Below are 56,757 nucleotides of genomic sequence, written 5' to 3'. Positions count from 1 at the left end.
CCTTGTTGGCGCCGCCTTCTTCCACCGTGTGGCAAGCCGCGCATTTCTTGAAGACCTTTTCGCCGGCTTCGGCCGACGCTGCGGCAAGCCGTTCGCTGATCGGCGCCACTTCCGGCACGGCTTCTGCCGAAGGAGTTGAATCCGCTTCGCCGGAGACAACGATTTCATATCCGGGCTTACCCGGAATCGTCGGCTCGAAAATGACATCAGATACAATTCCGACACCCATTGTCAGAAGAAGAACCATCAAAACCGCACCAGCGATCTTGTTAAGCGTGAAGGAATCCATTCTCTCCGGCTCCAAGCTAAGACGCGTCCTGATCCGTAACATCAATTACGAACCCATTTCAGCTTTAAATTTGTGCGGAACCTACAAATTTTTTGACCTCGCTGTCCATAGGTATCAGAGGTCTCGGCCAAAACTTTCGGATGAAGTACATGGGAAAAGTCGGCTGAGGCCATGTTCCGGCGTGTATTTCATGCCTGTCCGATGCCTTGCGCCGGCCGACACGCGGGCGTGGACAGGAAGACAACGTGGGTGCGAGAGGATCATCGCGCCACATTATTCGGCGTCGGCGTCCTCCTGATCCGGGCAATTCGAAAGATTGCATTTCGGCGCCCGTCGGGACCCGGCCCTGCCCGCGAAAGCGGCTTGACCATGGCGCCGGCTATGCTCTACGCGTCTTTCACCGGCATAAAGATCGTAAAAATGCGGGCTGAAGCGGAGAAGCGTCCTTGAATTCTGCACTTGTTATTATTCCTGCACGGCTGGGGGCAACCCGTCTGCCGCGCAAGCCGCTGGCGGACATTTGCGGCAAACCCATGATCGTTCGGGTTCTGGAGCAGGCACAGAATGCCGCCATCGGGCCGGTCGTTGTCGCCTGCGACGATCCCGAGATCGCCGCGGCCGTAAAGGCGCACGGCGGCGAGGCGGTCATGACGAGGGCCGACCACGAATCCGGATCCGACCGGATCCATGAGGCCGCCAACCTGGTCGATCCCACCAGCGAGCATGACGTCATTCTCAATCTGCAGGGAGACGTCCCGCTGATCGAGCCGGCCGCGCTGCGCGCCGCTTTCAGCCCTCTTGCGGACGAGGCCGTCGATATCGGCACCATCATGACCGAAATCCGGGAAGACCGTTTCCGCAACGACCCGAGCTTCGTGAAGGCGGTGACGACGCTCACCCACACCGGCACCAATCGCGCGCTCTATTTCACCCGCGCGACCGCGCCAAGCGGTCCCGGCCCCGTTTACCAGCACATCGGCGTCTATGCCTATCGCCGGGCCGCGCTGGAACGTTTCGTGTCCCTGCCGCCCTCTCCGCTGGAGCTCCGGGAAAAGCTGGAACAGCTGCGCGCACTGGAAGCCGGCATGCGTATCGATGTATCGATCATTGACAGCGCGCCCATGGACGTTAACACACCAGAGGATCTGGAACGGGCAAGAGAGGCCGTCGCGGCCGGGGTCTGAAAGAAAGAAGCAAATGTCTGATCGCAAGAAAATCGTGTTCCAGGGCGAAGTGGGAGCCAATTCCCACACGGCCTGCCGCAATGTCTACCCCGATTACGAAGCCATTCCCTGCGCGACCTTCGAAGACTGCTTTGCCGCCATCGAGAACGGCGAGGCCGATCTCGGCATGATCCCGGTGGAAAATTCTGTGGCCGGACGGGTTGCCGATATCCATCATCTTCTGCCGCGCTCCAGCCTGAATATCATCGGCGAATACTTCCTGCCGATCCGGTTTCAGCTCATGGCGCCGAAAGGCGCCAAGATCGACGATCTGAAGACCGTTCAGAGCCACGTCATGGCCCTGGGACAATGCCGGAAGGTGATCCGCGAGCTGGGCCTCGCGCCGGTGATCGGCGCCGATACGGCCGGTTCCGCGCGCCAGATTGCGGAACGCAACGACCTGAGCGCGGCAGCCCTTGCCCCCGAAATGGCGGCGGACATCTATGGCCTCGACATCCTGCGCCATAACGTGGAAGACGCCGACTACAACACGACGCGGTTTCTGATCCTGTCCAGAGAGAAACTGGTCGCGGCCAATACCGGCCAGCCCATCATTTCGACCTTCATCTTCCGTGTCCGCAACGTGCCGGCGGCGCTCTACAAGGCGCTCGGCGGCTTTGCGACGAACGGCGTGAACATGACCAAGCTGGAATCCTACCAGCTCGAAGGCCAGTTCTTCGCTTCCATGTTTTATGCAGACATCGAAGGCCATCCGGACGACAAGTCCGTCACGCTGGCGCTTGAGGAACTGAAATTCTTCTGCGCCGAGTTCAAGATGCTCGGCGTTTACTGCGCGAGTCCGTTCCGGGAAAAAATCCGGGAACCGGAAGCGAACCGGGCCCTCAGGCCCAGTCCCCAGATCTGAACCGATCCGGGGCCGTCATCAATCCAATAACAGAAAGCTGCTCATGACCGATATCCGTTTTGATGCCCTGTGCATCGGCAACGCCATTTGTGATGTTTTTGCCCACGTGGAAGACGACTTCCTTGTCCGGGAAGACCTCATCAAGGGCTCCATGCGCCTGATCGACACGGACGAAGCGGTGCGGCTCTATGACAAGATGGGCCAGACGGTGCGGGTGTCCGGTGGCAGCGCCGGAAACACGGCGGCCGGCATCGCGTCCCTCGGCGGAACACCTGCCTTTTTCGGGAAGGTTGCCGCCGACGAACTCGGCGACAGCTATGCGCACGACATGAAGGGGACCGGCGTCCACTTCGAGACCCCGCGACTTAACGGCAGCACGCCGACGGCCCGGTCGATGATCCTGATCACGCCGGACGGCGAGCGCACCATGAACACCTACCTGGGCGCCTGTACCGAATTCGGCCCCGCAGACGTGGATCCGGACGTGGTCGCGGCTTCCGCCATCACCTACATGGAAGGCTATCTCTGGGACCCGGAAGAAGCCAAGAAAGCGTTTCTGGAAGCGGCGAAGATCGCCCACGCCAACGATCGCAAGGTCGGGATCACCTTGTCCGATTCCTTCTGTGTCGATCGCTACCGCGCCGAATTCACGGGGCTTCTGCGCGACGGCGTCGTTGACGTGATGTTCGCCAACGAGCACGAAATCAAGGCGCTCTACGAGACCGCCGATCTCGACACGGCCATTGCGGCGGCCCGCGAGAGCGGCGCGATGACGGCGCTCACCCTGGGCGAAAACGGCGCTATGGCGATCACCCGGGAGGAAACCATCAAGGTCACCGCGCAGAAGGTTGACGAGGTGGTGGATCTGACCGGCGCCGGCGACCTGTTCGCCTCCGGTTTCCTGTTCGGCCTGGCGCGCGACTACGATCTCAAGTCGGCCGCGGAACTCGGCTGCCTGTGTGCGGCGAACGTGATCGGCCACGTGGGCGCCCGCCCGGAAACGGCCCTGAAGCAGATCGCCGGCCAGGCCGGTTTCGAAGTCTGATCAGGCCGCAGGCGGCCAAAACAAATGAGGCGGCCCATTGGGCCGCCTCACCACATTCCATCAGCCAAGCCCCCTCAGGCGGCCAGATCTTCCACGCTGATAACTTCCCCGTCCTCATTGAGGCGGTAGATGATTGGCGTGCCGGTGCCGAGTTCCCGTTTCAGGATCTGTTCCGGGGTAAGTTTTTCCAGTTCCATGATCAGAGCGCGCAGAGAGTTGCCGTGCGCGGCGACGATGGTGCGCTTGCCTTGAAGGACGCGCGGCAGGATTTCTGTGCGATAGTAGGGCAGAACCCGCTCGGCGGTCATTTTCAGGCTCTCGCCGCCCGGTGGCGGAACATCGAAGGACCGGCGCCAGATGTGGACCTGGTCCTCGCCGAATTCCTTGCGCGCCTCGTCCTTGTTCATGCCGGTCAGATCGCCGTAATCGCGTTCGTTCAGCGCCTGGTCCTTGATCGTCTCCAGACCGGTCTGTCCCAGTTCCGCGAGGATCAGGTCCAGCGTCTTCTGCGCGCGGCTCAGGTCGGAGGTGAAGGCGATGTCGAACGTCAGCTTCAGGTCGCGCAGTTGCTCACCGGCCTTCTTGGCTTCCTCGATGCCCTTTTCGGTAAGACCGGGATCTTTCCAGCCGGTGAAAAGGTTCTTCAAATTCCATTCGCTTTGACCGTGGCGAACGAGCACCAAGAGGCGATCCATGGTCAGGTCTCCTGTCTGTCGGGAAGTAGGGGATCAGTCGTTAAGACCGAGCACGTCGGCCATTGAATAAAAACCCGGTTTTTTGTCGAAGCCCCAAAGGGCGGCCTTGACCGCGCCGCGGGCGAAAAGCTGTCTGTCCTCGGCGCGGTGGGTGAGTTCGATCCGCTCGCCCTCGCCGGCGAAAATCACCGAATGCTCGCCGATGACCGAGCCGCCGCGCAGGGTCGCAAAGCCGATGTCTCCTGCCCTGCGCGCGCCGGTGATACCGTCACGGGAGCGGACGGAATGATCGGCAAGATCGATACCGCGTCCGCCGGCTGCGGCTTCGCCCAGCAGCAGGGCCGTTCCGGAAGGCGCGTCGACCTTGTGCTTGTGGTGCATTTCCAGGACTTCTATGTCGAAATCCGCATCGAGGGCCCGCGCCGCCTTTTTCACAAGGGCCGCGAGCAGATTGACGCCGAGGCTCATGTTGCCGGACTTGACGATGCGCGCGTGGCGGGAAGCCGCGTGAAGCGGCGCATCTTCCCCGTCGGCCCAGCCGGTGGTGCCGATCACATGGACGATCCGCGCCTGGGCGGCAAGTTCGGCAAAGGACAGGGACGCGGCCGGGGCGGTGAAATCCAGAACCCCGTCGCTGGCCGCAAAAGCCGTCAGCGGATCGTCGGTCACCGGAACCTCCAGTGTGCCGACGCCTGCGAGCTCGCCCGCATCCTGGCCCAGGAACTCGGATCCCGGACGCTCGATCGCGGCGGTCACCCGTGCTCCTTCGGCCTCGCAAACGGCGCGGACCAGGGCCCGTCCCATCCGGCCGGCGGCCCCTACGACGACAAGGCGCATTTCACTCATGCTTCACCTCTCATGCCTGTTCGGCTTGGGGTATAGCAGCTTCGCAAGGGGACGCAACACGGCTGGTGCATAAACGAAAAACGGGGCGGGAACCACCGGTTCCCACCCCGCCTGAATTTGCCCGAGAATTCCGGGAAGACGCTTAGTCTTCTTCCTTCTCGATTTCCTTGCCGGTCTCCTGGTCGACGACCTTCATGGACAGGCGCACCTTGCCGCGCTCGTCGAAGCCCATCAGCTTGACCCAGACCTTGTCGCCTTCCTTGACCACGTCGGTGACCTTGGCAACCTTGCGCGGAGCGAGCTGGGAGATGTGGACCAGACCGTCCTTGGCGCCGAAGAAGTTCACGAACGCGCCGAAGTCGACGCATTTCACGACCGTGCCTTCGTAGATCATGCCCACTTCCGGCTCGGCGGCAATGGAGTTGATCCAGTTGACGGCCGCCTTGATCGCCTTGCCGTCGGCGGATGCGATCTTGACCGTGCCGTCGTCCTCGATGTTCACCTTGGCGCCGGTCTTTTCCACGATTTCGCGGATGACCTTGCCGCCCGAACCGATGACTTCGCGGATCTTGTCGACCGGGATCTTCATCACTTCGATGCGCGGCGCATGTTCGCCCAGTTCGGCGCGGGCTTCGGTGATGGCATTTGCCATTTCGCCGAGGATATGCACGCGGCCATCCTTCGCCTGGCCGAGAGCGACCTTCATGATCTCCTCGGTGATGCCCTGGATCTTGATGTCCATCTGCAGCGACGTGATGCCGTTGGCGGAACCGGCCACCTTGAAGTCCATGTCGCCGAGATGATCCTCGTCACCGAGAATGTCGGACAGAACCGCAAAACGGTCGCCTTCCTTGATCAGGCCCATGGCGATACCGGCAACCGGCGCCTTCAGCGGCACGCCTGCATCCATGAGGGCCAGCGAGGTGCCGCAGACCGTTGCCATGGAGGACGACCCGTTGGATTCCGTCACTTCCGAGACAACACGCAGGGTGTACGGGAAATCGTGATGGGCCGGCAGCATCGGGTTGATGGCACGCCAGGCCAGCTTGCCGTGGCCGATTTCGCGGCGTCCGGGAGAGCCCATGCGGCCTGCTTCACCGACCGAGTAAGGCGGGAAGTTGTAATGCAGCATGAAATGGGACTTGTAGGTGCCTTCCAGCGCGTCGACGTACTGCTCGTCTTCACCGGTGCCAAGGGTGGCAACCGCCAGGGCCTGGGTTTCACCGCGGGTGAAGAGTGCGGACCCGTGGGCCCGGGACAGAATGCCGACTTCGGAGGAAATCGCACGGACCGTCGAAAGGTCACGGCCATCGATACGCGAGCCGGTGTCGAGGATGGCGCCGCGGACGATTTCGGCTTCCAGCTTCTTGAACTCGCCGCCGAGAACCGTTGCTTCGGGAGCGTCGTCGCCGCCATTGGTGATCAGCGCTTCGACAACCTTGGCCTTGACCGCGTCAACCGCGTTCTTGCGTTCGGTCTTCGCCGTGATGGCGTAAGCCGCCTTCAGTTCGTCTGCCGCCATGCCCTTGATCTGCTCGTAGAGAGCGGAATGATCGGGCATGGAGAATTCGCGCGGCTCCTTGGCAGCGGCTTCGGCCAGCTTGATGACGGCATCGATTACCGGCTGGAAGCCGCGGTGGCCGAACATCACTGCGCCGAGCATGGTGTCTTCATCGAGTTCCTTGGCTTCGGACTCGACCATCAGGACCGCGTCGGCCGTCCCGGCGACGACCAGATCCAGAGAGGATTCCGGCATGTCGTCGACGAGCGGGTTCAAAACATACTCGCCGTTGATGAGGCCGACGCGCGCGCCGCCGATCGGGCCCATGAAGGGCACGCCGGAAAGCGTCAGCGCTGCGGACGACGCAACCATCGCCAGGATGTCCGGAGCGTTTTCCATGTCGTGGGAAAGCACGGTGATGACGACCTGGGTCTCGTTCTTGTAGCCGTCGGCGAACAGCGGACGGATCGGACGGTCGATCAGGCGCGAGGTCAGGGTCTCGTGCTCGGACGGACGGCCTTCACGCTTGAAGTAGCCACCCGGGATCTTGCCGGCGGCGAAGGCCTTTTCCTGGTAGTTCACGGTCAGCGGGAAGAAATCCTGACCCGGCTTCGGCTGCTTGGCGGAAACGACCGTCGCCAGAACCTTGGTTTCGCCATAGGACGCCATCACGGCGCCATCGGCCTGACGGGCAACCTTGCCCGTTTCGAGGACGAGAGGACGACCGCCCCACTCGACTTCTACACGATGAATATCAAACATCATCTTTCCTTACAGCTTTGTCCGTCTGCGCAGACATTCCTTCAGTTGCGCAAGGACATATCATCGGTCGGCCCCGTACGGGCCGGTTACCGATCGGACAAGCCACGGGCAAGACGACAAGCTGCTCTCGACTTCGAAAGCGGCCGGCAATCCTGCCCCATGACCGTCACGAGACTTCCTATAGTCAAACGCGGCGGGCAAATCCACCCGCCGCGTTCGTTTGAACCTTGGTTCTTAGCGGCGAACGCCAAGACGCTGGATCAGGGACTGGTAGCGCTCTTCGCTCTTGCCCTTGACGTAGTCAAGCAGCGAGCGGCGCGAGGCCACCATCTTCAGGAGACCGCGGCGGGAATGGTTGTCCTTGCCGTGGGTCTTGAAGTGTTCCGTCAGATTATTGATCCGTTCGGTAAGAATTGCGACCTGGACTTCCGGAGAACCGGTATCGCCTTCCTTGGTGGCATATTCTTTCATCAACTCAGCTTTACGCTCAGCAGTAATCGACATCGCTCTTTCCTTTCAAAGATGCGGCCGGGAAACCCGGCGTTTCGGGAGTGCCGGAAACCCGGCCCGATCCGCACCGTCACCAGAGCCGAGATGTCGGTCAGCAAAGGTTGGTACGGACGGATTGAGCCCAAGGGCCCAATGGCGGCGATATATGGCGGAAAAAGCCCGCCATTACCAGTTCTTTTTATGGAGCCTCGCGGCCGTGGTTTTCAAAGATTGAACACCCGGCTCGGCTGGAAGCGGCCCTTGTCGATGGCTCCGAGCGCGACCGGCACGCCGGCATGGCTGGCGAAAGCCGCCTCGCAGGCGAGCGGCGCGGACCGGCCGCGCAACAAGACCGCCATGCCCTTGCGGATCTTGGCCGCGTCTTCCAGGGAGACGGGAACCTCTTCCAGATTGTCCATCGCCTCGCGGACGGGCAGGATGAACTCCTCCACCAGCGCCTCGATGCCCTGGCCCTCTTCCAGCTCTTCGGCCGCCTCGGCCAGCTCGTCGAGGGTCACCATGTCCTCTTCGCCGAAGGGGCCGACCAGCAACCGGCGCAGATCGGTGACATGGCCGCGGCTGCCGAGACGCCGGCCCATGTCGCGGGCAAGCGCACGCACGTAGGTCCCCTTGCCGCATTCGGCCTCGAAGACGGCCCTGTTTGCGTCGGGGCAGTCCACCAGGTCCAGGCGGTGGACATCGATCGGACGGGCTTCGAGCTCGACCGTCTCGCCTTCGCGGGCAAGATCGTAGGCCCGCTCGCCATCGACCTTAATGGCGGAAAAAGCCGGCGGCACCTGCATGATGGTGCCGGTGAAGTCGGCAAGAACCGCGTGGATGGCATCCGCATCGGGGCGTACATCGGAGGTCGCCACGACCTCGCCTTCCGTATCGTCGGTGTTGGTTTCCGCGCCCCAGGTGACTTCGAAGCGGTAGATCTTGCGGCCGTCCATGACGAAGGACACCGTCTTGGTCGCTTCGCCAAACGCCAGTGGCAGGCAGCCGGTGGCGCGAGGGTCCAGCGTGCCGGCATGGCCGACCTTCTGCGGATGCAGGATGCGCTTGATCTTGCCGAGCGCATCGTTGGAGGTGATGCCATAGGGCTTGTCGAGAACAAGCCAGCCGTTGATGGCGTTCCGGTTCTTGCGTGCCTTTTGCCGCGCCATATCCGTTCCGTTGAATTAAGTGTAGGCGTTCAGTCGCCGTCGTGATCCAGGTCGCGCGCCACAGTCGGCGAATGCAGCAGGGTCTCGATCCGGTCGTCGTCGTCGAACCGGGTGTCGAGCACGAAGCGCAGTTCGGGCATGTACTTCATGGTCAGCCGGCGCGACACCAGACCGCGCAGGTATTTTGCGGAGTGGTTAAGCGCCTTTTCAATCTTCTGGCCCTCACTGCCGCCGAGCGGCATGACCAGGCAGGTTGCAAGCCGCAGGTCCGGCGTCATGCGCACTTCCGGAACGGTGACGATGACGCCTTCCAGTTCCGGGTCCGAGAGTTCGCCGCGGGTCAGAATATCGGACAGTTCCTTGCGGACCAGTTCTCCGACGCGCAACTGGCGCTGAGACGGTCCCTTCGGTCCATGCCCATGATGTCTCGACATTGGTTCGTTCCTTGCCGGCTACCAGCCGGCGACAGCTTTCAAATAGAAGACGCCGGCGTAATCGTACTTGATCACGCCGGCGTCCGATTTCCGATGCGGCGGGGCGCTTAAAGCGTCCTGGCGATCTCCTCGACACGGAAACATTCGATGATGTCCCCGGGGCGCATGTCCTGGTAATTGACGAAGTTCATGCCGCATTCCTGACCGGATTCGACCGACTTGACCTCGTCCTTGAAGCGCTTGAGCGTTCCAAGCTGGCCTTCGTGGATGACGACGTCGTCGCGAATGAGGCGAACATTGGCGCCGCGTTCCACGACCCCTTCGGTGACCAGACAGCCTGCGACCTTGCCGACCTTGGAAATGTGGAAGATTTCCTTGATCTCCGCATTGCCCAGGAAGGTTTCCCGCCGCTCCGGCGACAGAAGCCCGGACATGGCCGCTTTGATGTCATCCACCAGGTCGTAGATGATGTTGTAGTAGCGGATCTCGATGCCTTCGCGGGCCGCCGCTTCGCGGGCCTGCTTGTTGGCACGCACGTTGAAGCCGATGATCGGCGCCTTGGACGCGGTTGCCAGGGTGACATCGCTTTCGGTGATCCCGCCGACACCTGCGAGCAGGATGCGCGCCGCGACTTCGTCGGTGCCGAGTTCGTTGAGCGCATGGGAGATCGCTTCGACCGAACCCTGCACGTCGCCCTTGAGTACCAGCGGGAATTCCTTTTTGCCGGTTTCCTGCAGGCGGTTCATCATCTGCTCGAGCGAACCGCGGGCGCCGGACGCAAGGACCGAGGCCTTTTCGCGGATCTGGCGCTGACGATAGTCGACGATCTCACGGGCGCGGGCTTCGTTCTCGACCACGGCGACCATGTCGCCGGCTTCCGGCGTACCCTGGAACCCGAGAACCTCGACCGGCTTGGACGGGCCGGCTTCGGCCACCTGGTTGCCGTCCTCGTCGAGCATGGCGCGCACGCGACCCCATTCGGCACCGGCGACAAGGATGTCACCCGGACGCAGGGTACCTTTCTGGACCAGAACGGTCGCAACCGGGCCGCGGCCGCGGTCGAGCTGGGCTTCGACCACGATACCCTCGGCCTTGCGATCCGGATTGGCCTTCAGTTCGAGAACTTCGGACTGAAGCAGGATCATTTCCAGAAGCTTGTCGAGATTCGTGCCCTTGAGTGCCGACACTTCAACGTCGATAACGTCACCGCCCATGGATTCCACGACGATTTCGTCCTGCAGAAGCTCTGTGCGCACCCGGTTCGGATCGGCGCCGACCTTGTCGATCTTGTTGATCGCGACGATGATCGGTGCATCGGCCGCCTTGGCGTGGGCAATGGCTTCCTTGGTCTGCGGCATGACACCGTCGTCGGCGGCCACCACCAGGATCACGATATCGGTCGACTTCGCACCACGGGCACGCATCTGCGAGAACGCGGCGTGGCCCGGAGTATCGATGAAGGTGATCTTGTTGCCGTCCTGCTCCACCTGATAGGCGCCGATATGCTGGGTGATGCCGCCGGCTTCCCCGGTAACCACCTTGGAATTGCGGATCGCATCCAGCAACGACGTCTTGCCGTGGTCGACGTGACCCATGATGGTCACGACCGGCGGCCGCTGCTTCATGGTCTCAGAGGCGTCCTCTGTTGAGAACAGGCCTTCCTCGACATCGGCTTCCGACACGCGCTTGACCGTGTGGCCCATTTCGACCGCGATCAGTTCCGCCGTATCGGCATCGATGACGTCGTTGATCTTCATCATCTGACCCTGCTTCATGAGAAGCTTGATCACATCGACGGCGCGCTCGGCCATACGGTTGGCGAGTTCCTGGATCGTGATGGCTTCCGGCAGGATCACTTCACGCATGATCTTCTCGCGGACCACCTGCTGGCTGCCGCGCTTTTCCTTTTCACGGCGACGGCGTAGCGAAGCGAGCGAGCGCGAACGCTGCTCGTCGGATCCCCCGGTCGCTGCAGAAATCGTAAGCTTGGACCGGCGGCGATCATCGCCACTGCGCGGCCGGGCCGGAGTCGGAGCCGGCTTCTGGCGCTTGACGGCACGCAGTCCGCCCTTGCCGCGATCATCGTCGCTGCTTTCTTCTTCCGTACGGGCGGGACGGGCTCCAGCCGGACGGTCGGTGCGTGCCGGACGCGCCTCGTCCTTGCCTTCGGCCGGCTGGGCGGCTTCGGACGCTGCAGCAGCGGACCGGGCGGGCGCCTCGGCAGGCTTGTCGGCCCCGGTGCGGGCTTCCTCGGCAGCCTTTTCGGCTGCAAGGCGGGCTTCTTCTTCCTCGCGCTTCTTGCGCTCTTCTTCCTCGACCTTGCGCCGGGCCTCTTCCTCTACCTTGCGGCGGGCTTCTTCCTCGGCGCGCCGCTTGGCGTCTTCCGCGGCCTGCTTGCGCTCCTCGACCTCACGGACCTGGGCCATCTTGAGCGCGGCAGCGCGCGCTTCGGCCTCTTCCTTGGTGAGGGAACGCAGAACATTGCCGCCCTTCGGGCGCTGACCGCCACGGCGGGGTGCCTGGGGCGCCTCCGGAGCCGGCTTGGCGCGCGGAGCTTCCGGCGCTTCGTCGGGGCGCTTCGCCACGGGTGCGGACTGCTCGGCCTTCGGCTCCTGGCCGGGCACCACAACGCGACGCTTCTTCTTCTCGACGACGACCGCCTTCGTCCGGCCATGGGAGAACGACTGCCGAACAGTTCCCTGATCGCCACCACTCCGCTTGAGGCCGAGCGTCTTGCGCTCAACGCTGATTGTCTTGTCGCCTGGGTTTTTCGTATCGCTCATATTGCCTTCAGTCCTGCGCAACCGCACTGCCTGGGTTGCCTTGTTCGTCTGCGGCGGAATTCGACCGGAATGCTTCCAGTTCGCGCACTCGCGACAGGAAGTTTTCGCTCGCCGGACCCGCAAGCAGTGCAGCATGTATCACATTTGACCGACCCAATGCCAAATCCAATTGAGTCGAATCGAACAAACGGACGACGGAAAGCCCGTTTACTGTGTCAAATCGGCTGGCGGCCACCGCCGTCAGCTTGCGAATTCCATCCTCGGCTGCGTCCGAGGCATGAATGAGCCCTGCGACCTCGTCGCGCCGCAGAGCCGCTTCTACTTTCGAAAAACCGGTTATCAGCTCACCGGCCTTGCGGGTCATGGACAACGCCTGCAGGGCGTTCTTTTCCATGAGAGCGTCTAACTGCTCCGCAAGCCCCGGTTCAACGCGGGCTTCACATTTGAAGCCCCTGCCGAAAACCCGTTTCTTCTCTTTTTCCGCGGCACGAACGACGTCCTGCGCCGCGGTAATCCAGACGCCCCGTCCGGGAAGTCTGCGTTTCAGATCCGGCACCACCCGGCCTTCCGGGTCGAGAACAAACCGTATCAAACGATCCACCGGAAGTACCTTGCGGCTCACGGCACATTGCCGTTCCGTCGGTTCGTTCTTTTTTGGCACCCACTCTCTCCGGCCGGATTGCCTGCGATCGGCTTGTTCAGCCGTTCAGAATTGCACCCGCAGGTGCCGTTTCGGTTTCTGCCTCTTCGATTTCCTCGGCGTCTTCCACCTCGGCTTCAGCCGACATTGCGGCCAGTTCTTCCTCGGTGACCCAGCCGGCGGCAACGCGCGCAGCCATCACCATGGCCTCGGCTTCGGCCCGCGACAGATCCATTCCGCTCAAGGAGCCCTCGAACCGCTTGGTTTCTCCATCCTTGCGCTCGGTCCAGCCGACCAGATCGTCTGCCGCGCAGCCTGCAAGGTCTTCCATGGTCTTGATGTCGTCCTTGCCGAGAGCGACCATCATCGCCGTGGTCATGCCGTCGATGGACCGCAGATCGTCGGAAACGCCGAGTTCGATGCGTTTCTTGTCCAGGTTCGCTTCCAGCTCTTCCAGATAATCGCGGGCACGGGCCTGGATCTCTTCCGCCGTTTCCTCGTCGAAACCCTCGATCATGGCGATTTCGTCCAGATCGACATAGGCCACTTCCTCCACGGAGGTAAAGCCTTCGGTCGCCAGCAACTGGCCAACCATCTCGTCGACGTTGAGAGCATCCATGAACAGCTGCGAGCGTTCCTGGAATTCCTTCTGGCGGCGCTCGGATTCTTCCTGCTCGGTCATGATGTCGATGGCCCAGCCGGTCAGCTGGGACGCCAGACGCACGTTCTGGCCGCGACGGCCGATGGCGAGCGACAGCTGTTCGTCAGGAACGACCACTTCGATGCGTTCCGCGTCTTCGTCAAGAACGACCTTGGCGACTTCGGCGGGCTGGAGGGCGTTGACGATAAAGGTCGCCGGATCCTCGTTCCACGGAATGATGTCGATCTTTTCGCCCTGCAGTTCGCCGACCACGGCCTGCACGCGGCTACCACGCATACCCACACAGGCACCGACCGGATCGATCGAGCTGTCCTTGGAGATCACGGCGATCTTCGCGCGCGATCCCGGATCGCGGGCAACGGACTTGATCTCGATGACGCCGTCGTAGATTTCCGGCACTTCCTGGGCAAACAGCTTTGCCATGAACTGCGGATGGGTCCGCGACAGGAAGATCTGCGGACCGCGCTGTTCGCGGCGCACGTCGTAGATATAGGCGCGAATACGATCGCCGGTGCGGAAGGCTTCGCGCGGGATCAGTTCGTCGCGGCGGACGATACCCTCGCCACGGCCGAGATCGACGATCACGTTGCCGTATTCGGCGCGTTTGACCACGCCGTTGACGACTTCGCCGACACGGTCCTTGAACTCCTCGTACTGGCGGTCACGCTCGGCTTCGCGCACCTTCTGCACGATCACCTGCTTGGCGGACTGCGCCGCGATACGGCCGAAATCGAGCGGCGGCAGCGGCTCGGCAATGAAGTCGCCGAGATTTGCTTCCGGATTGCGGGCGCGCGCATCGTCGAGGGAGATTTCGGTCGAAACGTTTTCGACTGCTTCAACGACCTGCAGGAGACGCTGGAGACGGATTTCACCGGTCTTGGCATTGATCTCGGCACGCACTTCCGTCTCGGTACCGTAGCGGGACCGGGCAGCCTTCTGGATCGCATCCTCCATCGCCGTGATGACGATGTTGCGGTCAATCGACTTTTCCCTGGCAACCGCGTCGGCGATTTGCAGCAATTCCAGCCGGTTCGCGCTGATAGCCATTCAATCCACTCCTCTTGCACGTCTCATTTTCCGCATGACGCGCTTTTGTTTAGTCGGAAGCCCCAATGCGCAGGGCACTTCCTCAGTTGGCCTTGCTTTCAGTTTCCATCTGCGCGCCCCGCGCGGCCAAAGCCGCCTTTTCCGCTTTCAGCGCAGCAGTAATCAGATCATCCGTCAGAACCAGCTTGGCTTCGCCGATGTCTTCCAGAGGCAGTTCGAAAGTATCCTGTTCGTCCTTGCGCACATCCGCCAGGCGGACCAGCGCCGCTCCGTCCTTCACGCCCAGCAGCGTGCCGCGGAACCGTTTGCGGCCGTCGAGCATCACCGCGAGCTCGATCTTGACTTCATGGCCGGCCCAACGCTCGAAATCGCCGGCACGGACAAGCGGCCGGTCGATCCCCGGAGACGAGATTTCCAGGTGGTAGGCCCGGTTGATCGGGTCTTCCACATCGAGTGCCGGCGAAACGGCCCGGCTGATGGTCTCGCAGTCCTCGACGGTCATGGTTCCGTCCGGGCGTTCCGCCATGATCTGCAGCGTGCAGCCGTTGGCCGCGCTGATCATGGTGCGCACGAGACGATAGCCGAGATCCTCGATTACCGGCTCCACAATAGCGGCCACACGGGCATCCAGTCCCTGCTCCGTTATGATTCTCGCTTCGTTTGCGCTCACGCCCTACTCCTGCAACATCCCGTCATTCCACGAAGAACCGGGATCGAAACCGGCGCCTGGCGCGCATGCGCAGCCTTCCGCCGATCAGTCTCATCGAGCCCTGTATGCAAAAAAGAGCGGGTCCCCTGCGGGCCCACTCTCAATACCGCCATATGAGCCGTTTGAGGTGAAACAGCGACTGTATACAGTCAAACAACAGCAAAACGCAAGGGCTAACCGGTTCCCGACAGCTTTTAGGTGGTGCCTGTCCGCCGGAAAGTCAAATAGCGCGGCACCCGTCCTTCGCGCAGGGCCTTGGCCTCATAGCGCGTGCCGGGCCAGCCGGCCCAGGGCCTGCGCCAGTCGTCGGCGCATTCCGCCGTCCACTCGAAGGCCGGATGATCGTGGCAATGGCGCAGGGTCCAGTCCACGTAGGTATCGATGTCGCTTGCGAAGCGGAATTCGGTGCCCGGCTTCAAGACCCTGGCATACCGGTCCAGGTTCGCCGCATTGACGAAGCGGCGTTTCCAGTGACGCTTCTTGGGCCAGGGATCCGGGTAGAGCTGATAGGCAAGATCAAGAGACGCTTCCGGGAGCCAGTCGAGCACATCGACGGCGTCGTCGGCATGGAGCCGGATGTTCTCAATGCCCTCGTCCACGATCGCAGTGACCGCCTTCGCCATGCTGCCGATGAAGGGCTCCACGCCGATGAAACCGATGTCCGGATTTTCGCGCGCGCGGTGCAGGAGGTGTTCGCCGCCGCCGAAACCCACTTCCAGCCAGACTTCGCGCACCGGCACCGTAAACAAGCGACAGAGCGTGTCCGGCGCCGGGGCGGTCAGGTCCAGGCCCAGACGGGGCAGCTCGTTTTCCATCAGCGCGCTACGCTTGGGGCTGAGCGGCTTTCCCTTGCGGCGGCCGAAAAAGGCGCCTTCGTATCGATCGGTCATGGTTTGGCATATATGGCTCCGCCGGCCCCCAGGAGGCCGGCGGAGCACTTTCCATCTTTGTCGTCAGGTCAGCGATCAGCCTACAACGGTCTTCAGGGCGTCGACCAGATCGGTCTTTTCCCAGGAGAACCCGCCATCGGCATCCGGATCACGACCGAAGTGGCCGTAAGCCGCGGTGCGCTCGTAGATCGGATTGTTGAGCTTCAGGTGCTCGCGGATGCGGCGCGGGGTGAGCCCCATGACTTCGCGCAGTCCCTTTTCGAGCTTGGCTTCGTCGCAGTTGCCGGTTCCGTGCAGGTCGACATACACCGACAGCGGGTCGGCAACGCCGATCGCGTAGGACAGCTGGATGGTGCACTTCTCGGCCAGATCGGCGGCGACGACGTTCTTTGCAAGATAACGCGCCGCATAGGCAGCCGACCGGTCGACCTTGGTCGGATCCTTGCCGGAGAAGGCGCCGCCGCCATGCGGGGCCGCACCGCCGTAGGTGTCGACGATGATCTTGCGACCGGTCAGGCCGCAGTCGCCGTCCGGACCGCCGATGACGAAGGCGCCGGTCGGATTGACGTGCCATTGGGTACCGTCGGTGATCCAGCCGGCCGGCAACGTTTCACGGATATAAGGCTCGACGACCTTGCGCACATCTTCGGACGTCATGGTCGCGTCGAGGTGCTGGGTCGACAGCACGATGGAGGTGACTTCCATCGGCTTGCCGTTTTCATAACGGACGGTGACCTGGCTCTTTGCATCCGGGCCCAGAACGCCTGCGTTGCCGAACTTGCGGGCTTCGGCAAGGGTCTTGAGGATCTTGTGGGAATACAGGATCGGGGCCGGCATCAGTTCCGGCGTCTCACGGCAGGCGTAACCGAACATGATGCCCTGGTCGCCCGCGCCCTCGTCCTTGTTGTCCGCCGCATCGACGCCCTGCGCGATATGGGCGGACTGGGCATGCAGGTGAACCGCGACGTCGCAGGTCTCCCAATGGAAACCTTCCTGTTCGTAACCGATATCCTTCACCGCCATGCGTGCCAGATGCGCGATATAATCCTTGGTGATCGTGTTCGGACCACGGGTTTCGCCAGCGATCACGATGCGGTTTGTCGTCGCCAGCGTTTCGCAGGCAACACGCGCTTCGGGCATTTCGCTCAGATATGCATCGACTACGGCATCGGAGATACGATCGCAGACTTTGTCCGGATGTCCTTCCGACACGGATTCAGAGGTGAAGAGATAATCTTGACGGGCCATTGGCTATCGTCCTTCTGGGAATGAATATGATTGAAGCGGCGAATGAACTCGCCGCTTCAATGCGCATCAATCCTGAAAGTTCTTCCCCGCGTCAAGCGCGAAGCCGCATTTCTTAGTCGTCACCGGCCAAAGAACGGACCAGATCCACAATTCTACGGCGCACTTTCGGGTCCTCGATGCGGACGAAGGCCTTGTTGAGAGACAGACCCTCGGAAGAAGAAAGGAAATCGACCACATAGGATGTGGGCTGAGATTCGCCAAAGCCCTCGGCTTCGTCCGGCGTACCCGGCGCATCTTCAAAGAAGAACGCAACAGGCACTTTCAAAATCGTCGCGATGTGCTGCAGACGGCTTGCGCCGATCCGGTTCGTGCCTTTTTCGTATTTCTGAATCTGCTGGAAGGTGATGCCTAAAGCTTCTCCAAGCTTTTCCTGGCTCATCCCAAGCATCATGCGCCGAAGCCGAACCCGGCTTCCAACATGAATATCAATCGGATTTGGTGCCTTTTTGCTGGGCATGGGTCTTTGGTCTTTCTTATTTATTGGCTGAATTCCGCCAAGTTCTCCAATTGAATCGGATGAACAAGCACCTACCCCCGCGTACCTGATCAACTTGATCCCGACACAACAAGCACGCTTCACCGCGCTCCGTCATCCGAAGCAATGTCACGGTTGTATCACAGGGTATTCACATTCCCCAAGCAGAAAAATCAATTTTTACGCGAACCCGGGTTGTATCGATGTTTTGAAAGTAAAACAAAACTTAAAATTGAGAATACCGCAAAGATCACGTCGCCGTACCCTGCGTAAATTGTCATGGGTAAACGTTCCGGCAATCTGCTGTCGATCACGCCCCGCGTCAAAAGAGGCAGCGCGTCGAGCACCCGCCCTTTCGCGTCGATAACCGCCGATATTCCGGTGTTTGCCGCCCTTACGAGCGGAAGGCCCTGCTCGATTGCCCGCATCCGGGCCTGGGCGAAATGCTGATACGGCCCCGTCGTATCTCCGAACCAGGCGTCGTTCGTTACATTCAGCAAAAACCCCGGGCGGACATCGGAAGCGCCCGCGAAATCCGGGAAGATTGCCTCGTAGCAGACCAGCGGCAGAAACGACGGGGCCGCCTGCGGCAGCATGACGCGGTGGCGCAGGCCCGCATGAAACGTCCCCGGCACGTCCACGAGCTGTTCCAGTCCCAGACGCTGGAGAAGGGACCGCAAAGGCAGATACTCGCCGAACGGAACCAGATGGACCTTGTCGTAGACATCCTGAACCTCGCCGTCCGTATCGATCAGATAGACGCTGTTGTAGTAGGCCGGCCCGTCGCTGGACCGCTCGAACCGGATCGCACCGGTGATCAGCGTTGTTTGCGGCGGAAGCGACTGCGAAATCCGGTAGAGCGCTCCCGGCTCATGGGTCAGGAGAAAGGGAACGGCGGACTCGGGCCAGATAATCAGCCGTTCGTGGCCGACGCGTGCGGTTCCGCCAAGCGGTTTGTGGGTGAGGTCCAGATAGGTATCGAAGATCCAGTCCTTGTTTTCCGGCACCCACTTTTCCGTCTGGGCAATGGACGGCTGAACGACACGCACGTCCACATCGCTGAAACCTGGGTCCTCAACAAGATCGAGGCGAATGAAACCGAAAACAGCCGTACCCGCGAGCAATACGAGAGACGCCGCCAGGCCGGCAAGACGAGCGCGCAGGGGCTTGTGATCGGCCAGAACCGCCGGCAAGGCAAAGATCAGGACGGCCAGAAAGCTCAAGCCGTAGATACCGATCAGGCTTGCGGATTGGGCCAGAACCAGAGGCTTGGAGAACGCGTAGCCGAACAGATTCCAGGGAAAACCCGTGAGCACATGGCCTCGCACCCAGTCGGCGAGAGACAGGAACAGCGCCAGCGCCAGAACCCGGCTCCAGCGATCGGTCCAGAACAGCGCGGCAAAGGCGGTCCCGGCCGCGGTGAAGAGCGCAAGGCCCACGGGCATGGCCAGAACCGCAAAGGGCATCATCCAGGCAAACCGGTCGGCTTCGACAAGGAAGGCGCTGCCGATCCACCACAGACCGGCCAGGAAGTATCCGAACCCGAACCACCAGCCGATGGAAAACCCGGATGCGACCCGCCTCAAGGCAGATTGCCGGGTCCCGGTTTCAATTGCCCCGTCCAGAAGCCAGACGAGAGCGGGAAACGTTACGAACAGCAGGGGAAACCAGCCGAAGGGCGGGAGCGCGAATGCGGATACGCCGCCCGCGGCGAAAGCCAGGCCACGTCTGCGCCACCCCCAGGCAAGCAGGCAGGCGTTGGATACCGCCATCAAAGCCCCAAGGCTACGCTCCATCGCTTTCAGTTCCCGGCCGAATCGCTATGCACCCGAGCTTTGCGCCGCGCGCAAACCGGGGTCAAGTCCCGGAGTGGAACGCGGTTATTCGCGGTCCGGGAATTGGCGTTTATTGGTCTGCCGGCGATTGTCCGGAACTTGCCGGGGCCTCGGATTTCTTCACGCGTCTGCGCTGTTCCGGCAGCCTGCCATCGGGTTTGCGGCGGCGAATGCGCAGGCGTTTGATCCGGCGCGGGTCCGCATCCAGCACTTCGAACTCGTAGCCGGGGAGCCCGGGAGCGGCCAGGAGCTCGCCGCGCACCGGCACGCGTCCGATGGAGACGAACAGCAGCCCGCCGAGCGTATCGACGTCTTCGGAAATCTCGCCGGTCGCGAATTGGGTGCCCAAAGTCTGATCGAGATCCTCCAGCGGAAGCCGCGGATCTGCGATCCAGCCGCCATCCCCGGTTTCCGCCAGCATGGCTTCCTCGTCCTCGTCGTGCTCGTCCTCGATATCGCCGACGACTTCCTCGACGAGATCCTCCAGCGAGACCAAACCATCGGTTCCGCCATATTCATCGATGACGAGCGCCATCTGGATCCGGTCCGCCTGCATCTTCGCCATCAGATCCGTGGCGGGCATGGAAGGCGGAACGAAAAGAAGTTCACGAACAAGGCCGGCTTCCTTCAACGATCCGGACAGATCGACACGGGACAGATCCAGTTCCCGGAGATTATGGCCGCGCGGCGGGGTCTCCTCACCGTCCTCGCCTGAGGTGTCCGGCTTGTCATCACTGACGGAAGCGCGCGCGGCGATGAAGGCCATGAGATCCTTGATGTGGATCATGCCGCGCGGATCGTCGAGGGTTTCCTCATAGACCGGCATGCGCGAGTGACTGCTTTCCTCAAACAGCTCCATCACACGGCTGAGACTGGAGCTGCTCTCGACCGCATCGATGTCCGCCCGCGGGATCATCACGTCGTCGACGCGCAGTTCTCTCAGGCGCAGGATATTGCCGAGCAGCATCCGCTCTTCCGGAGAAAAGGCCGTATCGCCGCTGCCTTCGCGGGCAAGTTCGTCTTCGAGGTTTTCCCTCAGGCTACCGGTCGCCCGGCGCATGCCGAACATCCGTCTGAGGGTATTCCAGATGGCCGCCGCCTTCGGCGGCCCGCTCTGTTGCGGGTCTTCGGCGTCCTGCTTTGCCGCGCCTTCGAATGGCGCGGAGGAGGTTTCGGGACTTCGGGCGTCTGAAGCAGTCATGTCGTCAATCTAGGCTCACTGGGCCTGGCTTAATTCTCATCGGCAAGCAACGGCCTGTCCTGATAGGGATCGGCGATATCCAGCCTTGCAAGGATTGTCCTTTCAAGCTGCTCCATCGCCTCGGCCTCGTCTTCTTCCTGATGATCATAATCGAAAAGATGAAGTATTCCGTGAACAATCAGATGGGTAAGGTGATCGGCAAATTCAATTCCCAATTCGTCCGCTTCGCGGTGAACGGTTTCGCTTGCCAGAACGATGTCACCGAGCATCGGTCCGTAGATCTCACCTTCCGGATCGCTTCCCGGAAAAGAAAGCACATTGGTCGGCTTGTCCTTTTCTCGCCAGCGCCGATTCAATACCCGGATCGACGCATCGTCGGTGAACAGAAGAGACACCTCGGATCCGGGCGATGCCTGTAAATGCCCCGCACGCAGGGCGCAACCGATGGCACGGGCGCACAGGTCTTCAAGCGCCGGTTCGTCCGGCCAGTCGCCGGCCTCGACACTGAGATCGATCTGAAAGCCTTCCGGCAGAGCCATTTCCAGGCCCGCCGCCTCTCCCGTCATTGCGCCGCTTCCGTCTCGCCGGACCGGCGACGCTCGCGTTCCTGCAGCACCTCGCGCGAAGCATTGTCGTACGCCGTCACGATCCGGGCGACGAGTTCATGCCGGACCACGTCGGCTTCCGTAAAGCGGACATGGGCCACGCCTTCGACATCCGTCAGCAAAGACAGAGCCTCGCGCAGGCCGGACATCTGCCCGGGGGGCAAATCGACCTGGCTCGGATCGCCGGTGACAATCATTTTCGATCCTTCCCCCAAGCGGGTCAGGAACATCTTCATCTGCATCGACGTGGTATTCTGCGCCTCATCGAGCAGGACCACGGCATTGGAGAGCGTCCGGCCGCGCATGAAGGCGAGCGGCGCGACCTCGATCATGCCCGACTGCAGGCCCCGGTCGACCTTTTCCGGTGGCATCATTTCGTAAAGCGCGTCGTAGAGCGGACGCAGATAGGGATCGACCTTTTCCTTCATGTCGCCGGGCAGGAAGCCCAGGCGCTCGCCCGCTTCCACGGCGGGACGGGACAGGATCAGGCGCGCGGCATCGCCGCGCTCGATCAGGGCCGCCGCGTAGGCAACGGCCAGAAACGTCTTGCCCGTGCCGGCAGGTCCCGTGCCGAAGACAAGATCAGCGCGGTCCATGGACCGGATATAGGCATCCTGGGTCGGCGTGCGGGCGACGATCGTCTTGCGGCGGGTGGAAATCTGCGCGAAGGCGAGACGGGACTTCGGCTCCAGGGTCGGCAGCGGCAATTGCGCTTCTGCGGCAGCCGCCATGCGCAGCGCGCCGTCGACATCTCCGGGATGAACCTCATGGCCCTGCTGCAGACGCTGATACAGCGCCTCGAGGGCGGTGCGCGCCTGGGCACAGCCCGCGTGGCTTCCCTTCAGGGTGACCTGATTGCCGCGCGCAACCGCATCGACACCGAGCCGTTGTTCGATCAGAGCAAGGTTCTGGTCGAACTGGCCGAAGAGATCACCGATAAGCCTGTTGTCTTCGAACGCGAGAACGATATGCGTCATGTCGGATGCCGGAACCGCTGATGTGTCCGAACCCTTGCGAGCCGTTACTTGGCTGTCACGCGTCAAATGCCGCCTCCTTGATGGCGCCTGGACGGTTTGATCCGCTTTCATCTTGCCTTTCAATCAGCCGTCCGAACAGCGAATTGGCACCGATCTCGATGATTTCCACCGCTTGTATGCTGCCGATCAGATTTTCCGGCGCGTCAAGCTGAACCGCCTGCAGCCAGGGCGACTTGCCGACCAGCTGGCCAGGGTTGCGACCCTTGCGCTCCAAAAGCACGTCGCAGGTCATGCCGAGCCGCGAGGCGTTAAAGGCTTTTTGCTGCGCGCTGACCAGATCCTGAAGGGCGGCAAGCCGAGCGCTCTTGACGTCTTCGGGCACCTGATCGTCCATGGTCGCACCAGGGGTTCCCGGCCGCGAACTGTATTTGAACGAAAAGGCGGACCCGTAATCGACCCGCCGGATCAGGTCCATTGTGTCCTCGAAGTCCTGGTCCGTTTCTCCCGGGAAGCCGACGATGAAATCACCGGACAGGGCGATATCGGGCGCGGCCTCGCGGATCCGGTCGATCAGGCGGAAATAGTCGTCGCGGGTGTGGCGGCGGTTCATCGCCTTCAGAATCCGGTCGGAACCGGACTGAACCGGCAGATGCAGATAGGGCATCAGGGCCTTCAGGTCCCGATGCGCCGCGATCAGTTCATCGTCCATGTCGCGCGGATGGCTGGTCGTGTAGCGCAGCCGGTCGAGACCGTCGATCTCCGCCAGCCGGCGCAGCAGCCGGCCCAGACCCCAGGCCTTCCCATCGGCGCCTTCGCCATGCCACGCATTGACGTTCTGGCCCAGAAGGGTGATTTCGCGGACGCCGTTTGCTGCCATTTGCTCCGCCTCGGTGACGATCTGTTCGACCGAACGGGACACCTCGGCACCGCGGGTGTAAGGGACGACACAGAACGTGCAGAACTTGTCACAGCCTTCCTGCACGGTCAGGAACGCCGCCGGCGGACGTTTCTTCACCGGCGCGGCGGCCTGTTCCGACAGATGCGCGAACTTCGCGTCGATATCGAATTCGGTTTCGACGATCTTTTCGCCGGCACCGGCCTTCGCCAGAAGGCCCGGCAGGCGGTGATAGCTCTGCGGGCCGATCACCAGATCGACAATGGGCGCGCGGCGGGCGATTTCCTCGCCTTCCGCCTGAGCGACACAGCCGGCGACGCCGACCATCATGTCTTTACCCTGACGGGCGCGTTCTTCCTTGACCTTCCGGATGCGGCCGAGCTCGGAATAGACCTTTTCGGCAGCCTTTTCCCGGATGTGGCAGGTGTTCAGGATCACCAGATCGGCCTCTTCCAGATCCTCGGTCGCCTGAAAGCCTTCCGGTGCCAGCACGTCGGTCATGCGGTCGCTGTCATAGACGTTCATCTGGCAGCCGTAGGTCCGCACGAAGACCTTCCGCTTCCGATTGGAGCCGGTCTCTTCCCGGGCCGGGGCTTCAACGATTTCAACTTCCGGACGGCTGGGCCGCATAGTTCACACTCTCTGAGATCTTCGGTAGATGGTTAGCGGCCGATCGGACCTCAAGGTCCCCTATGCACGCATTTTCCGGCGCAAGTTCGGCGCCCTCATTGTTCTGCGCCTGCTTTAGCCGGTTTTTCCCCGCTTGAGAATAGGGAAGCGGCCGGGTTTTCGGCAGAATCTTGCCGCCGTTCGCCTGCACCGGTCAGTGATGCGACGGTCATGGCCCTGACGGCCGCCTCCAGATCCCGGGTCAGCGCCTTGCGGTCAGTCGTTGCGTCCACCTCGACCGGCTCGCCCCAGGTCACCACCACATCAAGCGCGCCTTCGGTGAAGACGCCCCAGAGATGACCGGCAAGTTCCATGTCGCCGTACCAGGCGACATGGGGCCGGAACTGGCGGCCCATCGGCAGTCCGTGGAGGCTCCTGTAGGCGACCGACAGGGGCTGGACCCAGACCTTGCCGTCGTCGCCGAGCGCCCGGGTCGCCGCCCCGAGCAGGGCGGAGCGGAACGGCAGCACCGAATTGCCGTCGTTCGAGGTCCCTTCGGCGAAAAGCACCATGGCGTCGCCCTCGGCCATACGCTGTGCGATTTCATCCGCGGTCCGGCCGGTTTCAGTCCGCCGGGTGCGGTTGACGAACACTGTGCGCTGCAGCTTCGCAAACAAGCCGAACACCGGCCAACCGGAGACTTCCGACTTGGCAATAAAGGACAGCGGAATCAGGGAACCGACGACCGTAATATCCACCCAGGAGGCATGGTTCGCCGTGATCAGCAGCGGACGGTCGCCGGTCGGCTTTCCTTCCTGATGAATGCGGATACCGACCAGGCGGGTTGCGATCACATGCCAGAGATGCGGCAGCTTGCGCTGAACGGGATGGCCGGCCTTCATCGCCAGCCACTGCAGCGGGATCAGGACAAGGGAGACGACCGTCAAAGCAAGGATCGTAAGGACTGCCTTAATCTGGGCCATTGCTCCTGCCTCGATCATCGGTCATGTGGCAAGCGATTAGCGAAGATCCACGCGCATGACAAGCGCGGTGCCATCCCCATCGCCGGAACGATAATAGCCCTTGCGCTCGCCGACCTGGCGAAAACCGAGGGCCTTGTAAAGCTGAAGGGCCGGCTCGTTGGCCGCGTCGACTTCCAGAAACAGGCTGGCGCAACGGTCACCGTAGAGACGAAACATGCCCTCCTTCATCAGTTTCCGGGCAACCCCGCGGCCGCGATACCGCGGATCGACTGCAATGGTAATCACCTCCGCCTCATCGGCAGCCTGGCGCAGGATCAGAAATCCGAGCGGATTGCGCGTGCCATAGGGACTTGCCCGGCGGGCGACGCTCACCGAGACGCCCGGCTGCGCCTTCAGGCGCGCCAGTTCCTCCGCATCCCAGTCATGGGCAAAGGACTTCGCATGGATTTCTGCGAGCTTCGGCAGATCTTCATCCAGCGCATCCTCAACGACAGGCGGTGCCGTCCGGAACCACCAGAAACTCATTGCCTTTCAATCCTTCCCGACTTCGGCGGCGAGGCCTCGGGCGGCCGCAGGTAAAGCGGTACGGGGGCCGCCTGTTTCGGATCGGCCGCAATTCCAAGCCGTGCGACATCCCTGATATCCGGATAGCCGCATTCCGACAAGATCCGCTCCTCGCCGTATCCCGCCGCTTCCGCTACCGCACGGGCCGCTGAACCGGCAAAGGTCACATCGGCAGGCAGGCTGTCCTTCAGGTCGGTCAGGGTGCGTACGGCAGGCTCGCCGGCAGGCTCACCTTGGGCATCGAACGTCTGGCAATAGACTTCCTCGCCTTTTCCCGTCAGCGCCACCAGGATGGTGGACCCCGCCTTGGGATCGTTTGCCGCAGCGCAGGCAAGGGCCGCAAGCGTGGTCACGCCGACGACCGGCTTTCCGAGAACGAGGCCGAAGCCGCGGGCGACGGACAGGCCGACACGCAATCCGGTGAAACTTCCCGGCCCGGTCGTGACCACCACCCGGTCGAGATCGGTGAAGGCTGTCGAGGATTCCGCCATGACCTCACTGATCATGTCCATCAGTTTTTCCGCGTGCCCCCGGCCGATTTCTTCGCTTCTGACCTCCAGACACGGGGTCGCGGCGCTGTCATCGCAGACGGCAGCGGCACAATTGGCAAGGGCGGTATCGATGGCAAGAACGCGCATGGTCCGTTTCCATTACCCTTGTCCTTGCCACCCGTCCACCCGCGCTTTGGACTTAGCCCGAAGGTCGGGCTTGTAAGCGCGAAAACGGGCCTGAGACAGCACAAACACGAAAAGGCCCGGCGAAGCACCGGGCCCAACCTCTTCAAGCGAAAGAGACTTTCCTAAATCGGGCGGACTTCCTGCACTTCCGGCACGAAATGCTTCAGAAGATTCTGGATACCGTGCTGGAGGGTCGCGGTGGAAGACGGGCAACCGGCGCAGGCGCCGCGCATGGACAGATAAACCACGCCCTGCTTGAAGCCCTTGAAGGTGATGTCGCCACCATCCTGCGCCACGGCCGGACGCACCCGGGTTTCCAGCAGGTCCTTGATGACGTTCACGGTGTCTTCGTCAGTCTGCTCGAAGAATTCGCCATCTTCCAGGTCTTCGGCCTGACCGGTCGCCATTACCGGCTGGCCGGACATGAACTGTTCCATGATCGCCCCGAGGATGGCGGGCTTCATGTGCTGCCAGTCCGTATCGTCCTTGGTGACGGTGATGAAATCGTGGCCGAAAAAGATCGCGACCACGCCGGGAACCTGGAACAGCTTTTCCGCAAGCGGAGAAGCGGCCGCGTCGGCGGACGAGCGGAAGTCGTAGGTCCCTTCCGGCAGGACGACCCGCCCGGGCAGGAATTTCAGGGTTGCCGGATTCGGCGTTGCTTCCGTCTGAATAAACATATCGTGTCCTTGCGGCGATACCGCCGCGCCTGTCCTGTTGGCTTCCGTCTGCTTATCGCAAGATACGTAAAAATACGATGATCAGTTCTAACCCAGACGGACGCACTTTGGAATGATTAAAATGTAGATATACCCGTGACGAAAAATATCAACCCCGCCGGTGCGAACCTTTTACCTGTCCGGACGGCGTCATGCCAGCGCCGCGATCGAATCGTCATCCAGGTTTCCAGGCACGATCGTCACAGGGATCGGGAAGTTGCCGGCCGACTTTCCGGCGATGGACGACACCAGGGGCCCGGGTCCTTCCGAACTCGTCCCGGCCGCCAGCACGAGGATGGCGATATCCGTATCGGACTCGATCAGTTCCAGAACCGCTTCGGCCTTGTTGCCCTCCCGGATGACGGTCTCCGGTTCGGTCTTCGCGACGGAGCGAACCCGCTCCGCCGCCTTGGCAAGTGTCGCCTCGGCCTCTTCCGTGGCCTCCGCGCGCATGATGTCCTCAACACCGAGCCAGTGCTGGAAGTCGCCGGGGGCGACCACGAACAAAAGCGTCACGATCCCGCTCGTCCGCGCCGCCCGTTTGGCGGCATAGACGATCGCGCGGTCACATTCCGGCGTATCGTCGACCACCACCAGAAACTTCCGGCGGTGACCTTCCTCGTTGCTCTTTCTGATCGCTACCATGCGCGCATGCTGCCATCCGCCGCGCCCGCCTGCAAGCAGGACGAGAGGGTCATGAACAGTCCCGCGCCTGTGACATGGCGCAGCACCTGTCGGAATGAACTGTGCGAGATCTTTTCGGCGATGCCTAGAGAATGAATTTCGACAAATCGACGTTCTTCGCCAGTTCGCCGATGTTCTCCCGGACATAGTCCGCCGTGATCTCGACGGTTTCGCCGCCGCGGTCGGGCGCCGTAAACGAGATTTCGTCCAGGATCCGCTCCATCACCGTCTGCAGCCGGCGCGCCCCGATGTTCTCAATGGACGCGTTGAGGTCGACGGCAACCGAGGCGATCTCGTCAATGGCCTCCTCGGTGAAGGACAGGTTGAGGTTTTCCGTCTGCATCAGCGCGACATACTGCTTGATGAGACTTGCCTCGGGCTCGGTCAGGATGGCGCGGAAGTCTTCCTTGGTGAGAGCCCTGAGCTCGACCCGGATCGGCAACCGGCCCTGCAGTTCCGGCAGCAGGTCGGAGGGCTTTGCCACATGGAAGGCACCTGAGGCGATGAAGAGAATGTGGTCGGTCTTTACCGGTCCGTGTTTGGTGGAAACCACCGTTCCCTCGATCAGCGGCAGCAGGTCGCGCTGCACGCCCTCGCGGGAAACGTCGGCACCGGCACGGCCTTCGCGCGCACAGATCTTGTCGATTTCATCGAGGAAGACGATACCGGAATTTTCCACCAGCGACACGGCTTCCTGGATGATCTTGTCCTCGTCGAGCAGCTTGTCGGATTCCTCGTTGATCAGGAATTCGTAAGACTCGCTCACCGTCGTCCGCTTGGTCTTGGTTTGACCGCCAAAGGCCTTGCCGAGCAGATCGGACACGTTCATCACGCCGACGCTCGCGCCCGGCATGCCCGGCAGATCGAAGCTCGGCATCTGCGGCTGTGCCCGAACCTCGATCTCGATTTCCTTTTCGTCCATCTCGCCGTCGCGCAGTTTCTTGCGGAAGCTTTCCCGGGTCGCCGGGCTGGCACTGGCTCCGACCAGTGCATCAAGGACCCGTTCCTCGGCCAGGAGATGCGCCTTGGCCTTCACCGCTTCGCGCTTTTCGGTGCGCACCAGGGCGATTCCGGCTTCCACCAGGTCGCGGACGATCTGTTCTACATCCCGGCCGACATAGCCGACCTCGGTGAATTTCGTCGCCTCGACCTTCGCAAACGGCGCATTGGCGAGCTTTGCCAGCCGGCGGGAGATTTCCGTCTTGCCGACGCCGGTCGGGCCGATCATCAGGATGTTCTTCGGCAGAACCTCTTCACGCATTTGGCCTTCAAGCTGCTGGCGACGCCAGCGGTTGCGTAGCGCGATCGCCACGGCACGCTTGGCATCTTTCTGGCCGACAATGTAGCGGTCCAGTTCCGAAACGATCTCGCGGGGTGAAAAGTCTGTCATGTCTTTACCATCAAATAGGGAATGTCAGTTGTGCCGGTCGTAATACGCCCGGGAGCAATGACGGAAACGTCTTAGCCCCGGCAGGCGCTGTCAGGTCTCGCTGTCCAGGGATTCAACAAGCACATTGGAATTCGTGTAGACGCAAATGTCGGCGGCGATCGCCATCGCCTTGCGCGCCACCGCGTCCGCGTCATGATCGCTGTCCATAAGGGCTCGGGCCGCCGCAAGGGCATAGTTGCCACCGGAACCGATGCCCATGACGCCCCCTTCCGGCTCCAGAACATCGCCGGTGCCGGTCAGCACCAGCGACACCTGCTTGTCGGCAACCAGCATCATGGCTTCCAGACGGCGCAGGTACCGGTCGGTGCGCCAGTCCTTGGCCAGTTCGACGCAGGCGCGCATGAGCTGACCCGGGTATTGTTCCAGCTTTGCTTCCAGCCGTTCGAACAAGGTGAAGGCATCCGCCGTCGCCCCGGCAAAACCGGCGATCACCTCGCCCTTGGCAAGGGGACGGACCTTTCGGGCGGTGTTCTTGATCACGGTCTGGCCGAGCGAAACCTGCCCGTCACCGGCAATCACGACCTTGCCTCCCTTGCGGATCATCAGGATCGTGGTGCCATGCCAGGTCGCGGGTTCGCGGCTATCGCTCATTTTATCCTCATCAGGGCTGGGACCGGCCAAGGTCCGGTCGGACCGACCGCCTTAAAATCTGTCGTCGAGACCTAGGGTCAGAACCTATGTAGTCCGGCCGTCTTCCGATTCCAAGTTAACGGGAACCTTACGAGGACATCTGGGACATCTGGAACCGGGTCTGGCGCAACAGGGATTTAACCAGGGTTTCGAGTTGGCCTGCCGCACGATCGTCGGTGAGCTCCCCCTTGGCGTCGAACCCCTGGGCCGCCCGTGCGACGACGACCATCTGCGGCAGCACCATTGCCCCCAGCCCGACTTCCAGGATCGTGCGCATTCCGATCAGCCCGCGCATGCCGCCGAAGGCCCCCGGCGATGCAGCCCCGATCGCGAAGACCGGCGACCTGAAAGCCGCCATGGGTTTCTCGCCCGGATCCTTGAGACGGCTGACCCAATCGATGCTGTTCTTCAAAAGCGGCGTAACGCCGGCGTTGTATTCCGGACTGGCGATGAAGACGCCATCGCTTTCCTGCATCAAGCGCTTCAGTTTGCGCGCGTTTTGCGGCACGCCCTCCTGCGTCTCCAGATCGGCGTCATAGATCGGCATCGGATAGTCCTTGAGCGAGATACGCGTCACTTCCGCATCCGCCAGAGCCAGATGCTTGCCGACCAGGGCGGCCAGTTTCGAATTGTGAGACCCGGCGCGGGCCGAGCCGGAGAACGTCAGGATCCGGGGTTGGCGCATGTCATTTCCTTTGAAAGCAGCCTCAATTGCAGGGCTCCTTCACAATATGGAAGGGAAATCCGGTTGGTGAAGCCCGAGTGCGCTACGGCGCCAGTCCCTGAGCCGCGTGCCCTGCCGCCAGTGTCAGTGGATCCTGCGATAGACCCAGACCCTCGCCGGAGGAAGGTTCTTCCAGATCCATTCCGACGGGGTCAAGCTGATGGTGCCGCAGGAGGGCCGGACGGGCGGGAATATGCCGTAGGAAAACTGAATGAAGGGCGCTCCCGGCTTCAGAAGCGTCATGGCTTCCTCCAGGAGGGCAAGCCGGGCGGGTTCGGACCTGGTCAGCAGTGGCAGGGATGAGACGATCCCGTCGAGACCGGCTTTCAACCCGTCCGGGGCTACACCGAAATGAGCTTCGAGTTCTCCCTTCAGCGCATAGGCATCGCCCTGCAGGACATCCAGGCCCGGATAGCGGGAATTCAGAAGTTTGCAGAATTCGGAACTGTATTCGAGCGCCGTCAAATTCTTGTGGCTGACGCCCCGGTCGAAGATTGCCTTGGTGACAACACCGGTTCCAGGCCCAAGCTCGACATATCGGGCGCCTGGCACCACGTCGAGATAAGACGCCATCCGCGCAGCCAGTGCCGGCCCGGAGGGGGAAACCGCACCGGTCTTGAGGGGATTTTCGATCCAGGATTTCAGAAATCGGACTTCGTCGAGCGCTTTGGCCTTTAAGGCACGAACCTTTCGAACCTTCGTTTTCAGGGTATCAGAACCCAAATCGGACATTTGCGACAACGAAAGTTCCTCCGGCTCACAATGGCCAGCACTGTAAAATATTACATTGGGCCTATTTCAAGGCGATGACCGGTGTCATGCGCCCAGATTATCAATAAAGTCCTTGACCTTTGAGAAGAACCCGGCGGATTCCGGGTGGTTCTCGCCGGAGCTTTCCTGTTCGAATTCCGCCAGCAGTTCCCGCTGGCGCTTGGTCAGGTTGGTCGGCGTTTCGACCGTGACCTGAATATACATGTCACCATGCTGGCTGGAGCGCATGATCGGCATGCCCTTGCCGCGCAGACGGAACTGCTTGCCGGCCTGGGTGCCTTCGGGAACCTTCACGCGACTGGTCGAGCCGTCCACGGTAGGCACGTCGAACTGCCCGCCGAGCGTGGCCGTCGTCATGGAAATCGGTACACGGCAGTACAAGTCCGCCCCGTCGCGCTGGAACAGATCGTGAGGTTTCAGCGACAGGAAAATATAGAGATCGCCGGCCGGCCCGCCGCGCAGGCCCGCCTCGCCTTCGCCGGCAAGGCGAATGCGTGTGCCATCCTCGATCCCGGCCGGAATATTGACGGAAAGCGTCCGTTCCTGGGTCGTTCGTCCGGCACCGCCGCAATCGCTACAGGGATCGGAAATCACCTGGCCGCGCCCCTGACAGGAGGGACAGGTGCGTTCCAGCGTGAAGAAGCCTTGAGCGGCGCGGACCCGGCCGGCACCGCCGCAGGTCCGACAGGCGGTCGGACTGCTGCCCGGTTTTGCGCCGGAGCCCGAACAGGCTTCACAAGTCACGCTGGTGGGAACCTCGATTTCCACCGTCTTGCCGGAGAAGGCTTCTTCCAGAGTGATTTCGAGATTGTATCGCAGATCGGCGCCACGCTCGCGTCCGCTCGAACGCCGGCCACCGCCGCCCATGCCGAAGAATTCCTCGAAGATATCCGACATGGTGGAATGGAAGTCGGCGCCATGCCCGGCGCCGCCGCCGCCAAATCCGCCGTTTTCGAACGCGGCATGACCGAACCGGTCGTAGGCGGCCCGCTTCTGGCCATCCTTCAGCGTGTCATAGGCTTCGTTCACTTCCTTGAAGCTGGCTTCCGCGTCCGCATCGCCGGGATTGCGGTCGGGATGATATTTCATCGCCATCTTCCGATAGGCGCTTTTCAGCGCCTTTTCGTCCGCATCGCGCGAAACACCCAGAACTTCATAGAAATCGCGTTTGGCCATCAAGATAACTCAGTCTTGCCGTGCCTACGGCGGCTCGCTGTCATTCGTACATCCCTACAGCAATCCTTCGGCTGCGGGCTACAAATAGTTTCAAGGTTAGGAGAATAAACAAACGGCCTGCGGGCAAAGTCCTCCCGCAGACCGCAATTGTTTTCGACTTAGGCCGACTTCTGGTCTTTCTGGTCGTCGTCCTTGACTTCCTCGAAGTCCGCATCGACGACGTCCTCATCCTTGGCTGCCGCTTCTTCGCCGCCTTCGGCAGCGTCGGCACCTTCAGCCTGGGACGCCTGATACATGGCTTCGCCGAGCTTCATGGACACTTCGGCCAGAGCCTGGGTCTTGGCCTGGATATCCTCCAGAGCCTCGCCTTCGAGCGCGGTCTTCAAAGCGGCCAGAGCCTCTTCGATGGCGGACTTGTCGTCCGCGCTGACCTTGTCGCCATAGTCCTTCAGCGACTTCTCGGTGGAGTGGACCAGGGATTCGCCCTGGTTCTTGGCTTCCACCAGCTCCTTGCGCTTCTTGTCCTCATCCGCATGGGCTTCGGCGTCCTTGACCATCTGCTCGATGTCGGCGTCGCTCAGACCACCGGAGGCCTGGATGCGGATCTGCTGCTCCTTGCCGGTGCCCTTGTCCTTGGCGGACACGTTGACGATGCCGTTGGCGTCGATGTCGAAGGCAACCTCGATCTGCGGCACGCCACGCGGCGCCGGCGGCAGGCCGACCAGGTCGAACTGTCCGAGGACCTTGTTGTCCGCAGCCATTTCACGTTCACCCTGGAAGACGCGGATGGTCACGGCCGTCTGATTGTCTTCAGCGGTGGAGAACACCTGGCTCTTCTTGGTCGGGATCGTCGTGTTGCGGTCGATCAGGCGGGTGAAGACACCGCCGAGGGTTTCGATACCCAGCGACAGCGGGGTCACGTCGAGCAGCAGGACGTCCTTGACGTCACCCTGCAGAACACCGGCCTGGATGGCGGCGCCCATGGCGACCACTTCGTCCGGGTTCACGCCCTTGTGCGGCTCCTTGCCGAAGAAGGTCTGAACGGTTTCCTGGATCTTCGGCATGCGGGTCATGCCGCCGACGAGAACCACTTCGTCGATCTGACCGGCGGAAAGACCGGCGTCCTTCAGGGCTGCCTTGCACGGCTCGATGGTGCGCTTGACCAGTTCGTCGACCAGCGCCTCGAACTTGGCGCGGGTGAGCTTCAGGGTCAGGTGCTTCGGGCCGGAGGCATCCGCGGTGATGAACGGCAGGTTCACTTCCGTCTGGGTGGAGGAAGACAGTTCGATCTTGGCCTTTTCGGCAGCTTCCTTCAGGCGCTGCAGAGCGAGCTTGTCCTGCTTCAGGTCGATGCCCTGGTCCTTCTTGAATTCGGCCGCCAGGTAGTCGACGAGGACCATGTCGAAGTCTTCACCGCCGAGGAAGGTGTCGCCGTTGGTGGACTTCACCTCGAAGACGCCGTCGCCGATTTCGAGCACCGACACGTCGAAGGTGCCGCCGCCAAGGTCGTAAACGGCAATCGTCTTGCCGTCGTTCTTGTCAAGACCGTAGGCGAGCGCGGCTGCCGTCGGCTCGTTGATGATACGCAGGACTTCGAGGCCCGCGATCTTGCCGGCGTCCTTGGTGGCCTGACGCTGGGCGTCGTTGAAGTAGGCCGGAACGGTGATCACCGCCTGGGTTACCTTTTCGCCGAGGTAGGATTCGGCGGTTTCCTTCATCTTCTGGAGGATGAAGGCGGAAACCTGGGACGGGGAATACTTCTCGCCGCTGGCTTCGACCCACGCATCGCCATTGTCTGCCTTGACGATGTTGAAGGGAACCAGAGCCTTGTCCTTGTCGACGGTCGGGTCGTCATAACGACGGCCGATCAGGCGCTTGACTGCGAACAGCGTGTTGGTGGGGTTGGTGACCGCCTGGCGCTTGGCCGGCTGCCCGACGAGACGTTCGCCGTCGTCGGAAAAGGCCACCATCGAAGGCGTGGTACGCGCGCCTTCCGCATTCTCGATGACTTTTGCATTCTTGCCGTCCATGACGGCGACGCACGAGTTGGTCGTGCCGAGGTCGATACCAATGACCTTTGCCATAACTTGCCTCTCTTTCTAGCAAACCGAAAAGACCCGCTCAGGCATCCCTTCGGTTCCTTCTCACAAGATATCCGGAAGTTGTGTCCGGACGTCGCGCCGAGCGCGTTGATCGCTATATAGGTGGATGCACTTGCTGCTGCAAGACACCTGGGTGAAGCGTTTCGCTGTCAGCCATCCTAAATGACCGACAATTCTTCCAGGAACGTTACCAGCAGACAGATAAGGGTAAAAATCACAGGGAAACTTTCCGCAATGACCGTAAAACCAGTTCCGCCTGAAGGTTTCAGGCTGCTGCCCGGTACATTCGACAGGGTCCAGCAGGAAGCCCTTGTCACGCTGATCCGGCAGATTCTGGAAGATGCCCCGCTGTTCCAGCCGGTTATGCCCCGAACCGGAAAAGCGTTTTCCGTGCGCATGAGCAATTGCGGACCGCTCGGCTGGGTGTCCGATATCAACGGTTACCGCTATCAGTCAACGCACCCGGTCACGGGCAGGCCCTGGCCGGCGATGCCGGAGATGCTGACGGACCTGTGGCAGACCGTCGCGCCGGACAGCCCGCCGGCGGAAGCCTGCCTGATCAATTTCTACACTCCGGAAGCGAAGATGGGCCTGCACCAGGATCGCGACGAGGAGGCCTTCGATGCGCCGGTGGTCTCCGTTTCGCTTGGCGACACGGCCACCTTCCGCATCGGCGGCACCAGCCGCAAGGGCCCGACGACGTCGCTCCGGCTTGCTTCCGGCGACGTGGTGGTGCTGGGCGGCGAAGCGCGGCTTGCCTATCACGGGATCGACCGGATCCTGAAAGGCTCCTCGACACTGTTGCAGAACGGCGGACGGATCAATCTGACGCTGAGGCGGGTGACGAAGGGTTGACCGGCGACAAGGGACCGACAGCAGAAATCGGGCGGACGCCGCCAGCGCCCGCCTCCCTTCAGTCACGATCCCTAAAAGTAGTGGTCGCGGAGCGACCCGTCATATCTGCCCGATTTCAGGCAACAGCGCTTGAAATCTGCGTCCGGATCCGCAGGGACACAGATCTTTGCGGCCGAGTTTTTCGACAAGCTCGACATCGCCGTGGACAATTCGGGTGCCACGTTTCACGTGGGTTTCGGAAGGATAGGATTTCCGGCGCTTGCTCGTGACCTCAAAAGGAAACGAGGTGGTCGGGAGACTTGGGCGTACGCATGGTTGCCTCCTGTGTTTCTTCATCGACAACGCGGACGGGGTACCACGCCCCTTCCAGGGCGGCAATCCCGTTGCAACCGGGTTCACCTGGAGTACCGTCCAGCGTACGGACCCTAGAACGAGTGAACGACATAAACGACAATGGCGATCGCGATCACCCAGAGCGCGACCCGTCCGGAGCGGGTGTGGCGGGCCTCGGCCTTGCCGATGGCTTCCGCGGTGGCCTTGTCGAAGCGCAGGCCGTTGGCGGTCATGCTTTCCAGTTCTTCCGACATGCGCCCGACCCGGTCGGCGAAAATCGGCAGGTCGTTGGCGACCCGGCTCAGCGCGCCGAGGGCCGCACCCGCGTCGCGAAGCTTGCCGACGGGACCCAGGTTGTCCCTGATCCAGCCGCCGACCACGGGCTCGGCCGTCTTCCACATGTCCAGATGCGGGTCCAGCGTGCGCGCAACCCCCTCAACCACCACCATGGTCTTCTGCAGCATGATCAGCTGGGTCTGGGTGTGCATGTCGAACAGTTCGGTGACCTCGAACAGCTGGGTCAGAAGCCGCGCCATGGAAATCTCGCTGGCGTCGTGGCCGTGGATCGGTTCGCCGATCGCCCGGATGGCTTGGGCGAACATGTCGATATCCTGATTGGCCGGCACATAGCCCGCCTCGAAATGCACCTCCGCCACGCGGCGGTAGTTGCGGGTGATGAAGCCGAACAGGATTTCGGCCAGAACCCGGCGCTCGCGCACGCTGAGCCGGCCGGTGATACCGAAATCGACCGCAACCAGCGTGCCGTCCGGCTCCACAAAGAGATTGCCCTGGTGCATGTCGGCATGGAAGAAACCGTCGCGCAGGGTGTGGCGCAGGAAGCTCTGGATGACGGCGGCGCCCAGCGCCTCCATGTCGTGGCCGTCTTCCCTCAAGCCTTCGACATCCGACATCTTGCGTCCATCGATCCACTCCATGGTGAGCACACCCTTGGAGGTGCGGATCCAGTCGACGTCCGGCACCCGGAACCCGGGATCCTCGGCGGTGTTTTCCGACATTTCCGACAGACCGGCCGCTTCCAGGCGAAAGTCCATCTCCAGCGCGACGGATTGGGCCAGGGTGTCGACGATGGCGACCGGCCTGAGGCGTCTGGAGGGCGGATGGAACCGTTCCGCGGCACGGGCGACCAGATAAAAGCTGTCCAGGTCGCGCCGGAACCGGCGGGCGACGCCTGGGCGCAGAATCTTGACCGCGACCTTGCGCTCCGTGCCGTCCCTGTCGATTACCGTCGCCGGATGCACCTGAGCGATGGAGGCGGCCGCCACCGGCTCGCCGAAGTCGAGGAAGATCTCGTCAACCGGCTTGCCGAGCTGTTCGACGATTGCCGCCTCGGCTTCTTTTTGCGAGAAGGCCGGCAGACGGTCCTGCAGGGCGGAGAGTTCGCGCGCGGCCTCCTTGCCGACCACGTCGGCGCGGGTGGCCAGGAACTGGCCGAGTTTCACGTAAGAAGGGCCGAGGCGGTTGAGCGCATCCGACAGCCGCAGTTCCGCGCTCTTGTTGCGCACGGAGCGGCGCTCGAACAGCCGCGCGAAGCCGATCGCCAGGCGCGGACCGGACGGCAGGTCCGGCAGGTGCGCCAGCCCGAACACGCCCTCGCGCGCCATCACGTAGCCCGCCCGTGCGAGGCGGAGAAACGGCATCACCGCAAGCCCCATGGATCAGAGTTTCCAGCCGGAGTGAAGGGCCGCGATGCCGCCGGAGTAGTTGCGCCAGGTCACCTGCTCGAAACCGGCCTCGCGGATCATTTCGGCAAAACGGTCCTGATGGGGGAACTTGCGGATCGATTCCACCAGATAGCGATAGGGCTCCCCGTCTCCGGTCACCATCCGGCCCATGACCGGGATCGCATTGAAGGAAAAGGCGTCATAGACCTTGTCGAGCATGGGCACGTCGACATCGGAAAATTCCAGGCACAGGAACCGGCCGCCGCGCTTCAGCACCCGATAGGCTTCACGCAGCGCCTTCGGGATATCCGGCACGTTGCGAACGCCGAACGCGATCGTATAGGCATCGAAGCTCCTGTCGGGAAAAGGCAGCTCTTCCGCATTGCCTTGCGAGAACCGGATCAGGTCCGAAAGACCGGCCTTTTCCGCCCGGTCGCGGCCGACGGAGAGCATGGATTCATTGATGTCGCACACCACCGCCTTCACGGTCTCACCCGAACGGCGCACGACCCGGGTGGCAATGTCGCCGGTGCCGCCGGCCACATCGAGCAGCGTCCACGGCCGTGCACCCGATTTCGGCGGTGCGAGCGCGGACACCATCGCATCCTTCCAGACCCGGTGCATGCCGCCCGACATCAGATCGTTCATGAGATCGTAGCGCTCGGCCACCTTGTGAAAGACATCGTCGACGAGCGCCTGTTTTTCGCCTTCGCCGACTGTGGTGAACCCGAAGCTGGTCGGCATGTCTTCCGGAGAGCGGCTCGAAGTCCGCTGCCGTTGCTGGCCGTCCTGCATCATGTCTTTGTCTCCTGGGCTTTTCTCAAAGGCCTTGCCGGCCCGGCCGGCACGCCTTATCGCGGTGCCGAACGTCCGGCGCAATCCGATTTGCGGCGGAACATAGTACAAGCATCAGGCGAAGGCTATCATCCGCTTGCCGAAAGTGTCATATGCCGCAAACGCCTAGTCCTACCGGTTGAGGGAGCCCGTCCGATCCATGCCAGAATTGCCCGAGGTCGAAACCGTGCGCCGGGGTCTTGCCCCCACCCTGGAAGGCGCGCGGGTCGTCAGGCTCGACCAGAACCGGCCCGATCTCCGGTTTCCGTTTCCCGCCGGTTTCAAGGCACGGCTGGAGGGCCAGACGATCACGGCCCTCTCCCGCCGCTCCAAATATCTGCTGGCGGACCTCAGCAACGGCGACGTGCTGGTCATGCATCTGGGCATGTCCGGGTCGTTCCGGATCGAGGCGGCCGTCGAGCACACGCCCGGCGCCTTTGCCCTTGCCCGCTCGAAGGATCCCAAGCACGATCACGTCGTCTTCCATCTGCAGACGGCCAAAGGCGCAGACGCGCGTGTCATCTATAATGACCCGCGGCGGTTCGGTTTCATGACGCTCGTTCCGCGCCCGGAGCTGTCGTCCCATCCGCTGTTCGTGAACCTGGGCCTCGAGCCGCTCGGCAATGAACTGAACGGGGAGACCCTGTCCCGTCTGTTTGCCGGCAGGAAAACACCCCTGAAGGCGGCCTTGCTCAATCAGAAACTCATTGCGGGCCTCGGCAATATATATGTGTGCGAGGCGTTGTGGCGGACGGGCCTGAGCCCGACGCGCGAGGCCGGATCGATCGCGGGAAAGACCGGCAAGGCCACGGCGAAAACCTCCGCGCTTGCCGGGCATATCCGGGAAACCCTTCTGGAGGCGATCGAAGCGGGCGGTTCGTCCTTGCGCGATCACACCCAGGCGGACGGATCGCTCGGCTATTTCCAACATAATTTTGCGGCTTACGACCGGGAGGGCGAGCCCTGCCGAAAGGAAGGCTGCGCAGGCACGATCGCCCGGATCGTGCAATCCAATCGCTCGACCTTCTACTGCCCGAAGTGCCAACGATAGTCCAACTGCGTAGCCGCAACGGTGTTGCCAGCCGCAATGGGGTCGTTTACCCCTCTAGCCCATGGAGAACCTGAAAGGGGAAACGCCTGATGGGATATGAGAACATTCGCGTCGAAAAACGCGGCAGGGTCGGTCTGATTACCCTCGACCGTCCGAAGGCGCTGAACGCGCTGAATGCAGCCTTGATGAAGGAGGTCGCCACCGCGCTCGACGGGTTCGAGGAAGACGAACGCGTTGGCTGTGTCGTCCTGACCGGCTCGGAAAAGGCCTTCGCCGCCGGCGCAGACATCAAGGAAATGCAGCCGTTCGATTTCTCCCAGGCTTATCTGACCGATCTGATCACGCCCTGGGACCGGGTCGCGCGAAACCGCAAGCCGATCATCGCGGCCGTTGCCGGATATGCACTCGGCGGCGGCTGCGAACTCGCCATGATGTGCGACTTCATCCTTGCTGCCGACACGGCCAAGTTCGGCCAGCCTGAAATCACCCTGGGCGTCATGCCGGGCGCGGGCGGTACCCAGCGTCTGACCCGCTTTGTCGGCAAGTCCAAGGCCATGGAAATGTGCCTGACCGGCCGGATGATGAACGCGGAGGAAGCCGAACGCAGCGGGCTTGTCAGCCGCGTGGTTCCCGCCGACGAGCTTCTGGAGGAGGCCCTGAAGGTCGCCGAAAAAATCGCGGACTTCTCGATGCCGGTCGCCATGCTGACGAAGGAAAGCGTGAACCGGGCCTATGAAACCACGCTTGCGGAAGGCATTCGGTTCGAGCGCCGGGTTTTCCATGCAACCTTCGCCACGGAAGACCAGACCGAGGGCATGAATGCCTTCATAGAAAAGCGCACGCCGCAGTTCCGCAACAAATAATGCGGACTTCACGTGGCAAAGGCCATTGACTGAGGCCTGAGGCACGATTATAAGCAGCGCCCAACCGGTGGCGGGATCCCTGCCACCGTTGCTATTTGATCTGGGACCTCCTCGCCAATGGCCGGAAGTTCCGATTGTAACCGGACATTCGTTCCACTCACGGACCAGGATTGAGCCCATGGCCAACACACCCTCGGCCAAGAAGGCGGCCCGCAAGATTGCCCGCCAGACGGCCACGAACAAAGCTCGTCGCAGCCGCGTGCGGACTTATTTGCGCAAGGTCGAAGAAGCCATCGCTTCGGGAGACCAGGCAGCCGCAAGCGACGCCCTGAAAGCCGCTCAGCCGGAAATCATGCGCGCAGCCACCAAAGGCGTTCTTCACGCCAATACGGCATCCCGCAAGGTGTCCCGTCTGAACGCCCGCGTGAAGGCTCTCGGCGCCTGATAAACGCCGCAAAATTCGAGTTCAAAAAGACCCGGCCAATGTGCCGGGTTTTTTTAGCCGTGCAATTATATCAAGGCTGATACGGCTAAACACAATTGCAATATCAGGAGAATTTCCAACCCACCGCTGTGACACAATTTTTTGTTTAATTTCAAATAGTTACATGCATATGTGATTACCGCACCCCACATGGGCTGCAATTCATGCGAGTCAAGGGAAATCTGATTAAATTTTTTTCGCCCCCCCAATTTCACACTCTTTTATGAATACACACTCGGAAAAATCATTGAGACAGAACACTTTTGGGCCGTCGGGAAAATGAGGCCCCGGGGAAGTTACGTAGCGGAGCTTTCCAGGCGTTTATAAATTGTTAAACCGACGCTGTTGCCGACGAAGGACGGCCTGTATATGTTTAGAAAGTCGGGAGCGCAGACAACCGGCTAAGAGAACAAAAACTAATCTGTTTGGATAAGAAATGACCAAGTCAACCAACCAGAATCCAGAGCACAAGAAAACCCATCACCGAAATGAATACATTAGTAAATTTTCATTTCATGACCGCAAGGCTCTTTGAGCTTTAACCTCTCCAATTAAAAAACTTGAAATACATGACGTCAATGGCTTCGCCATTGATACAGGGGGCTGTCATGCAATTTTCAGATCAATACGCAGGCGACGTGGATTCTGCTCAGGCCTATGACCGGCTTTCGAGCAGTGAAAATACCGTCCTCATCGATGTGCGAACACGGGCCGAATGGAACTTCGTCGGCGTGCCGGACCTGAGCGCAATCGGGAAGGAAGTGCTGTTCGTCGAATGGCAGAGTTTTCCTCCCGCTGCACCGGTCACCGACTTCGCGTCCGGTTTGAGTGCGCTTCTGGCGCAACAGGGGTTTGATCAGGATTCCGAGCTCTATTTCCTGTGTCGCTCGGGCCAACGCAGCCAGTCTGCGGCCATTGCGCTGACGCAGGCAGGCTTCGGTAAGTGTTTTAACGTTTCCGGCGGTTTCGAAGGTCCTCTCGACCCGAAAAATCACCGAGGCACACAATCCGGCTGGAAAGCGGCTGGACTTCCTTGGGTACAGAGTTAAAAGGCCGCCAGCACGGCGGCAGAAGTCGGGTCTGAGTTCCGGACCCGTTATGCGTGAACCGTCCCGACAGGGACATAGAACAGCCGCGAATGCGGCATATTGGCGGAAAGGAAGAAAGACTGTGGCGGATCTTTCTTCATCTAGACAGGAGGCGGAAATGCAGGTTCAGGAGGCAAGTGGCTCTGAACATTGGAATCGCGTTAAAAAACGGCTTCGCGCGGAATTGGGCGATGATGTTTTTTCGAGCTGGTTCGCTCGTGTCGATCTGGAAGAACATAACGACGGCACGGTTCGCCTGTCGGTCCCGACCCGGTTTTTGAAGCAGTGGATCCAATCCCACTACAATGACCGTCTCATGGGACTGTGGCAGCGCGAGTGCGAGAATGTTCACCGGATCGAACTCACGGTGCGCGGCGCCATGAGGCCCCGGCAGAGCACCAGCCCGGCACCTACGGGCCTGGCAACGCCGAAGCGCCTCCCGGCGCAGATCGGTGACCGGCGCCTGGACGGATATGCCGAGGGCAATTCCGTCGCAGCCGCCCAGGCGGCAACGGCGGCTCTCGGTCGCGGCGAAACGGAAGCGGCTCGAGACGTCCTGCAAGGCGCCGCGCTCGATCCGAAATACACGTTCGAGACCTTTGTCGAAGGCGATTCCAACAGCCTCGCCCTGGCAGCGGCCCGTCAGGTCGCCTCCGGCGGCGCGGTGACGTTCAACCCGCTTTACCTGCATGCCTCCGTGGGCCTCGGCAAGACGCACCTGATGCAGGCCGTTGCCGCCAAGGCGCGCGCAGCGGGCCGCAAGGTGCTGTATCTGACCGCGGAACATTTTATGTATCGCTTCGTTTCCGCGCTCAAAGCCCAGTCGGCTCTGGCCTTCAAGGACACGTTGCGCAGCATCGACCTCCTTCTGATCGACGACATGCAGTTCCTGCACGGCAAACAGGTTCAGCAGGAATTCTGTCATACGCTTAATGCGCTCATCGACGGCGCGCGCCAGGTGATCGTTGCAGCGGACCGCGCGCCTTCCGAGCTTGATACGCTCGACGACCGGGTCCGCTCGCGCCTGTCGGGCGGTCTCGTGGTGGGCATCCAGGAGCCGGACTTCAGCCTGCGCCGGAACATCCTGACCGCACGCGTCGCGGCCTCAAAGCGCACCTATCCGAATTTCGAGGTGCCGGAAACCGTGTTGGACTATATCGCCAAGCATGTGGCGTCCTCCGGCCGGGACCTGGAAGGCGCCCTCAATCGCCTGGTCGCCCACAACCAGCTGACCAACCAGCCGATCACCCAGGAGATGGCGGAACTCACCCTGCGCGATCTGATCCGGTCCAGTGAGCCGCGCCGTGTCAAGATCGAGGACATCCAGCGGGTGGTCTCGAAGCATTACAACGTGACCAAAGCGGACCTCCTGTCCGCCCGCCGGACCCGCACCATCGTGCGGCCGCGCCAGATCGCCATGTACCTTTCAAAGGTCATGACGCCGCGCTCGCTTCCCGAGATCGGACGCCGATTCGGCAATCGCGACCACACAACGGTTTTGCACGCGGTTCGCAAGATCGAGGAACTCGCAAAAGGCGATTATGCGCTTGCCCAGGAGCTGGAGCTTCTGAAGCGCATGCTCGACGCATAAAAGCGGTCGAAATATCTCCAGAATCAGGGGCGTCCGACAGGGCGCCCCTCTTGCTTTTCGCGGCCTTTGAGGGCAGTGTCGATCCCCCGCTCCCTCCATGGGGGCCATCAGTTCCATTCAGTCGGCGCCTTCCGGCCGGCACCTCACGAGTACGGACTTTGCGTATGAAAGCGACACTCGAGCGCAGCGATCTCCTCAAGTCCCTGACCCACGTGCACAGGGTTGTCGAGCGCCGTAACACGATCCCGATCCTGTCGAACGTTCTTCTCAGGGCTGAGAGCGATTCCCTGAAGCTTAAGGCAACGGATCTCGACCTGGAAATCCTCGAAATCGTTCCCGCCATGATCGAAATGGGCGGCGCCACCACGGTGCCGGCGCATATGATCTACGACATCGTTCGCAAGCTGCCCGAAGGCTCCCAGGTCGTCCTTGAGACGACCGGCGACAACGCGACGCTGGAAATTCGCGCAGGCCGGTCGAAATTCACCCTGCAGATGCTGCCGGAAACCGATTTCCCGGACCTGACCGCAGGCGAATTCACCCATGGATTCACGCTGACGGCCGGCGATGTGCGCAAGCTGATCGACACCACCCAGTTCGCGATCTCGACCGAGGAAACCCGCTACTATCTGAACGGGATCTACCTGCATACGGTCGACACCCCCCAGGGCCAGAAGTTCCGCGCGGTTGCCACCGACGGCCACAGGCTGGCCCAGGCGGAAGTGCCTGCTCCGGGCGGATCTGCCGGCATGCCCGGCATCATCGTTCCCCGGAAAACGGTCGGCGAAATCCAGAAACTTCTGGAAGAGCCGGAAGCCGACGTCCAGATCGAGTTGTCGGACACCAAGATCCGCGTGACCACGGGCAGCATCGTGCTGACGTCCAAGCTGATCGACGGCACTTTCCCAGATTACGGCCGGGTGATCCCGCAGGGCAACGACAAGGAAATGCGCGTCGATCGCGACGAGTTCAAGGAAGCCGTCGACCGTGTTTCGACAATTTCGTCGGAACGCGGCCGCGCGGTGAAACTGTCGCTCGACGACGGGCGCATGGTGCTGACGGTCAACAATCCGGACTCCGGAAGTGCGACGGAAGAGGTTGCGGTCGAATATGATGCCGAACCGCTGGAAATCGGCTTCAACTCGCGCTACCTGCTCGACATCGCCAATCAGCTCAACAGCGATACCGCCCTGTTCAAGCTCGCGGATTCCGGTTCGCCGACGCTGATCCAGGACAATACGGTCGACGACTGCCTGTTCGTTCTGATGCCGATGCGGGTCTGACCGGTCGGTATTTCGCGCGGCGGCCAATGAGGTCCCATGACGACTGAAACGTCAGTGGTGCTCACCCGTCTGACCCTGACGGACTTTCGCAACTATGAGCGGCTCGATCTCACGTTTTCCGAGCCGCTTGTGGCCTTTGTCGGCAACAACGGCCTGGGCAAGACCAACATCCTGGAAGCCATCTCGTTTCTGACCGCCGGACGCGGCTTGCGCCGGGCGCCATTCGCGGACATTGCCCGCGTATCGGGCTCCGGCGACTGGGCGGTGTCGGCCGTCCTTTCGGTAGACGGTCTGGACACCCGTATCGGCACCGGTTTCACTGCCGGAGAACCCGGACGGCGGGTCAGGATCGACGGGGATGACGTCAAATCGTCGGAACGGTTACTCGATTATGTCCGGATCCTGTGGCTCGTGCCGGCGATGGACGGCCTGTTTACCGGGCCGGCCGGCGACCGGCGCCGGTTTCTGGACCGGCTGACCCTGTCCATCGACCCCGGCCACGGCCGCAGGGTCAGCGATTTCGAGAAGGCCCTCAGGCAACGCAACCGGCTTCTGGAACACGGCGGATCGGACAGCTATCTGAGTGCGCTCGAACAGCAGGTCGCAGAACTTGGGACCGCCGTCTCGGCCGCGCGGCACGAAACCGTCAGCCTGCTCGGTGAGACCCTCAAGGTTCAGGCGGACGCCGGCTTGCCGTTTCCCACGGCAAGTCTTGCCCTTGAAGGCGCCTTTGAAACAGCGACCGTGGGCATGAGCGCTTCGGACCGGGAGGACCATTATCTGGAACTCCTGCGCGAAGGCCGCGGAAGGGACCGGGCCGCCGGGCGCACCCTGATGGGCCCGCATCTCAGCGATCTTCAGGTGCGCCACGTGGCAAAGGCCATGCCGGCCTCCCAGTCCTCGACCGGGGAACAGAAAGCTCTGCTTGTCGGACTGATCCTGGCGCATGCGGAGCTGACGGCTTCTGTTTCGGGCATGAAGCCCGTTCTGCTCCTGGATGAAATCGCGGCCCATCTCGACCCCAACCGGCGGGCGGCGATGTTCGCACGGCTCTCTCACCTGGGCCTGCAGGCGTTCATGACCGGCACCGATGAAATCCTGTTCAAGGACATGCCGTCCGACAGCCAGGTGTTCAAGCTTGCCGACGGCGACGTAACAACGCTTCCGCCGGCAAACTGAGGTTTTTTGAAAACAGCCCCGTGAGGCTTGTCCGGAAGGCCGATTATGCCGTCACGTCGACCATGGAACCGGTTCCCGATGCCGTCGGCGCCTTGGCTGCGGGACGGTCATCGGCATCGTAATCGTTGACCTGATCGGGTCCGGGACCTTCGGCCGTTTCGCTGACAGGAAGACGGACGCTTTGGGGCGGTGCGGAGAGCGCACCAATGGTACCTACGTTCATGAGATTGTCCTCAAGATAATACCCCCAATGGCGCCACCCTTTGCCTGAATTCGTATATAATTTCCTAACCGTCCGGAGTGCCGGACCCCGATCCTGTCACATACGCTCCGGAAACCGCGGGAATTCAACGAGTAGCCGTAAAAGAAACGCAGTTATTTCAGTACGATACAACCGCCTTCCCGGCCGAGTTGAATGATGCCGGAAACGCCGTATAACGAACCGTAAGACACACACCCACGAGCAGCTGATTCGCATGAACGATACCCCTCAGAATGACACCGACGAAGACGCATACGGCGCGGATTCCATCAAGGTCCTGAAAGGCCTCGACGCGGTACGCAAGCGCCCGGGAATGTATATCGGTGACACCGATGACGGTTCGGGTCTGCACCACATGGTCTATGAGGTCGTCGACAACGCGATCGACGAGGCCCTTGCCGGTCATGCCGACAGGGTCACCGTCACCCTGAACCCCGACGGATCGGTCACCGTGACCGACAACGGCCGCGGGATCCCGACCGACATGCACACCGAGGAAGGTGTTTCGGCGGCGGAGGTCATCATGACCCAGCTTCATGCCGGCGGAAAGTTCGACCAGAATTCCTACAAGGTCTCAGGCGGTCTTCACGGGGTGGGCGTCTCGGTGGTGAACGCCCTGTCCACGCGACTGGACCTCAGGATCTGGCGGAATGGCAAAGAGCATTTCATGACCTTTGCCCATGGCGATGCCCAGAGCCCGCTTGAAGTGGTCGGGCCGGCAGACGGCAAAAAGGGGACGGAGGTCACCTTCCTGCCGTCGCCGGAAACCTTCACGAAGACCGACTTCGACTTTGCCACCCTGGAACACCGGTTGCGGGAACTCGCTTTCCTGAATTCCGGCGTGCGGATCCTGCTCACCGACAAGCGCGGCGTGGAAGACGTGGTCGAGGACCTGTTCTATGAAGGCGGGCTCGAAGCCTTCGTGCGTTATCTGGACCGGGCGAAACATCCGCTGATCGAGGCTCCGATCACCATGATGGCGGAGCGGGACGGCATCACGGTCGAAGCCGCCATGTGGTGGAACGACAGCTATCACGAACACGTCCTGTGCTTCACCAACAACATCCCCCAGCGCGACGGCGGCACCCACCTGGCCGGCTTCCGCGGCGCGCTGACGCGCCAGGTGACCGGCTATGCCGAAAGCGCGGGCCTGTTGAAGAAGGAAAAGGTTTCGCTCACCGGCGACGACTGCCGGGAAGGCCTGACCTGCGTTTTGTCGGTCAAGGTGCCGGACCCCAAGTTCTCCTCCCAGACCAAGGACAAACTGGTTTCCTCCGAGGTTCGGCCCGTCGTTGAAAACCTGATCTCCAGCGCGCTTGCCGATTGGTTTGAGGAAAACCCGGCCCCGGCGCGCTCGATCGTTTCGAAGGTGGTCGAAGCGGCATCCGCACGCGAAGCGGCGCGCAAGGCCCGTGAGCTCACCCGGCGCAAGGGAGCCCTCGATATCGCTTCCCTGCCCGGCAAGCTCGCAGACTGCCAGGAGCGCGATCCGGCCAAGGCCGAACTGTTCCTGGTCGAGGGTGATTCCGCAGGCGGCTCGGCGAAGCAGGGCCGGCACCGCGAAAACCAGGCCGTTTTGCCCCTGCGCGGCAAGATCCTCAACGTGGAGCGCGCCAGGTTCGACAAGATGCTGTCGTCGAACGAGATCGGAACCCTGATCACAGCGCTCGGGACCGGGATCGGCAAGGAAGAATTCAATATCGAGAAGCTGCGCTACCACAAGATCATCATCATGACCGATGCGGACGTGGACGGCGCCCACATCCGGACCCTGCTTCTGACCTTCTTCTTCCGCCAGATGCAGGACCTGATCGAAAACGGTTACATCTATATCGCCCAGCCGCCGCTCTACAAGGTCAAGCGCGGGCAGTCGGAACAGTACCTGAAGGACCAGAAGGCGCTTGAGGATTACCTGATTTCCACCGGCCTGGAGGATTCCTCCCTCACCCTCGCCAATGGCGAAGTGCGCACCGGCAAGGATCTGCGCGAGGTTCTCGAACAGGCGCGTGCCATCGCCTCGATCTTCGACGGCCTGCATTCGCGCTACGATCGTACCGTCGTCGAGCAGGCGGCAATTGCGGGCGCATTGAACTCCGAAGTTCTCCACGATCGGGACAAAGCGGCCGATGCGGCTGCCTATATCGCCCGTCGGCTCGATATCCTGGCGGACGAATTCGAGCGCGGCTGGACCGGCGAGGCGCAGGAGGACGGCAGTCTCGTCTTCCGGCGGACCGTTCGCGGCGTGGAAGAGGTTGCGACCATCGATGCGGCACTGTTGAGTTCGTCGGATGCCCGGCGGCTGGCGTCCCATGCCGATCATCTCCAGGAAATCTACGGCAAGGCGGCGAACCTGCGCCGGAAGGATATCCACACCGAGATCCGCGGACCCAGGACCCTGCTCGAGCAGATTTTCGCTTACGGACAGAAGGGCATTTCGCTGCAGCGCTACAAGGGCCTCGGCGAGATGAACCCGGAACAGCTCTGGGAAACCACCCTCGATCCGAACGCCCGCTCCCTGCTGCAGGTGAAGATCCGCGAAGCCGACGATGCGGACGACATTTTCACCAAGCTGATGGGCGACGAAGTCGAACCGCGGCGCGAATTCATCCAGGACAACGCCCTGAGCGTCGCCAATCTGGATATCTGATGTCTTGGTGCCCCGTTTCCGGCCCCGGCCGGATCCGGGGCCATGTCCGACAGACCTGAGTCCCCTAAACCCCGGGTCCTCTAAACACAGGGTCCTCTAAACACAGGGGTCTCTAAGCACAGGGGCCCCTCAACCCGGAGCCCTTACATCCAGGGAACCGGTTTGCCGAAGAAATAGCCCTGCGCGGCTTCGATGCCGAGTGCGCGCAAAAGTGTCATTTCCCGTTCCGTCTCCACATGCTTGGCGATCACCTTGATGCCAAGGTCATGGGCCGCATCGGTCAGACCCTTCAGGACCAGCGCCTTGGCCCTGTCCCTGGTGACCTGCTGGGTCAGGCTGGCATCGAGCTTGATCCAGTCGACCTGCAAATCGGTCAGGCGTGCCAGCACCGGCCAGTGCCCGGCAAAATCATCGATCGCCGTTTGGCCGCCGAGATCGATCAGGAACCGGAAAAAACTCTCGATCGTCGTCGGTTCGCGCAGAAAATCCTTTTCCGCGACTTCCAGACATATTCGGCTTGCCAGGAGCGGATTGTCACGCAGCCGCTTTTGCAGGATATCCAGGAAATCCGGATTACCGGCCGACTCGGCGGACACATTCACAGTCAATATGGTTTTGGTGCCGCGAGCCGCGGCCGCGTCCAGGACCTTATCCAGGGTCCAGCCTTCGATTTGTGCCACATAACCACTGCGCTCCGCAGCCGAGATGAGGACCCGGGGAGAAAAACCGGATCCTTTCTCCCCTCTCAGACGAAGCAGAATTTCATCTCCGCATGGCCGGTCTTCCTGAAGAAACCGGATCGGCATGGAATAGAGCTCAAAGTCGTTGGCCCGGATATCGTCCGGCTCGATAACCTTGACCGGTACGGCACTGTCGAGCAGGAAGTCTCCCGCTTCCGCCTTATGCAGGTGGACCGTCCGGCCGCCTATCCTCTTGCCGCGCAGGCAAGCGGCATCCGCCAACCGTAGCAAAGCGGACGGATCGATGCTCCTGTCCACGGCCTGCGAGGTCAGGAACGAGATCCCGATCGAGCTGCCGATGGTGAAAATGCGGTTGCTGACCTCGAGCCGGATCCGGGACAGCGCGTCCAGGACCCGCTCCGCATGATCGAGCGCATGGCCTTCATCCGGCAACAGGCACATGCCGGCAAATTCGTCGCCGCCGATCCTCCCGACGCAGCCGATATCGCAGAAACAGCGCTGCAGGGCGAATGCCACCCGCACAAGCATTTCGTCGCCGGCGTCATGACCGCCAAGATCGTTGACCTTCTTGAATTCGTCGAGGTCAAAGTAGAACACAGCGAGGCCCCCCAGAGGGTTGTCCTCCAGCCTGGCAAGGTGCTCCTGCAGAAATGCCAGAAAGGCGCGCCGGTTCGACAGGCCGGTGAGCGCATCCTGATAGGCCAGGCGCCTGTATTCCTCCACCTCATGGGGGGAATCCACATTGCCGCGAACAATCGCCATCACGCCGGGTCGATCCTGGTTCGATGGCTCGGCCAGCGGGACAAGACGTATTTCGGTAATTTTCGCGGCCGGTCCGGGTTCGCAGGCGTTTTTTTGCCTGTTCAATCCGGTGTAGAGCGTCTGCACGTCGCCGTTCAGACAGTTTTCGAGCATGAGGCATAGTTCGGCCGGGTCGATGGATCCGCCCGCGGCATCTTCGAGGCGCGCGTGGATAGACGCTGCTTCGTCCAGTGCACCGAAGATCAGAACATCGTCCGGAAATCGGGTCAGAAGGTCGTCGATCCGCAAACGTTCCGACTCCCCGGGAGACCCGTCAAACTGGAACAGGACGACCGCCGATGCCTCGTCCTGGAGAATGATCGGCGTGCAAACGGCCTTCCCGCCCAGATCCCCGCCCGAAGCAGACACCAGTTTGCCGATGATTTCGGAAGGCGTTCCGTTAAAGGCGGCTTTCAGGGCAGGCTGGCATCGCCGTAGTGTTTCCCGGGACAGAAAATCGGAAAATCTTTTGCCGATGGAATCGCCGCTTCCGAGGCCCAGGAACGATCCAAAGGCCTTGTTTACCGCGACAATCGCACCGCTGCTGTCCAGAAACGCGGCCGGCTGCGGGATCACCTCCAGCAGGGAGCCGTATAATCCGGTCGCTTTGTTTGAAGCCGCACGAAAGGAGGTATCCTCCTGACTGCAGATCACCCCTTGACTGTTCGGCACAAGCCGCCCTTTCAGAAATTCGACGGTTTTCCAGACGTCACCACTCAATAACTAATTGACGTTTTGCGAATTTCTTCATGTTTAACACGAGTTATCTCCTAAGAAATATTACGATATCGATACCCACAGACCTTCGAGAAATTATATTTAACGAGCTGTTAATACGATATACTTGTTTTTTTAGTGTTCAATTTATTATAAAAATAAAATAAACCTTGCCGTGCAAAAATGCCCGCCTCAATTTCACCACCTTGTCCGGCAATAGAACACCTTGAATTTTCAGCGGGCTTTCGACGGAAAGCCGGTCGCAAGGATAAGCACATGCTGCCGCCCAAGATCTGCACTGCCTTCGTAAAAGTGCATACATTTTTTCCGTCCGCGCTGCCGACGTCCAGGGTCTTCGCTCTCACGAGCCTGATGCTGTTTTCTACCGGTTTTCTTGTCCTGCCTCGTCAGACCGCCGAGGCGAGCCCGACATTTATCCAGTGCGGCAAGGCTTCCTGGTATGCGCTGACGTCCAAGACCGCGAGCGGTGAGCGCGCCAATCCGAATGCCATGGCCGCTGCTCACCGGACGTTGCCCTTCGGCACGCTCGTCAAGGTCTCAAATCTCAGAAATGGCAGGGAAATCACGGTCCGGATCAACGATCGCGGACCCTTCGTGAAAGGCCGGGTGATCGACGTGACGAAAGCAGCAGCCGGCAAATTGGGCTTTTTGCCGCAGGGCGTTGCAAAGGTGCGCATCACCGTGGCCGGAGCCGACGGCGAGACCCACAAGGTGCCGGATTGCGGGAAATGATGGCCTTTTGGAGCTGACGGATGCCGTCCGGCCGCACGACCATCCGGTCACCGTCCTTTGAATGAATACAAGTGATCGATTCCCGTACGGTAAATCAAAAAATAAATTTTTTTACGGTAATGACAAACGCCTCTGTCCTTAGTAGTATGCGCGCTGTGGTCGATGGGGCCACGTGCACAGTAACTTATTTCGCGCGGCCCGTGCTTGGTCGCGCGTTTTTTTTATTGCTTGTCGGCCCCCTCACCAGGCGCGAAAAGTTAACGTTCCCAAGCTCGGGGATCCGGCGATTGGAACAAGAAAATCACACGCCGGCCCGCTCCGATCATGCATTTCCAACCAAGACCGTCCCGATTGCGACCCATCGGCTGCGTGTTCCAGTTCCGGGAGCTCTCCGAACGCGTGTATACTTCGGACAGATGCATGCGCTGACAGCGGGTAACCGCGACCGGAAAAACGAGGCTTGCATCTTTTGAAGAAAGCAATTGCCCCTGACTGGTCAATCGGGTATCAGGACAGTCTGTCGGCACCAAGGCTGCCGACCACGCACCCGTAGCTCAGCTGGATAGAGCGCTGCCCTCCGAAGGCAGAGGTCACAGGTTCGAATCCTGTCGGGTGCGCCAAATTTTTCAAAGACTTAGCATCATATCGGCGAATGTGGTTTTTCGAAAAGTAACCACATAGTAACCACCGATAGAGCATTCCAATTGCCAGGTGCTTGCCGTTGGAAATGTGTCGCATTTCGAAATGCGATGCCAACCCTCCCCTCTCCCTCCGCTCTTGTCGCGCATGGGGAGAATGGAGCGGCAGGGATTTAGGCGCTGACCTGCTCGCTTAATTATCCTCGTTTATAAGTTTGCTCTTTCCAAAGTGTAATCCGGCCTGGATTAGGTTGTAAATTAATATGGGCTCCGGGTGCCCCGCTCGCCTTCGCGCGCGGGGCCTGATCGTCGAGATCAATCACCCTTGCCAAGCAGCAAGTACGGCACCGCCTCAATAGCTGTCGTGCAGCTTGACCCAGCCCATGATGGAGCCGTTTTCGTTGCGGCCCTTGGGCGTCAGGTCGAGCCAGTTGAAGGCGCCCATGAGGAGTTCGGCGCCGCGGTGGTAGGTGGAGTAGGTGTGGTAGAGGGCGCCGGCCTCGTCCTTTGCGAAGACGCTGACGCCGAACATGTCCTGGGCCTTTTCGATCTTCGTCTTGCCGTAGTTGTAGGTCGCCCGCCCGGAAGCGCGGTCTTCCTCGGTGAAGGAGACGCCGAAATCGTAGTTGAAATCGTTGCCGCCGGAGGAGACCCAGTTGAAGGTCCAGCCCATGCGGTCCTTCACCTCCATGATCCGCTTGATCGGCGCGCGGGAAACCGCGGCGAAGGCCAGGTCCGCGTGCTCGAAATGCTGCCGAGCGGCGTCGATGTTGTCGGCGATGAACGAGCAGCCGGAGCAGATATGGTCGGAACCCGGCGTCAGCATGAAGTGATAGACGGCAAGCTGGCTGCGGCCTTCGAACAGATCCTCCAGTGCGCAGGGGCCTGCAGGTCCCTCGAAAACATAAGGCTTGTCGATCCTGACCCAGGGCAGCTGCCTGCGCTCGGCGCGCAGGGCGTCGAGGTCGTGGGTCAGGTCGAGTTCCTTCGCCAGAAGCGCCTTGCGGGCGTCCAGCCATTCATTTCTTGAAACGACGGAATGTTGCATGGTCAGTCTCCTTCAGTGCGGTTTGCTAGTCAGGTTGTCGGTCGCGGCCGGCGGGAAGCGAGCTTCAGCCAGGGCGACAGGTGGAAAAGGCTCATCAGCAGGTACATCCAGGTCATGCCGCCAATGGGCAGCAGGCCCGGTGCCGAGGAGCAGATCGGGGTCTGCGAGGCATCGCCCGCCGAAATCCAAGCCATCAGCGCGAAAACCGGAGAGGCGGCGAGGCCGAGCCAGTCGGCCGCGTCGCGGGGCAACCGGGCCCCGGTCTTGCATTCGGCCGGTATTGCGGGTGTGGTCATGTCCGTTTCTCCGTTCCGATTTGGGCGTTGCCTGCGGTTGCAGAACCGGACAAGGATGTAGAACGGGGGGAGGACCCGGTGTGAGTTACAAGTGTGACGGGATTTGAATGGACTCGCTGATCACCGCGGCCGGCCGCGCCCTTGCGAGCGGCGATCCGCTCGGCGCCCTGAAACGGGTTGCGCTGCGCGACGATGCCCCGGCGCTTGCCCTGCGCGGCATCGCCATGGCGCAGTTGGGCGATCTTGCCCTTGCCAGGGAGCTGTTGCGGAAGGCCGCGCGCGCCTTCGGAACGGTGGAGCCCATGCACCGCGCGAGGTGCCAGGTCGCCGAGGCGGAGATCGCGCTCGTCTCACGTGATCTCGGAAAATCATTGCACCTCCTTGGGCCGGCGCGGGCCATGCTCGACGCCCATGGCGACCGGATAAATGCAGCCTATGCCGGCTTCCTCGAGGCCCGGCACCTGCTTCTGATCGGGCAGCTCGACGGGGCCGAACAGGTGCTGTCCGGAATCGAGATCGACACCCTGCCACCGGTGGCCCGGCCGGGATACGAACTGGTGAGTGCCGGGATCGCCATGCGGCGCATCCGGGCGATGCAGGCGCAGGCTGCGCTCGAGCGGGCGGCGCGCGCGGCACGGGCAACCGGAATTCCCGCGCTGGAGGCCGAGGTCGACCGGGCAATACAAGCCTTTGAAGCCCCTGCCGCGCGCCTGATAACGCAAGGGGGTGAACGGCTGCTCAAACTCGGGGACGTCGAGGCGTTGCTGGCCTCGAAAGCGCTTGTCGTCGATGCCTGCCGCAATGCGGTGCGTTGCGGGCCGACCTCGGTTCCACTGGCGAGCCGTCCGGTGCTTTTCACGCTCCTGCGCGCGCTTGCCGAAGCCTGGCCCGGGGATGCTGCGCGGGAAAAACTCCTGACGCGGGCCTTCGGTGCGCGCCATGCGGACGAGTCCCATCGCGGGCGGCTGCGCGTCGAGATCGGACGACTTCGCGATGCGATCAAGCCCCTGGCCGAACTCAGCGCCACAAGCCGGGGCTTTGTGCTGGCCTCCAAATCGGCGAATTCGGTTGTCGTGCTGGCACCGCCAGTGGAAGAAGATCACGGCGACGTCCTGGCCCTGCTCGCAGATGGCGAGGCCTGGTCGAGCTCGGCGCTGGCGCAGGCGCTTGATGTCAGCCCGCGCACGGTCCAGCGGGCGCTCGAGGCGCTGGCTGAAACCGGCAAGGTCGAAAGTTTCGGCCGCGGCCGGGCCTGCCGCTGGATCGCATCGACCGTGCCCGGTTTCCCGACAAGTTTGTTACTCCCCGCTTCGGCGATCAGCCGCTAGGTTGTAAACTCATAAGTGAGGTTGGAGCCATGAAACGCACTTCCGCAGAAATCCTCCGCGAATACGGTCCCTTCCCCGGCGTCGAGGCCGTGGCCGGGGTCAGCTTCGACGGCAACAAGGTCTGGTTCGCAACCGGCGACAGGCTGACCGCCCTTGATCCGGACAGCGGGGAGACATCCAGGACGATCGAGATCGGCGCGGACGCGGGAACGGCCTTCGACGGCAAGCACCTGTTCCAGATTGCGGAAACGGTCATTCGCAAGATCGACCCGGAGACGGGCGAGGTGCTCGGCACAATCCCGGCGCCCGGCGAGGGCGGGGATTCCGGGCTTGCCTGGGCGGAGGGAACCCTCTGGGTCGGCCAGCACCGCGGCTGCAAGATCCATCAGGTCGATCCGGAAACGGGGACAATCCTGCGCACCATCGACTCCGACCGGTTCGTCACCGGCGTCACCTGGGTGGACGGCGAGTTCTGGCACGGCACCTGGCAGGACGACAAGAGCGACATCCGGCGCATCGACCCTCAGACGGGCGAGGTGCTGGAATGTCTCGAGATGCCGGAAGGAACCGGCGTGTCGGGCATGGAATCCGATGGCGCCAGCCGTTTCTTCTGTGGCGGCGGCGGCAGCGGCAAGGTGCGCGCCGTCCGCCGGCCCGGAAGCCGGTAACGCGAAACCTGTTGTCGTTATCGAAGTTCGAATGCTCCAGATCCAAGCGTCCCAGAATTCAATTCCCGCGCATCCCCATCCGCTCTCAACGCCCTCGCCAGCCGGACGCGACGTTACTGACGCGACCCAAATTCATGTTAAGCCGAAACTTCCCACGGCTGATCAACTCAAATTGCACATTTATAATTGTATGTTAATATTTTTCTCGGGGAGGATGCATTATGGATATTACTTCATGGGTATTTACAGCCATTGGCGTCATTCTTTTATTCGTTGCGAGTCTTTTTGTGTTTCGACAGCACACGATTTCAACAGGGCAAGCTTTGTTATTCGCCCTCGGCGTAGCACTAGTTGCGATGCCTCATGTCGTGAATTTTGAATGGTCGGACGGCGGCATCAAGTTTACGACAAAGGAAGCGACTGCGACCCTTACTGATCAAGTCAAGTCGATTACGGAACAGCAGAAAGAAATAAACGACCAAATAAAAATCCTGAGCCAGACTGTCAAAGACACATCAGAACGAATGAATTCAGTATTGGCATCTATAAAGAGCAATGATCCGAGCGTGACCATTCCATCAACGACAGTTGTTCCACCCGAAACGTGGAAAAATTTTCTCGATAAAAATGAAAAAATTAACGAACAGTCCCTGCAGACCATTTTCAAACTCGACAACCTGCAGCAAGAGCTCGCTCCAGCCACCAAATGAAATCGACCCCCGCTCCGCTTGCGGCGTTTCTGGCAATTGCGTGCGCTCACGACGCGAGGTTTCAGTGGCGATCAGTTGTTTCGCCACATGGGAATTTTCTCTGTTTTCAGATGCGCGATACAGATCTGTCAGGAAGAAAGTTTTCGTCCTGATCGCGACGCGTCAATCCAGAACGACCTTCGGAAAATAGAACGATACGACCCAGTTCGGCGCGTCGACGATTTCGGAAATCCGGAGATCGCCGCAGACCGAGCAGAGCATGTAGGCATCCACCGGGCTGTAGCCGTGACGGGCACACAGGAGATCGATCATGTTGGACACGGCTCCCTGCGCGCCTTCAAACAGGTTTTCGCCGATACCTGTCGTGACCTCGTAGCCCTTCTCGTCGAGATGGCGGGTGACCGGGCCGGGCGTCTCGAAGCGCGGCATCTTCAGATCCGCGCCCTTTATCAGATCGAATTTCAGAACCACGTTCATCGGGCTTTCGATGGCCGTGCCGCAAACCTCGCCGTCGC

54 protein-coding genes and 1 tRNA gene (2 of these 55 cut by a window edge) are annotated in these 56,757 nt (G+C 61.4%); 17 read left to right on the top strand and 38 right to left on the bottom strand.

Annotated elements, in window-relative coordinates; genetic code table 11:
* On the bottom strand, positions 1–289 hold the 5' portion of the coding sequence (locus ACN0SO_RS15315) for a c-type cytochrome (RefSeq protein ID WP_417679210.1). Its footprint begins 263 nt before the window's first position; 289 of the gene's 552 nt are visible here — the first part of the coding sequence; it begins with the start codon at positions 287–289; its stop codon lies beyond the left edge, outside the window.
* 446 nt (positions 290–735) lie between these two features.
* Between ACN0SO_RS15315 and ACN0SO_RS15310 the strand changes: the two genes are divergently transcribed.
* From ACN0SO_RS15310 to ACN0SO_RS15300, 3 genes are read left to right on the top strand one after another with little or no spacing between them, the layout of a single operon-like run.
* Positions 736–1,473, top strand: a complete 738-nt coding sequence (locus tag ACN0SO_RS15310; RefSeq protein ID WP_417679208.1) for a 3-deoxy-manno-octulosonate cytidylyltransferase — start codon at positions 736–738, stop codon at positions 1,471–1,473.
* A gap of 13 nt (positions 1,474–1,486) precedes the next feature.
* Positions 1,487–2,377, top strand: coding sequence for a prephenate dehydratase (locus ACN0SO_RS15305; protein WP_417679206.1), 891 nt, complete (start codon positions 1,487–1,489; stop codon positions 2,375–2,377).
* 43 nt (positions 2,378–2,420) lie between these two features.
* Positions 2,421–3,422, top strand: coding sequence for an adenosine kinase (locus ACN0SO_RS15300; protein ID WP_417679204.1), 1,002 nt, complete (start codon positions 2,421–2,423; stop codon positions 3,420–3,422).
* 74 nt (positions 3,423–3,496) lie between these two features.
* On the opposite strand, the gene ACN0SO_RS15295 is transcribed toward ACN0SO_RS15300, so the two are convergent.
* The 29 genes from ACN0SO_RS15295 to dnaK form a co-directional block, all read right to left on the bottom strand.
* Complete coding sequence (locus tag ACN0SO_RS15295) at positions 3,497–4,117, bottom strand: 2,3-bisphosphoglycerate-dependent phosphoglycerate mutase (RefSeq protein ID WP_417679202.1); 621 nt, start codon at positions 4,115–4,117, stop codon at positions 3,497–3,499.
* Between the two features lie 33 nt (positions 4,118–4,150).
* Complete coding sequence (gene dapB, locus ACN0SO_RS15290) at positions 4,151–4,963, bottom strand: 4-hydroxy-tetrahydrodipicolinate reductase (RefSeq protein ID WP_417679200.1); 813 nt, start codon at positions 4,961–4,963, stop codon at positions 4,151–4,153.
* 142 nt (positions 4,964–5,105) lie between these two features.
* On the bottom strand, positions 5,106–7,226 hold the full coding sequence (gene pnp, locus ACN0SO_RS15285) for a polyribonucleotide nucleotidyltransferase (RefSeq protein ID WP_417679198.1): 2,121 nt from the start codon (positions 7,224–7,226) through the stop codon (positions 5,106–5,108).
* Between the two features lie 234 nt (positions 7,227–7,460).
* Positions 7,461–7,730 carry a 30S ribosomal protein S15 gene (gene rpsO / locus ACN0SO_RS15280; protein WP_417679196.1) on the bottom strand — a complete coding sequence of 90 codons (270 nt, stop codon included), beginning with the start codon at positions 7,728–7,730 and terminating at the stop codon, positions 7,461–7,463.
* Positions 7,731–7,939: 209 nt separating this feature from the next.
* On the bottom strand, positions 7,940–8,881 hold the full coding sequence (gene truB, locus ACN0SO_RS15275; protein ID WP_417679194.1) for a tRNA pseudouridine(55) synthase TruB: 942 nt from the start codon (positions 8,879–8,881) through the stop codon (positions 7,940–7,942).
* A gap of 29 nt (positions 8,882–8,910) precedes the next feature.
* Positions 8,911–9,315 carry a 30S ribosome-binding factor RbfA gene (gene rbfA / locus ACN0SO_RS15270; protein WP_417679192.1) on the bottom strand — a complete coding sequence of 135 codons (405 nt, stop codon included), beginning with the start codon at positions 9,313–9,315 and terminating at the stop codon, positions 8,911–8,913.
* Between the two features lie 107 nt (positions 9,316–9,422).
* Entirely contained in the window at positions 9,423–12,098 is a 2,676-nt protein-coding gene (gene infB, locus ACN0SO_RS15265; protein WP_417679190.1) for a translation initiation factor IF-2, read from the bottom strand.
* A 7-nt stretch (positions 12,099–12,105) separates the two neighbouring features.
* The gene (locus tag ACN0SO_RS15260; protein ID WP_417679188.1) at positions 12,106–12,759 is read right to left on the bottom strand and encodes an RNA-binding protein; all 654 of its coding nucleotides are present in this window, start codon (positions 12,757–12,759) and stop codon (positions 12,106–12,108) included.
* Between the two features lie 37 nt (positions 12,760–12,796).
* The gene (gene nusA / locus ACN0SO_RS15255) at positions 12,797–14,446 is read right to left on the bottom strand and encodes a transcription termination factor NusA (protein ID WP_417679186.1); all 1,650 of its coding nucleotides are present in this window, start codon (positions 14,444–14,446) and stop codon (positions 12,797–12,799) included.
* Positions 14,447–14,528: 82 nt separating this feature from the next.
* Complete coding sequence (gene rimP, locus ACN0SO_RS15250) at positions 14,529–15,116, bottom strand: ribosome maturation factor RimP (RefSeq protein WP_417679184.1); 588 nt, start codon at positions 15,114–15,116, stop codon at positions 14,529–14,531.
* 233 nt (positions 15,117–15,349) lie between these two features.
* Positions 15,350–16,045, bottom strand: coding sequence for a tRNA (guanine(46)-N(7))-methyltransferase TrmB (trmB, locus tag ACN0SO_RS15245; RefSeq protein ID WP_417679182.1), 696 nt, complete (start codon positions 16,043–16,045; stop codon positions 15,350–15,352).
* A 75-nt stretch (positions 16,046–16,120) separates the two neighbouring features.
* A complete protein-coding gene (gene metK / locus ACN0SO_RS15240) occupies positions 16,121–17,293 on the bottom strand; it encodes a methionine adenosyltransferase (protein ID WP_417679180.1) in 1,173 nt (390 codons plus the stop codon).
* Positions 17,294–17,405: 112 nt separating this feature from the next.
* Positions 17,406–17,810 (bottom strand): helix-turn-helix domain-containing protein, encoded by a 405-nt coding sequence (locus ACN0SO_RS15235; protein ID WP_417679178.1) that lies wholly within the window; start codon positions 17,808–17,810, stop codon positions 17,406–17,408.
* A 191-nt stretch (positions 17,811–18,001) separates the two neighbouring features.
* Positions 18,002–19,624, bottom strand: coding sequence for an apolipoprotein N-acyltransferase (gene lnt, locus ACN0SO_RS15230; RefSeq protein ID WP_417679176.1), 1,623 nt, complete (start codon positions 19,622–19,624; stop codon positions 18,002–18,004).
* A gap of 109 nt (positions 19,625–19,733) precedes the next feature.
* Entirely contained in the window at positions 19,734–20,864 is a 1,131-nt protein-coding gene (locus ACN0SO_RS15225) for a transporter associated domain-containing protein (protein ID WP_417679173.1), read from the bottom strand.
* A 29-nt stretch (positions 20,865–20,893) separates the two neighbouring features.
* Complete coding sequence (gene ybeY / locus ACN0SO_RS15220) at positions 20,894–21,430, bottom strand: rRNA maturation RNase YbeY (RefSeq protein ID WP_417679171.1); 537 nt, start codon at positions 21,428–21,430, stop codon at positions 20,894–20,896.
* Positions 21,427–22,446 (bottom strand): PhoH family protein, encoded by a 1,020-nt coding sequence (locus ACN0SO_RS15215; RefSeq protein ID WP_417679169.1) that lies wholly within the window; start codon positions 22,444–22,446, stop codon positions 21,427–21,429. The genes ybeY and ACN0SO_RS15215 overlap by 4 nt, the downstream gene beginning before the upstream one ends.
* Positions 22,447–22,501: 55 nt before the next feature.
* Entirely contained in the window at positions 22,502–23,971 is a 1,470-nt protein-coding gene (gene miaB, locus ACN0SO_RS15210) for a tRNA (N6-isopentenyl adenosine(37)-C2)-methylthiotransferase MiaB (protein WP_417679167.1), read from the bottom strand.
* Between the two features lie 95 nt (positions 23,972–24,066).
* Positions 24,067–24,933: a lysophospholipid acyltransferase family protein gene (locus tag ACN0SO_RS15205; protein ID WP_417679164.1), complete on the bottom strand. Its 867-nt coding sequence runs from the start codon at positions 24,931–24,933 to the stop codon at positions 24,067–24,069.
* Between the two features lie 36 nt (positions 24,934–24,969).
* On the bottom strand, positions 24,970–25,458 hold the full coding sequence (locus ACN0SO_RS15200; RefSeq protein ID WP_417679162.1) for a GNAT family N-acetyltransferase: 489 nt from the start codon (positions 25,456–25,458) through the stop codon (positions 24,970–24,972).
* Complete coding sequence (tsaB, locus tag ACN0SO_RS15195; protein ID WP_417679160.1) at positions 25,455–26,135, bottom strand: tRNA (adenosine(37)-N6)-threonylcarbamoyltransferase complex dimerization subunit type 1 TsaB; 681 nt, start codon at positions 26,133–26,135, stop codon at positions 25,455–25,457. The genes ACN0SO_RS15200 and tsaB overlap by 4 nt, the downstream gene beginning before the upstream one ends.
* Positions 26,136–26,296: 161 nt before the next feature.
* Entirely contained in the window at positions 26,297–26,854 is a 558-nt protein-coding gene (locus tag ACN0SO_RS15190) for a NifU family protein (protein WP_346893550.1), read from the bottom strand.
* Between the two features lie 189 nt (positions 26,855–27,043).
* On the bottom strand, positions 27,044–27,538 hold the full coding sequence (locus tag ACN0SO_RS15185) for a universal stress protein (protein WP_417679158.1): 495 nt from the start codon (positions 27,536–27,538) through the stop codon (positions 27,044–27,046).
* Positions 27,539–27,662: 124 nt separating this feature from the next.
* Positions 27,663–28,967 (bottom strand): ATP-dependent protease ATPase subunit HslU, encoded by a 1,305-nt coding sequence (gene hslU / locus ACN0SO_RS15180; protein ID WP_417679156.1) that lies wholly within the window; start codon positions 28,965–28,967, stop codon positions 27,663–27,665.
* Positions 28,968–29,057: 90 nt separating this feature from the next.
* Positions 29,058–29,618, bottom strand: coding sequence for an ATP-dependent protease subunit HslV (hslV, locus tag ACN0SO_RS15175; protein ID WP_417679154.1), 561 nt, complete (start codon positions 29,616–29,618; stop codon positions 29,058–29,060).
* 127 nt (positions 29,619–29,745) lie between these two features.
* Positions 29,746–30,342 (bottom strand): NADPH-dependent FMN reductase, encoded by a 597-nt coding sequence (locus ACN0SO_RS15170; RefSeq protein ID WP_417679152.1) that lies wholly within the window; start codon positions 30,340–30,342, stop codon positions 29,746–29,748.
* Between the two features lie 123 nt (positions 30,343–30,465).
* Positions 30,466–31,113, bottom strand: a complete 648-nt coding sequence (locus tag ACN0SO_RS15165) for a class I SAM-dependent methyltransferase (RefSeq protein ID WP_417679150.1) — start codon at positions 31,111–31,113, stop codon at positions 30,466–30,468.
* Between the two features lie 84 nt (positions 31,114–31,197).
* Positions 31,198–32,328, bottom strand: coding sequence for a molecular chaperone DnaJ (gene dnaJ, locus ACN0SO_RS15160; protein ID WP_417679148.1), 1,131 nt, complete (start codon positions 32,326–32,328; stop codon positions 31,198–31,200).
* A 158-nt stretch (positions 32,329–32,486) separates the two neighbouring features.
* On the bottom strand, positions 32,487–34,412 hold the full coding sequence (gene dnaK / locus ACN0SO_RS15155; RefSeq protein WP_417679146.1) for a molecular chaperone DnaK: 1,926 nt from the start codon (positions 34,410–34,412) through the stop codon (positions 32,487–32,489).
* A 252-nt stretch (positions 34,413–34,664) separates the two neighbouring features.
* Between dnaK and ACN0SO_RS15150 the strand changes: the two genes are divergently transcribed.
* A complete protein-coding gene (locus tag ACN0SO_RS15150; protein WP_417679144.1) occupies positions 34,665–35,285 on the top strand; it encodes an alpha-ketoglutarate-dependent dioxygenase AlkB family protein in 621 nt (206 codons plus the stop codon).
* A 99-nt stretch (positions 35,286–35,384) separates the two neighbouring features.
* Here the strand turns inward: ACN0SO_RS15150 and ACN0SO_RS15145 are convergent, their stop codons facing one another.
* The 3 genes from ACN0SO_RS15145 to ubiE all read right to left on the bottom strand — a co-directional run bounded on the left by ACN0SO_RS15145 (position 35,385) and on the right by ubiE (position 38,095).
* Entirely contained in the window at positions 35,385–35,621 is a 237-nt protein-coding gene (locus tag ACN0SO_RS15145) for an SEC-C metal-binding domain-containing protein (protein WP_417679369.1), read from the bottom strand.
* Positions 35,622–35,710: 89 nt separating this feature from the next.
* Positions 35,711–37,291 carry a 2-polyprenylphenol 6-hydroxylase gene (gene ubiB / locus ACN0SO_RS15140; RefSeq protein WP_417679142.1) on the bottom strand — a complete coding sequence of 527 codons (1,581 nt, stop codon included), beginning with the start codon at positions 37,289–37,291 and terminating at the stop codon, positions 35,711–35,713.
* A 3-nt stretch (positions 37,292–37,294) separates the two neighbouring features.
* A complete protein-coding gene (gene ubiE / locus ACN0SO_RS15135; RefSeq protein ID WP_417679367.1) occupies positions 37,295–38,095 on the bottom strand; it encodes a bifunctional demethylmenaquinone methyltransferase/2-methoxy-6-polyprenyl-1,4-benzoquinol methylase UbiE in 801 nt (266 codons plus the stop codon).
* A gap of 199 nt (positions 38,096–38,294) precedes the next feature.
* Between ubiE and mutM the strand changes: the two genes are divergently transcribed.
* From mutM to recF, 7 genes are all read left to right on the top strand, one after another.
* Positions 38,295–39,185, top strand: a complete 891-nt coding sequence (mutM, locus tag ACN0SO_RS15130) for a bifunctional DNA-formamidopyrimidine glycosylase/DNA-(apurinic or apyrimidinic site) lyase (protein WP_417679140.1) — start codon at positions 38,295–38,297, stop codon at positions 39,183–39,185.
* Positions 39,186–39,274: 89 nt separating this feature from the next.
* Entirely contained in the window at positions 39,275–40,048 is a 774-nt protein-coding gene (locus tag ACN0SO_RS15125; RefSeq protein ID WP_417679138.1) for an enoyl-CoA hydratase, read from the top strand.
* Between the two features lie 178 nt (positions 40,049–40,226).
* Positions 40,227–40,493 carry a 30S ribosomal protein S20 gene (gene rpsT / locus ACN0SO_RS15120; RefSeq protein ID WP_417679136.1) on the top strand — a complete coding sequence of 89 codons (267 nt, stop codon included), beginning with the start codon at positions 40,227–40,229 and terminating at the stop codon, positions 40,491–40,493.
* A 647-nt stretch (positions 40,494–41,140) separates the two neighbouring features.
* Positions 41,141–41,581, top strand: a complete 441-nt coding sequence (locus ACN0SO_RS15115; RefSeq protein ID WP_417679134.1) for a rhodanese-like domain-containing protein — start codon at positions 41,141–41,143, stop codon at positions 41,579–41,581.
* A gap of 157 nt (positions 41,582–41,738) precedes the next feature.
* The gene (gene dnaA, locus ACN0SO_RS15110; protein WP_417679132.1) at positions 41,739–43,211 is read left to right on the top strand and encodes a chromosomal replication initiator protein DnaA; all 1,473 of its coding nucleotides are present in this window, start codon (positions 41,739–41,741) and stop codon (positions 43,209–43,211) included.
* A gap of 164 nt (positions 43,212–43,375) precedes the next feature.
* The gene (gene dnaN, locus ACN0SO_RS15105) at positions 43,376–44,494 is read left to right on the top strand and encodes a DNA polymerase III subunit beta (protein WP_417679130.1); all 1,119 of its coding nucleotides are present in this window, start codon (positions 43,376–43,378) and stop codon (positions 44,492–44,494) included.
* 36 nt (positions 44,495–44,530) lie between these two features.
* The gene (gene recF, locus ACN0SO_RS15100) at positions 44,531–45,673 is read left to right on the top strand and encodes a DNA replication/repair protein RecF (protein WP_417679128.1); all 1,143 of its coding nucleotides are present in this window, start codon (positions 44,531–44,533) and stop codon (positions 45,671–45,673) included.
* Between the two features lie 43 nt (positions 45,674–45,716).
* Here recF and ACN0SO_RS15095 read toward each other — a convergent pair whose 3' ends face one another.
* Positions 45,717–45,896, bottom strand: a complete 180-nt coding sequence (locus tag ACN0SO_RS15095; RefSeq protein ID WP_417679126.1) for a hypothetical protein — start codon at positions 45,894–45,896, stop codon at positions 45,717–45,719.
* A gap of 253 nt (positions 45,897–46,149) precedes the next feature.
* On the opposite strand from ACN0SO_RS15095, the gene gyrB reads away from it, so the two are divergent.
* Positions 46,150–48,582: a DNA topoisomerase (ATP-hydrolyzing) subunit B gene (gene gyrB, locus ACN0SO_RS15090; protein ID WP_417679124.1), complete on the top strand. Its 2,433-nt coding sequence runs from the start codon at positions 46,150–46,152 to the stop codon at positions 48,580–48,582.
* A 143-nt stretch (positions 48,583–48,725) separates the two neighbouring features.
* On the opposite strand, the gene ACN0SO_RS15085 is transcribed toward gyrB, so the two are convergent.
* Positions 48,726–50,756, bottom strand: a complete 2,031-nt coding sequence (locus ACN0SO_RS15085) for an EAL domain-containing protein (protein WP_417679122.1) — start codon at positions 50,754–50,756, stop codon at positions 48,726–48,728.
* Between the two features lie 417 nt (positions 50,757–51,173).
* On the opposite strand from ACN0SO_RS15085, the gene ACN0SO_RS15080 reads away from it, so the two are divergent.
* Entirely contained in the window at positions 51,174–51,554 is a 381-nt protein-coding gene (locus tag ACN0SO_RS15080; RefSeq protein WP_417679365.1) for a septal ring lytic transglycosylase RlpA family protein, read from the top strand.
* A 543-nt stretch (positions 51,555–52,097) separates the two neighbouring features.
* Positions 52,098–52,174: transfer RNA gene (locus tag ACN0SO_RS15075), tRNA-Arg, on the top strand.
* A gap of 370 nt (positions 52,175–52,544) precedes the next feature.
* Here ACN0SO_RS15075 and ACN0SO_RS15070 read toward each other — a convergent pair.
* Both ACN0SO_RS15070 and ACN0SO_RS15065 read right to left on the bottom strand, forming a co-directional pair.
* Positions 52,545–53,240, bottom strand: a complete 696-nt coding sequence (locus ACN0SO_RS15070; protein WP_417679120.1) for a DUF899 domain-containing protein — start codon at positions 53,238–53,240, stop codon at positions 52,545–52,547.
* 29 nt (positions 53,241–53,269) lie between these two features.
* Positions 53,270–53,536 (bottom strand): hypothetical protein, encoded by a 267-nt coding sequence (locus ACN0SO_RS15065; RefSeq protein WP_417679118.1) that lies wholly within the window; start codon positions 53,534–53,536, stop codon positions 53,270–53,272.
* Positions 53,537–53,643: 107 nt separating this feature from the next.
* Between ACN0SO_RS15065 and ACN0SO_RS15060 the strand changes: the two genes are divergently transcribed.
* The 3 genes from ACN0SO_RS15060 to ACN0SO_RS15050 all read left to right on the top strand — a co-directional run bounded on the left by ACN0SO_RS15060 (position 53,644) and on the right by ACN0SO_RS15050 (position 56,242).
* Positions 53,644–54,864, top strand: a complete 1,221-nt coding sequence (locus tag ACN0SO_RS15060; RefSeq protein ID WP_417679116.1) for an HTH domain-containing protein — start codon at positions 53,644–53,646, stop codon at positions 54,862–54,864.
* A gap of 29 nt (positions 54,865–54,893) precedes the next feature.
* Positions 54,894–55,532 (top strand): glutamine cyclotransferase, encoded by a 639-nt coding sequence (locus ACN0SO_RS15055; protein ID WP_417679114.1) that lies wholly within the window; start codon positions 54,894–54,896, stop codon positions 55,530–55,532.
* Between the two features lie 221 nt (positions 55,533–55,753).
* A complete protein-coding gene (locus ACN0SO_RS15050) occupies positions 55,754–56,242 on the top strand; it encodes a hypothetical protein (protein ID WP_417679112.1) in 489 nt (162 codons plus the stop codon).
* A 162-nt stretch (positions 56,243–56,404) separates the two neighbouring features.
* Here the strand turns inward: ACN0SO_RS15050 and ACN0SO_RS15045 are convergent, their stop codons facing one another.
* On the bottom strand, positions 56,405–56,757 hold the 3' portion of the coding sequence (locus tag ACN0SO_RS15045) for an acetamidase/formamidase family protein (RefSeq protein ID WP_417679110.1). It continues 601 nt past the right edge of the window; the window shows 353 of its 954 coding nt (coding positions 602–954); its start codon lies beyond the right edge, outside the window — the gene reads right to left on this strand; the stop codon is at positions 56,405–56,407.

It is taken from the genome of Roseibium sp. (assembly GCF_048260565.1).
Classification (GTDB): Bacteria; Pseudomonadota; Alphaproteobacteria; order Rhizobiales; family Stappiaceae; genus Roseibium.
This window is presented reverse-complemented; position numbering and strand designations above follow the sequence as displayed.

Bases quoted from the DNA above. Each gene is read 5' to 3' on its own strand.
- dnaK (WP_417679146.1), bottom strand. From the start codon at position 34,412: ATGGCAAAGGTCATTGGTATCGACCTCGGCACGACCAACTCGTGCGTC.
- ACN0SO_RS15305 (WP_417679206.1), top strand. From the start codon at position 1,487: ATGTCTGATCGCAAGAAAATCGTGTTCCAGGGCGAAGTGGGAGCCAAT.
- ACN0SO_RS15170 (WP_417679152.1), bottom strand. From the start codon at position 30,342: ATGCGCCAACCCCGGATCCTGACGTTCTCCGGCTCGGCCCGCGCCGGG.
- dnaJ (WP_417679148.1), bottom strand. From the start codon at position 32,328: ATGGCCAAACGCGATTTCTATGAAGTTCTGGGTGTTTCGCGCGATGCG.
- pnp (WP_417679198.1), bottom strand. From the start codon at position 7,226: ATGTTTGATATTCATCGTGTAGAAGTCGAGTGGGGCGGTCGTCCTCTC.
- ACN0SO_RS15055 (WP_417679114.1), top strand. From the start codon at position 54,894: ATGAAACGCACTTCCGCAGAAATCCTCCGCGAATACGGTCCCTTCCCC.
- tsaB (WP_417679160.1), bottom strand. From the start codon at position 26,135: ATGCGCGTTCTTGCCATCGATACCGCCCTTGCCAATTGTGCCGCTGCC.
- ACN0SO_RS15200 (WP_417679162.1), bottom strand. From the start codon at position 25,458: ATGAGTTTCTGGTGGTTCCGGACGGCACCGCCTGTCGTTGAGGATGCG.
- nusA (WP_417679186.1), bottom strand. From the start codon at position 14,446: ATGGCTATCAGCGCGAACCGGCTGGAATTGCTGCAAATCGCCGACGCG.
- ACN0SO_RS15205 (WP_417679164.1), bottom strand. From the start codon at position 24,933: ATGGCCCAGATTAAGGCAGTCCTTACGATCCTTGCTTTGACGGTCGTC.
- trmB (WP_417679182.1), bottom strand. From the start codon at position 16,045: ATGACCGATCGATACGAAGGCGCCTTTTTCGGCCGCCGCAAGGGAAAG.
- ACN0SO_RS15145 (WP_417679369.1), bottom strand. From the start codon at position 35,621: ATGAAGAAACACAGGAGGCAACCATGCGTACGCCCAAGTCTCCCGACC.
- rbfA (WP_417679192.1), bottom strand. From the start codon at position 9,315: ATGTCGAGACATCATGGGCATGGACCGAAGGGACCGTCTCAGCGCCAG.
- ACN0SO_RS15295 (WP_417679202.1), bottom strand. From the start codon at position 4,117: ATGGATCGCCTCTTGGTGCTCGTTCGCCACGGTCAAAGCGAATGGAAT.
- lnt (WP_417679176.1), bottom strand. From the start codon at position 19,624: ATGGAGCGTAGCCTTGGGGCTTTGATGGCGGTATCCAACGCCTGCCTG.
- dapB (WP_417679200.1), bottom strand. From the start codon at position 4,963: ATGAGTGAAATGCGCCTTGTCGTCGTAGGGGCCGCCGGCCGGATGGGA.
- ubiB (WP_417679142.1), bottom strand. From the start codon at position 37,291: ATGGGGCTTGCGGTGATGCCGTTTCTCCGCCTCGCACGGGCGGGCTAC.
- ACN0SO_RS15235 (WP_417679178.1), bottom strand. From the start codon at position 17,810: ATGCCCAGCAAAAAGGCACCAAATCCGATTGATATTCATGTTGGAAGC.
- ACN0SO_RS15080 (WP_417679365.1), top strand. From the start codon at position 51,174: ATGCTGTTTTCTACCGGTTTTCTTGTCCTGCCTCGTCAGACCGCCGAG.
- ACN0SO_RS15095 (WP_417679126.1), bottom strand. From the start codon at position 45,896: ATGAACGTAGGTACCATTGGTGCGCTCTCCGCACCGCCCCAAAGCGTC.
- ACN0SO_RS15150 (WP_417679144.1), top strand. From the start codon at position 34,665: ATGACCGTAAAACCAGTTCCGCCTGAAGGTTTCAGGCTGCTGCCCGGT.
- ACN0SO_RS15115 (WP_417679134.1), top strand. From the start codon at position 41,141: ATGCAATTTTCAGATCAATACGCAGGCGACGTGGATTCTGCTCAGGCC.
- ACN0SO_RS15125 (WP_417679138.1), top strand. From the start codon at position 39,275: ATGGGATATGAGAACATTCGCGTCGAAAAACGCGGCAGGGTCGGTCTG.
- dnaN (WP_417679130.1), top strand. From the start codon at position 43,376: ATGAAAGCGACACTCGAGCGCAGCGATCTCCTCAAGTCCCTGACCCAC.
- ACN0SO_RS15300 (WP_417679204.1), top strand. From the start codon at position 2,421: ATGACCGATATCCGTTTTGATGCCCTGTGCATCGGCAACGCCATTTGT.
- gyrB (WP_417679124.1), top strand. From the start codon at position 46,150: ATGAACGATACCCCTCAGAATGACACCGACGAAGACGCATACGGCGCG.
- hslU (WP_417679156.1), bottom strand. From the start codon at position 28,967: ATGACAGACTTTTCACCCCGCGAGATCGTTTCGGAACTGGACCGCTAC.
- ACN0SO_RS15190 (WP_346893550.1), bottom strand. From the start codon at position 26,854: ATGTTTATTCAGACGGAAGCAACGCCGAATCCGGCAACCCTGAAATTC.
- ybeY (WP_417679171.1), bottom strand. From the start codon at position 21,430: ATGACGGGAGAGGCGGCGGGCCTGGAAATGGCTCTGCCGGAAGGCTTT.
- metK (WP_417679180.1), bottom strand. From the start codon at position 17,293: ATGGCCCGTCAAGATTATCTCTTCACCTCTGAATCCGTGTCGGAAGGA.
- miaB (WP_417679167.1), bottom strand. From the start codon at position 23,971: ATGCGGCCCAGCCGTCCGGAAGTTGAAATCGTTGAAGCCCCGGCCCGG.
- infB (WP_417679190.1), bottom strand. From the start codon at position 12,098: ATGAGCGATACGAAAAACCCAGGCGACAAGACAATCAGCGTTGAGCGC.
- ACN0SO_RS15225 (WP_417679173.1), bottom strand. From the start codon at position 20,864: ATGACTGCTTCAGACGCCCGAAGTCCCGAAACCTCCTCCGCGCCATTC.
- rpsO (WP_417679196.1), bottom strand. From the start codon at position 7,730: ATGTCGATTACTGCTGAGCGTAAAGCTGAGTTGATGAAAGAATATGCC.
- ACN0SO_RS15070 (WP_417679120.1), bottom strand. From the start codon at position 53,240: ATGCAACATTCCGTCGTTTCAAGAAATGAATGGCTGGACGCCCGCAAG.
- ubiE (WP_417679367.1), bottom strand. From the start codon at position 38,095: ATGCAGGACGGCCAGCAACGGCAGCGGACTTCGAGCCGCTCTCCGGAA.
- ACN0SO_RS15050 (WP_417679112.1), top strand. From the start codon at position 55,754: ATGGATATTACTTCATGGGTATTTACAGCCATTGGCGTCATTCTTTTA.
- recF (WP_417679128.1), top strand. From the start codon at position 44,531: ATGACGACTGAAACGTCAGTGGTGCTCACCCGTCTGACCCTGACGGAC.
- ACN0SO_RS15065 (WP_417679118.1), bottom strand. From the start codon at position 53,536: ATGACCACACCCGCAATACCGGCCGAATGCAAGACCGGGGCCCGGTTG.
- ACN0SO_RS15165 (WP_417679150.1), bottom strand. From the start codon at position 31,113: ATGTCCGATTTGGGTTCTGATACCCTGAAAACGAAGGTTCGAAAGGTT.
- truB (WP_417679194.1), bottom strand. From the start codon at position 8,881: ATGGCGCGGCAAAAGGCACGCAAGAACCGGAACGCCATCAACGGCTGG.
- rpsT (WP_417679136.1), top strand. From the start codon at position 40,227: ATGGCCAACACACCCTCGGCCAAGAAGGCGGCCCGCAAGATTGCCCGC.
- mutM (WP_417679140.1), top strand. From the start codon at position 38,295: ATGCCAGAATTGCCCGAGGTCGAAACCGTGCGCCGGGGTCTTGCCCCC.
- ACN0SO_RS15185 (WP_417679158.1), bottom strand. From the start codon at position 27,538: ATGGTAGCGATCAGAAAGAGCAACGAGGAAGGTCACCGCCGGAAGTTT.
- ACN0SO_RS15060 (WP_417679116.1), top strand. From the start codon at position 53,644: ATGGACTCGCTGATCACCGCGGCCGGCCGCGCCCTTGCGAGCGGCGAT.
- ACN0SO_RS15215 (WP_417679169.1), bottom strand. From the start codon at position 22,446: ATGACGCATATCGTTCTCGCGTTCGAAGACAACAGGCTTATCGGTGAT.
- dnaA (WP_417679132.1), top strand. From the start codon at position 41,739: ATGCAGGTTCAGGAGGCAAGTGGCTCTGAACATTGGAATCGCGTTAAA.
- hslV (WP_417679154.1), bottom strand. From the start codon at position 29,618: ATGAGCGATAGCCGCGAACCCGCGACCTGGCATGGCACCACGATCCTG.